Below are 57671 nucleotides of genomic sequence, written 5' to 3' on the forward strand. Positions count from 1 at the left end.
TCCAGATTTAATCTGCTGATAATGTCTTCAGCCCTTTCTTCGGGCGATAATGAAGTGTTTTTGTAGGCCGGTTCCTGGCATGAGAACAAGAGAATTCCGCAGCCGGCCAATGCGAAGAAACGCCATGTTTTTCTATTTTTCATAAGATATTAAGAGTTTATGTTTATATAGTGTATTTCATACATTAAAACTGTGGGTAAAGATATATGTTTTTTTGTAATATTGTTACTGTTAGGTGATGTATTTGAACAGAATATAACTTTTTTATATGAAAAAAGCCAACCGTCGGAGGTTGGCTTTGATGATTTTATTATGTATATGATTTACAGGTTGTTTATTTCAGCTGATGTCACTTCGCATACATACATTATATATTCTTTAGAAGTGTCGATGTTCTGATTTAGAGATTTAAGTTCTTCTGAAGACATATTTTGTGTCATGGTCTTCTTGCATTCTATGATGATTGCAGCATCTATTGATTTTCCTACATAGAATGAAATCTTATACTCTGAGTTTTCTTCCATATTTTTACATATCTCGGAATTCTTCTTGTCTATGAGGATATATGCTACGTCTTTGTTGAACAGTTTTCCGAAGCCTCCCCATGACTGGTGTGACACTTCGGTTTCTTTATTTCCGGATGTAATTGTAATTCTACCTTTGGCAGCTATATCGTTGAGGTTTCCCGGTAATTGTGATACGGAAACTTTTCCTGATGTATTGGCAGGAGACTGTACAGGAGTTGTTGTAGGATTGTCAATAAGCTTTTGTCCCAGACTTTCTCTTGCTGAGCTGAACAGCTCATCTTTCAAATCTATAGTCTCACGTCTGAATTTTCCACAGATAGGTGCCAGTTTTGTTTTTTTCTTGTTCAGTGCCATATTGTCTGTAATCCATTCTTCGGCAGAATAGCGTTCACCTCCGTCTCTGTTTTCGTCATACCAATATCTGATACGGCTCATTGTGAGATGGCATGTACCATTCTCCACCTGAATGTAGAAATGATAGTAAATTCTTGTTCTGTCTAATGACAGTGCCGAAGAACTGAATACGATGTATTCCTCTGCCGATGCTACAATTTCACCGTTTTCCTCATTTGTATATACTACACGGCTTGTTAGTTTATTATCGGAAACAAATCTTTTTTCGGCCCATTCGAGCATTGATTTGTATAGTTCATCCTTTGTCATTGTCGGGACTTTTATTTCATCCTCGAATGTTATCTTGTCATCTTTGAAAGTTATTGCACCTTCCAAATATTTTGGATTCGAATTGTCATTTTTTTTATTGTCTTTGGCAATAGCGAAAAATGGCATAATCGCCAGCATAATTAATAGTAATTTTTTCATGTGTGTTTGTTTTTCTTGTTATTATCAGCAAATGTATATAAAAAATCTTTTTGGGATGATATAATGGATTATTTCTATTTGTTTATCTTTGTTAAATGACATGTCGTTTTAATTTAGACGTATGCAGCATCAGATGTGTCGGAAAAAATAGCTACATTTGTTCGTTTTTATATCAAGTTTATTATTATGCACGTATTTTATACACCTGACATTCTTACAGATCCGGAATTGCCTGCAGAAGAAGCAGGACATTGTGTGAGAGTTTTACGTTTGAACATTGGAGATGAAATTCTACTTACCGATGGAAAAGGTTATTTCTATAAGGCAGTTATAAGTGCTGCCACTTCAAAGAGATGCCAAGTAAGTATTAAAGAAAAAATATTCCAGGAACCATTATGGAAAGGTCATCTGCATATAGCTATGGCTCCAACCAAAATGATGGACAGAATAGAATGGTTTGCCGAGAAAGCTACGGAAATAGGTCTTGACGAGATTACTTTCCTTAATTGCAGGTATTCCGAACGTAAGGTTATTAAGACAGAAAGAATTGAGAAAATTGTTGTTTCTGCAGTAAAACAGTCTTTGAAAGCCCGTAAGCCGGTGATAAATGAAATGACTGATTTTGAAAAGTTCATGAATATGGACTTCAAGGGCGATAAGTTTATTGCTCATTGCAATGAGGGTGAAAAAACATTGTTGAAAGATGCCATAGTGCCAGGAAATGATGCTTTGGTGCTTATTGGTCCTGAAGGTGATTTCAGTGTAGAGGAAGTGGAAACAGCCATCAGGAAAGGTTTTAAGCCTGTAAGTCTCGGAAAGTCGCGTTTGCGTACTGAAACGGCGGCATTGGTTGCCGTTCATACTATGAATCTGTTGAACGCTGAATAATAATGTATAATCGGATAAAGGTATGAAACTAAGATTTATATATATTCTTGTACTGGCATTTATTATGTCGGCATGTGATAAAGGTTCTGATTATAGAAATGCCATCCCGTCAAAATCGGCGGCAGTTGTGGCTGTTGATTTGAATTCCATGTCGGAGAAGATGGGGCTCAGTGGTGAAAAAGTTGACAAACCTCTTCTTGACAAGCTGGAAAATATGGTTAAGAGCGGATTGACAGGATCGGATGCTTTGATAGAAAAGATCTTTGATGATGGCACTGAGAGTGGATTAGGCCTGAAGGATAAGATTTACTTATTTGCCGGTGAGCAGGCAAAAATGGGTGGTTTGCTTGTAAAGGTTACTGACAGGGATAAATTGGAAGAACTTCTTGATGTTCTCAAAAAACAGCAGTTGTGTTCGTCGGTGAAAGAGGCAGACGGATGCAGGTGGGCTATAGTTGGAGACTGGCTTCTGGCGTATAGTAAAAGTGCTTTTATTCTTGTTGCTGACAATAAGGGGTCAGACCCTGAATCGTTGGTGCGTCAGGCTTCAATGTGGTTGAGACAGAAAGACGGTGAAGGATTTTCCGCATCAGAAGATTTTACATCTATCGAGAGCAAGAGCGGTGATATAGTGATGTGGACATCGCTTGAACTCTTGCCTCAGGAGGCTGTATATCCGTTGACAATGGGAGTTTCTGCCGAACTGAAACTGAAAGATGTAAAAGCTTTGTCGGTGGTTGATTTTCAGCAGGGAAAAACTGTTGTTGATATAGAGACAATGATTGCCGATAAAGTGATGAAAAATATCCTTGAGAAGAAACAGCAGGTGACTTCAAGTATAAAAGGCAATTACCTTGACCTGTTCCCGTCGAATACTCCTTTTTGGGCAACGGCAAATATTAAAGGAGGTGAATTCTATGATTTCTTGTGTGAAAATCCGGCAATGAGAAGATATTTTGACAACTCCATGATACCTTTGGATTTTCGTTCGTTTTTCAATGCGATAAGCGGAGATGTGGCTTTGGCTATGTCCGGTACTGACGGAAGAGAATTCATAGCCTATGCAGATGTGAATTCAGATTCTTTTATGGAGTCCTTTGAGCGACTTAAAGCTATGGCTCTGCTCTCAGGAGGGCAGGTAGTTCTGAAAAATTATGGTGACAAAGGATATGAATTCAAGACTGTTGACGGAAGCCTTGTAGGATTGTCTTCCGGTCCTTTATCATTATGGATAGGAGTCAAGGACGGGAAATTATATGTAACCAACAAGGAGTCATTGATTGACAGGCGTGTGTTGGGACTCTCGTTGAGAAATCGCAAATGGGGTGACAGGGTAGTCGGTCAGAAGTTCTTTATGGTTTCCGATTTGACGTCGTTAAATCGTATTTTTGACTTGAAGCATCTCAAGGGAACAATGGCTTCTGCATTGGCTTTCTTCGGTGGACTTGATTGTTTTACAGTGGAATCTGCCGATGGAGAAAATGTGCATATTGAGATATTGATGAAAGATAACAATAAAAATCCATTGGCTACATTGCTGAATTATTGATAATGTAAGGTTTGTCGTCATGCATGTTACATATGGAATTTAATAAAGTGATATAAGGTGGAAAAAATATGTTTGAATAATATCGTACCTTCTATATTCTCGTCTGTAGAAAAGATGGATTCCGGTATCTGGAGAAGAGATGTTGTTTTTCAGAAAGAGAAGTCTTATCTGATTGAAGCTGCATCCGGTACAGGAAAATCGTCGCTTATCAGTTTTATATACGGATACAGGAAAGATTATGAGGGGAAAATATGTTTTGACGAAACTGATATCAGAACATTCTCCGGCAAAGATTGGACTTTCGTGAGACAAAATAACATAGGTTTGATGTTTCAGGAACTCAGGCTCTTTCCTGAACTTACGGCCGGAGAAAATGTCATACTGAAAAATAATCTTACTGCGTTTAGGGAAGAAAAACAAATCAGACAATGGTTTGAAATGTTGGGCATTGACAATAAATGGTCGGAACCTATAGGCAGGATGTCGTTTGGGCAGCAGCAGAGAGTAGCGTTTATAAGGATGTTGTGTCAGCCTTCAGACTTCCTTTTCCTGGATGAGCCAGTCAGTCATTTGGATAATGCAAATGGCGATATTATGGCTTCGATTATTGAAAATGAAATAAGAGAGAGAGGAGTAGGAGTGATAGTGACATCCATCGGTCGCCGTTTACAGATGAATTATAGTGAGGAAATAAAACTCTAAGTAGATAGGGAATATGCTTTGGAAATTATTAAGACAACATATAAGCGTGGCTCAATTGGCAGGATTTTTTATTGCCAATCTGTGCGGTATGGTTATTGTGATGCTTGGCATTCAGTTCTATAGTGACGTGTCGCCTGTGTTTGAGGAAGAGGATAGCTTCATAAAAAAAGATTATGTAGTTGTCACAAAGAAAGTAAGTACTATCGGAAGTCTGTCAGGGAAAAGCTCTGCTTTTTCTTCGCGTGAGGTAGAAGATATCAAGTCGCAGCCTTTCACAGTGGAAGTAGGAGAATTCCAACCGGCACAATTCAAGGTTTCTGCCGGAGTATCTTTCGGAGGAATGAATATGAGCACGGCAATGTTTCTTGAATCTGTTCCCGACAATTTTGTGGATGTAAAGGCTGATGACTGGAAATATGTAGAAGGACAAAAGGAAATCCCGATAATAATTCCCAAAAACTATCTTAACCTGTACAATTTCGGTTTTGCCAGAAGCAGAAATCTTCCACAGTTGTCTGAAGGAATGATAGGTATGGTATCGCTGGATTTATACATTTCCGGCAATGGAATGAGTGAAATGAAGAAAGGTCGTATAGTGGGATTTTCCAACCGACTGAATACAATTCTCGTTCCGGAATCGTTTATGAATCTGGCAAATCATAAATATGGCGGAAGCAATGAACTGAAGCCTTCAAGAATAATCATAGAAGTGGATAATCCTGCTGATGAAAGAATAGCACGTTTTTTCGGAGATAACGGATATGAAACTGAGGATAATAAACTGGATGCAGGAAAAATTACATGGTTTCTCAAGATGGCTGTAGGAATAGTCATGGCAATAGGTCTTGTAATAAGTGCGCTTTCATTCTATATATTATTGCTGAGCATCTATCTGCTTTTACAGAAAAACACTGATAAATTGGAGAATCTAATTCTTATGGGATACAGTGCATCACGTGTTTCGATGCCATATCAGATACTAACGGTTGCGATAAACTTTGCGGTACTGGTCATAGCCGTGTTTTTATTGATTGTAATAAGAGGAATGTATTCCGGTATCTTGTCTGATATTATACAAGGTATTGATGGCGGTGGAATAGTTGTTTCATGTATGGTAGGCGTTATATTGTTCCTGTTTGTATCCGCATATAACATAATTGCAATAAGGAGAAAAGTCAATGCTATAATATAAAGTATAAAAAGTCTTTATGTGGTGTGATAATATGTAAATGGTATTGGGAAATATTTCTCTTATTATGTCCTATAACATTGTTTAACGGCTAAAAAATGTTACATTATTGTACATCTTTACTGGATAATATATTAAATTTGCGATATACAATTAAGATAATTATTTAACAGATTAGTTTATGTCAAAAATCGTTGGACATATTTCGCAGGTAATTGGTCCGGTTGTGGATGTTCACTTCGATCTGGAGGGATTGGATGCCGAAGTTGCACTGCCGAAAATACACGATGCAATGACTGTAGTCCGCAAGGATGGTCGTACATTGGTTATTGAGGTACAGCAGCATATAGGCGAGGATACTGTACGTACAGTGGCTATGGACAGTACAGACGGACTAAAACGCGGAATGGAAGTTGTACCTACCGGACAGCCTATAACCATGCCGGTGGGAGCACAGATCAGAGGACGTGTGATGAACGTTGTGGGAGAGACAATAGACGGAATGTCCGAACTGGACAAGAAGGACGGTTTCCCTATACACCGCGAGCCTCCACGTTTTGAGGATTTGGCAACAACTCAGGAAGTACTTTTTACAGGTATTAAGGTTATTGACCTTTTGGAACCATATCTGAAAGGTGGTAAAATCGGATTGTTTGGTGGTGCCGGTGTTGGTAAGACCGTGCTCATCAAGGAGTTGATTAACAATATCGCAAAGAAACACAATGGTTTCTCTGTCTTTGCCGGTGTGGGTGAGCGTACCCGTGAAGGTAATGACTTGCTTAGGGAAATGATCGAATCAGGCGTTATCCGTTATGGTGAGGAATTCCAGAAGAGTATGGAAGAAGGCAACTGGGATTTGTCGAAGGTTGACTATAAGGAAGTAGAGAAATCACAGGTTGCGATGGTGTTCGGACAGATGAACGAACCTCCTGGCGCACGTCAGTCTGTTGCGCTGTCAGGATTGACACTTGCCGAATCTTTCCGTGACCGCAAGACTGAAGAAAACAGCCCTAAGGACATATTGTTCTTTATCGATAATATATTCCGTTTTACTCAGGCAGGTTCTGAGGTTTCTGCGCTTTTAGGACGTATGCCTTCGGCTGTAGGTTACCAGCCTACTCTGGCTACTGAAATGGGTAAGATGCAGGAACGTATCACTTCTACCAAGGATGGTTCCATCACATCAGTTCAGGCTGTTTATGTGCCTGCCGATGACTTGACAGACCCTGCTCCGGCTACTACATTTACTCACCTTGACGCTACTACAGTGTTGAGCCGTAAGATTGCCGAGCTTGGTATCTATCCTGCCGTTGACCCACTGGATTCTACATCGCGTATCCTTGATCCGCTGATTGTGGGTAAGGAGCATTACGAGACTGCACAGAGGGTTAAACAGATTCTTCAGCGTAACAAGGAACTTCAGGATATTATCTCTATTCTTGGTATGGATGAACTTTCTGACGAGGACCGTCTGACTGTGAACCGTGCTCGTAGGGTACAGAGATTCCTTTCACAGCCGTTTGCCGTGGCAGAACAATTTACAGGTGTTCCTGGTGCTATGGTTTCAATAGAAGATACAATCAAGGGATTCAAGATGATTCTTGACGGTGAAGTTGACTACTTGCCGGAACAGGCATTCCTTAATGTAGGAACTATCGAAGATGCCATAGAGAAAGGAAAGAAACTGCTTGAGGCTGCTAAAGCATAACGCCTATGGACAGGAAGAATTTGCATCTGGTGATTATTTCACCGGAGCGTACTCTCTTCGATGGTCCTGTCAACTGGGTGGAACTTCCGGGTGAACTGGGAAAGTTTCAGGTGCTTGTAAACCACGCTCCGATAATATCTTCGTTAAAGGATGGTGAAGTGGTCTATCAGTGTGGCGAGGCACATTACAGGGTGCAGAGAGATACGCAAAGATTGAAAATTACAGGAGGATTCGTTGAGGTTAAAGATAATTTGGTCTCAGTGTGCGTAGAATTATAAACCGAAAAATCTGAAAAACATGTTTTTGCTCAAGGCAAAGAGGATATTTATAAAAAAAATGACAATATTGACTTTGATATTGTCTGTTGTGATAGGTTTGATTTACCATTTGTTTATACCAGACAGGTATTTTCCGTGGTTTCCTGCCATTCCTGTGTTTTTTTACCTCTTCGGTCTGTTCTACATCAACATGTTTTCTCTGGCTTATCGGTTGGGAGAAGATAAAATGGTTCCACTGTTTCTGGTTTGCAAAGGAACAAAGTTTCTTGTCAGTGTGCTGATAATTTCTATATACTGTTATGCGGTACAGCATGAAATTGTGGCTTTTTTTGCAACCTTTCTGGTATTCTATATTTCTTTTCTGATATTCGAAACTGTATATTTTACTAATATCGAACTGAGACTTATAAAGAAGAAAAAACTAAAACAGAAACAATGAAAAAAGTACGTTATATATGGACTTTGGTGTTACTGATGGTTTTTACATCGGGTTTCGCATCTGCCGAGACTTCTAATGAAGGTGGTGAAGTGGATGTCAATGAACTGGTGTTCGGACATATCAACGATGCCTACTCTTGGCATATTCTCAGCATAGGGGATACTCATATCACAATACCATTGCCGGTAATAGTGAAAAGCAGTACCGGATGGCATGTATTCTCATCTGAGAAACTTGAAGATGGTGAGTATGAAGGACTTTATATTGCCGAAGGTGGAACATACGACGGAAAGATAGTAGAGCGTAATTCTTCAGGCGAGGAAGTTCGTCCATGGGACATGTCCATAACAAAGAATGTTGTTGGACTTATAATAAACAGCACTATTCTGGTGTGGATAGTTCTTGGATGTGCTAGATGGTATAAAAAACATCCTGTAGAGAACGGTGCGCCAAGAGGTGGTGTAGGTATGGTAGAATCGATGGTGTTAATGATTTATAATGATGTAATCAAGGAAGGTATAGGTCCTGGTTATGAACGTTATGCACCGTATCTGCTGACTGCATTTTTCTTTATATTGGTCAATAACCTGATGGGACTTATTCCAATATTTCCTGGAGGTGCCAATGTAACAGGTAATATAGCTATTACACTCGTGCTGGCTTTGCTGACTTTCTTTTTTACGAATGCTTTTGCAACCAAAGAATATTGGAAAGATATATTTTGGCCTGATGTACCGGTATGGCTTAAGGCTCCTATACCTATGATGCCGGTGATAGAATTCTTTGGCCTGTTCACTAAGCCTTTCGCTCTTATGATTCGTCTTTTTGCCAATATAATGGCAGGCCACGCAGCTATTCTCAGTTTGCTGTCCATAATTTTCATAACAGTGAAGATTGGTCCGTTATTGAATGGAACAATGACTTTTGTGTCAGTGGCCTTTGGTATATTCATGACTGCTCTTGAACTTCTGGTAGCTTTCATTCAGGCTTATGTGTTTACTATGCTTTCAGCCGTATTTATCGGTCTTTCCAAGGTAAAGGAAAAAGAAGAAAATTAAACTAACAAAAAATAGTGATGAAAATGTACGGCAAAATTGCCGTAGTAGAATTATTACTTTATAAATTAAAAAATAACAAACTTAAAAACTTATAATTATGTTACTTTCAATTTTATTACAGGCTGCCGCAGGTGCAGGTTTAGGTAAATTGGGTGCTGCTCTTGGTGCAGCTATTGCAGTAATCGGTGCAGGTATTGGTATTGGTAAAATCGGTGGTTCAGCTATGGAAGCAATTGCTCGTCAGCCAGAAGCATCAGGTGATATTCGTACTAATATGATTATCATTGCAGCACTTGTTGAAGGTGTAGCTATTATCGCAATTATCGTTTGTCTTTTGACATTGTTCCTATAATAATCAGCGTATGGGATTATTGACTCCGGATCCGGGGTTACTGTTTTGGATGGTAGTAGTATTCGGTATTGTCTTCTTTTTGTTGGCAAAATTCGGATTCCCTGTTATCATCAAAATGGTTGACGATCGGAAAGCGTATATTGACAACTCGCTTAAAGCTGCACGTGAAGCTAACGAACAATTGGCAAACGTGAAGATTGAAGGCGAGAAAATCCTGGCTCAGGCCCATGAGGAGCAAGCCCGAATCCTGAAATCGGCAACAGAAACGCGTGACCGTATCATTAGAGAAGCTCAGGAAAAGGCTCGTCTGGAAGGTGACCGTTTGATGGAGGAAATGAAAAAGCAGATTGAAACCGAAAAAGAAAGTGCAATCCGCGATATCCGGCGTCAGGTGGCTTTACTCTCTGTAGGTATTGCTGAAAAAGTAATGCGTACAAAATTGGCCGATGAGAAGGAACAGACTGAACTTATCAGTCGGTTGGTGGACGAAATGGTTGAATCTTCTAAATAACCTAGTATGAATACAGGAGTTGTTTCAAGGCGTTATGCCAAGGCTTTGTTGGACTTTGCAATGGACAGAGGCAATGAAGACAAGATATATGAAGAGGTAAAAACGCTGGCCAGACATTTTGCTAATGTTCCTGATTTGAGAAGGACTATTGATAATCCGGTTGTTACGAAACAAGAAAAATTGAATTTACTTGTTGAGGCAGCGGGAGGTAAAGATGTCACTGAAGAAATGAAACGTTTCCTCTTGCTGGTACTTAATGGTAAGAGAGAGAAATTCTTGCAATTCATGACATGGTCGTATATTGACCTGTATAGGGAAAGGAAGCATATATTGATGGGTAAACTGACAACTGCAATCGAAGTTCCGGAATTGGTAAAGCATCTTGAAAAAATTGGTAGCCAGAAAACTAATTCTAAGATAGAAATAACTTCTAAGATAGATCCTTCTATTATAGGCGGTTACATTATGGAAATAGATGGATATCGTCTTGATGCCAGCGTCGATTACCAGCTTAAAAAAGTTAAGCGTCAGTTTATTGAGAAGAACAGAAGAATAGTTTAATTATTTGAATTGACAAAGAATGGCAGATAATACTATAAAACCCAGCGAAGTCTCGGAAGTATTGCTCCAGCAACTTGAAGGTATAGATACCTCGCTTAAATTTGATGAGGTAGGTACCGTGTTGCAGGTAAGTGATGGTGTGGCTCGTATATATGGCTTGCGTAATGCTGAAGCAAACGAGTTGCTGAAATTCGAGAACGGTATCATGGGTACGGTAATGAATCTGGAAGAGGACAATGTGGGTGCAGTCCTGCTTGGTCCTACTGACCAGATTAAGGAGGGAATGATAGTGAAACGTACCAAACACATCGCTTCCATCAATGTGGGTGAGGGTATGTTGGGACGTGTAATCGACCCTCTGGGTGTTCCATTGGATGGACGTGGCGACATACTTGGAGAAACATTCGAGATGCCGCTTGAACGTAAGGCTCCGGGAGTTATTTTCCGTCAGCCTGTAACAGAACCGTTGCAGACTGGTCTGAAGGCTATTGATGCCATGATCCCTATAGGACGCGGACAGCGTGAGTTGATTATCGGCGACCGTCAGACAGGAAAGACAGCTATTGCTATTGATACAATCATCAATCAGCGCTCTAATTATGAGGCAGGAAATCCGGTTTACTGTATTTATGTGGCGATAGGACAGAAAGGTTCTACTGTGGCAAGTATAGTTAATGCACTCCGTGAACGTGGTGCTATGGATTATACAGTGGTAGTTGCAGCTACAGCCTCTGATCCTGCAGCTATGCAGTATTTCGCTCCGTTTGCCGGTGCAGCTATAGGTGAATATTTCCGTGATACCGGTCGTCATGCATTGGTAGTATATGATGACTTGTCAAAACAGGCTGTAGCTTATCGTGAAGTATCACTTATCCTTCGCCGTCCTTCTGGACGTGAGGCTTATCCTGGTGATATCTTCTACCTGCATTCACGTTTGCTTGAACGTGCGGCTAAGATAATAAGCCAACAGGAAGTGGCAGAACAGATGAATGACCTGCCTGAAAGCCTGAAAGGTAAAGTTAAGGCTGGTGGTTCGCTCACAGCATTGCCTATTATTGAAACTCAGGCTGGTGACGTATCAGCATATATTCCTACAAATGTGATTTCAATCACTGACGGTCAGATATTCCTTGAAACAGACCTCTTTAACCAAGGTTTCCGTCCTGCTATCAACGTGGGTATTTCTGTATCACGTGTGGGTGGTAGTGCGCAGATCAAGAGTATGAAGAAGGTTGCCGGTACACTGAAGATTGACCAGGCACAGTATCGTGAACTTGAAGCTTTCTCTAAGTTCAGCAGCGATATGGACCCTGTTACAGCTATGGCTATCGACCGTGGACGTAAGAATAACCAGTTGCTTATTCAGCCTCAGTACTCACCTATGCCGGTTGGCGAGCAGATTGCAATCCTTTATTGCGGTACTCACGGTTTGATGCGTGAAGTTCCACTTGACAAGGTACGTAGCTTCCAGGATACATTCCTTTCAACTCTTCGTGTGAGCCATAAGGAAGATGTGATAGATGTTTTGGCCAGCGGACAGATAAATGATGCTGTAACGGCTATTATAGAAAAGGTAGCAGCAGAAACTGCAGTTCAATATAAACAGTAATTATATTATGGCATCGCTGAAAGAAGTTAAAAGTAGAATAAACTCTATAAACGGTACGCTGAAGATTACTTCGGCCATGAAGATGGTGGCGTCGGCAAAACTGCACAAGGCTCAGGAGGCTATAGAAAATATGCTTCCATACGAGAACAAGCTGCATGGAATTCTGAGAGATTTCTTGGCGTCCGGCGTTTTTGTTCAGACACCTTTCTCTGTCAACAAACAGGTAAAGAAGGTGGCAATAGTGGCTTTTGCTTCGAACAGCAGTCTTTGTGGCGGATATAATGCAAATGTTATCAGACATTTGTCAGCTCTGGTTGACGAGTATTCTGCTAAAGTAGGAAAGGAGAATATCCTGATTTATCCTGTAGGAAGGAAAATTGCTGAGGCAGTAAAGAAGATGGGAATGGAAGTGGCAGGAGATTATCAGCACATGAGTGGAAAACCAAATTATCAGGATGCTTCTGATTTGGCTTCTGAACTCATGAGTAAATTCCTGAAAGGTGAGATACAGAAAGTAGATTTGCTGTATAATCACTTCAAGTCAACATCATCCCAGATTCTGACTCATGAAACATATCTTCCGGTTGATGTAAACGGACAGGTTGGCAATACAGACAACTCTGAGGCAAAAGAACAGTCTTCAGACTATATTATTGAACCTTCGGCTGAAGTTATAATGAAATCACTTGTTCCTAAGGTTCTGAGGATGAAGATTTATACGGTATTGCTTGACGCAGCAGCATCGGAACATGCTGCCCGTACGATGGCAATGCAGATAGCTACCGACAATGCCAACGATTTGATTCAGGAGCTTACTTTGGTATATAATAAGAGCCGTCAGCAGGCTATTACGAACGAATTGCTTGATATTGTTGGCGGAACAATGGCCTGATATTTACATTCAATTTCTATAACATTAAGGCATTATGATATGTTGTTTTTATTAGCATGTCATAATGCCTTTCTTGTATCCCTATTACATTTAGGGAAATTCCCCTTAAAATATAGGAATTTACTTTATAGTAAGTGAATTGATGTGTGTACTTTTGTATCAGGAAGTTAAGAAGAACAGGAGGAAACCATGAAGAATTTAAGTAAGGTTATTGCTTTTTCGGCACTAATCTCCACATTTCCTATTTTATTCTCATCATGTGAGTATGTAGGTATAGGCATAGAATTAGGGAACGGAACCAATAATTACCGAGAAGCCACATATTATTTATGTAGCAGGACATGGGTAGAGGAATGGACTGACAATAATGGCGATTTTCATCGTCAGGAGTTACGCTTTTATGACAATAATACTGGGGAAGATTATATTCTGACTATAGATAATCGCGGATTTCGTCAGGAATCTTCATATTCGTTTCTTTGGGATTGGTATGATGCCAATTATACTACACTGCGTCTGAAATACGGTGCGAATGATTATTCATATATGAATAATATATTTATGGATAATAATAGATTGGATTGTTTGCTAGATGGTTATCCTGCACATTTCTATGGAATTTAAATCAATTATAATGAACAAAATACAATATAAGTTTGTTTTATAAGAAAAATAACTCAGATATCTATTTTCATTAAGATAATTAATTTTTTAGTTTATTCGTGTAGCTGTACCTCATTGTTTTCAGGATAATGTAGGTACAGTTTTTTTGTATGCATATTGATATAAAGAAAACGAGGTAGATAAATTTTTTATTATCTACCTCGTAAACTTATTTAATGGCAAATTTTATTCTTCAATTGCAGCTTGCGCCTCTCCAATACATATCTGAATTTCAATAAGATGCAATATCTGTGTATGTAATCTGTATGCATCTTGATATAATCCCATACAATGCTTGGAACAGTTGCAATAGATATTAAGGATGAATGATTTGACCTCTCTGTAACGAGATGACGCATTCATTTAAATTTCAGTATTGTTTATTTCCTATCTTTCAATAGTTCAATAATCACGTCCTTATCCTTAAGGTTTGAATCAAGACGTAAAATCTGTGAGTTCAGACTCTCTATCTGTTCCTTCAGAAGCTTGATTGTTTCCCTCAAGTTCTCAGTTTCTTTCTTTTCGCTGGATAACTGTACGGCCAGTTCCGCATCACCTATCAGGTTGTTTGCATTACCGTCCAATGCAACGGCTGCAAGGTGTGCCGATATATTATGCTGTCTCGGACAGAAAAGGGAAAAGAAATTGAAGTCCAATGCTTCGCTGACTTTAATAAGTCTGTTTGTCTCCATAGTCTCCCTTTCCAGTATTCGGTTTATGTGCTGCTGCGGCACACCGATTTTGCGCCCAAGTTCAGATTTGCTCAATCCAAGCTCGTTGCGTCTTTTGTCGATAGCCTGACCTACATGCACATGTTTTATGTCATTATCCATACTTGTCTAAAATTATATGTTCTTTATGTCTGTATAAACACCTATACATTCTCCATTTTCTATTAACATATACTGCCTAGGGCCTAATGAACTAACTTTTGAAAATTTGTTTTCGATATTCGAAAAATTGTCCATAATTTCATTTTTAATATTTGTTATTGTATCATTTTTATATTCAGCTTTATTTTCAAGACCATTTAAGTTGATTTCCATTTTCTTTTTTAATTCATAATATTTGGGAGCATAAAAAATATAGAAGTTTGGATTATGCCTCTTTGCGCATAGTACTAGACGTTCTTTATAATAATCAGTATCGTAGTTTGAATACATTTTACTGATTAATATATTAACCAATAGATATTCAACTTCTGCTGCATAAGCTATTTCCATTATTTCTAACATATAGCTTTCTGAAAAAGCATTTCTCCATTTTTTGATTTCAGAGTAATTAGATCCAACTAAATAATTTATGGAAAAATCAATCTTTTCAAATTTTTGCCTGTAATCGCATCTTAGTCTATTAAGCTCTTCTAATCTTTGTTCTGCACTACTGATATCTTCAGGTTTAAAATTTTCTAATTGATTTACTTCATTTATCCATTGGGAATTAGATTGTATAATACTATAATCTTTTTGAAATATGTTATTTATTAAAAAATCAAGTTTTTTGTTTATGATAGATAATTGTTCTGATATTTGATTTTGGAAATATAGTCCTGTAACTAAGGAAGTTATTTGAAATACTAATAAAGGGGTAGGAAATGAAGCTGACACAAATTTACCTTGCTTATAAAAATGTCCATCTTTCATTTGATAACCATGAAAAATATTAGGGTTATCTTTCCAAACATGAAGCATATCAGTTGGTATATTAACGCATTCGAGCAAATTTCTTCCATGATTGGAAATTATTCCATCTTGTATTGCTGTTGCAATAATGGGACTAACTGCAGACTTAAAATCTAAGTTAACAGTTTTGCATTGTCTCATAATAGAATCTTTATCTAAAATTGTCTCATCGTAAACAGGCTTTAATTCTGTAAATTCTTTATTAGTCTTTTTAATTACAGCCTTGAATTCTTTTGTCCTATTTGATTTATCAATCCAATGTTCAATTTGATCAATTGTTACTTTGCTTACACCGCCAGCGACGGTACTTGCAAGAAGAACTACTATATTATCTTTTTTTATGTTGGGTATTTTCATTTTTCTATCTAATAGTAATATTGAAATTGTACATATTATGTACTTGTTTCAAAAAATACATCTTAAACAATAAATCATTAAACAAATATTTGGTTATATAAACCATTTTATGTTACTTTGTAACGTAACATATTCATTTGGTGAATACAAAGTTAAACATTAAATATTAAACATCCAACAATTATGTCTGAAAACTTAGAAAAAATCCGTCCGGCACTTGTTGCCCTTGAAGTAGGTGAATCCGTTTCATTCCCCATTTCACGTTTGAAAAGCGTCCGTACACAGGCTTCAGAGCTTGGTGCCATCTACAACCGTCAGTTCAAGACCAGAACTGACAGGGAAAACCACACCATTACGGTCAAACGAACAGTATAGAAACCAAATCAGATTTATATGAAGATATTACAGTTTCTGGACCATCTTATACCATACGAAACATTCCTGAATGACCTCTCCTCCAGAATTGTCAGGCAATTGAAAGCCGACAAGGATGATCCTGAATTCATCAGCCAGAGGAAGGCTTACGAACTTTTTGGCCGCAGGAATGTAGAACGATGGAAACGTCAGGAAAAGGTGGTCTCCTATAAAAGACCCGGTAAGGTGGAATACCGCACGGCAGACCTCAGGCTCTTGCAGCGAACCACCCAGGACTATTTTGATGAAAGTCAGCCGAAACAGGCAGAAAAACCAGTCAAGAAAGATAAGTGATAAACATATTATGGCTAATACTCTAATATTGATAAACTTTATTTGTTTAGTTTAGCCGTGATACTCTATGAAATATAAAGAAAGCAATTATAGTAGGTACAGGAATGTGCGTCAGTAACCTTTGTTCACCAGCTTAACAATAAAGCCGGACAGATATTTGTATCGCACATTCATAATGATTTTATAATAATGAAAGAAATCAGACCAGCGTGCGATCCAAACGGTGTCTATTCAGTCAAGCGCACCTGTGCTGAACTCGGTATCAGCAACAAGACACTCAAAAAATACAGAGATAACGGATATATCCAACCGCTTAATCCTAATAATGTCAGCCGTCCGAAATACTCCGGCCAGTCAATAATCGATTGTTGGAACCTGCTCAGTACGTTATGATAAGCGAAACAACCATACGGAAAGTAAGGGAACTTGCCATAGAAGACGTACTCAGTCCTTATGTCAGACTGTCCAGAAAAGGTTCAACACTGATGGGACTTTGTCCTTTTCATTCCGAAAAGACCGGTTCCTTTGCCGTTACCCCAAGCAAGAATCTCTTCCACTGTTTCAGCTGTAACCGTGGCGGTGATTCCATTACGTTTATAATGGAAAAGGAAAACCTTTCCTTCAGTGCCGCAGTGGAATTTATTGCCAGGAACCATAATATTCCGGTAGAATACATCAGAGAAGAGCGCAGTGAGGAACAGATGGCCGAAGCCAGGCACCGGGAGTCACTTCTGACAGTTCTCGATACAGTCCAGACCTTCTTCCTGCAAAATTTAAGAACAACAGACAAGGAAGAGAGCCTTGATGCCAGAGCCTACGCATACGGCCGGTGGCATGAGGAGTTCTGTGCCTTTGCCGGAATAGGCTATGCACCTAAGGATAGTCAAACCTTCATGGATTTCTGCAGAAGTAAAGCATTGAACGAAGAACTGCTGTACGAACTCGGTATGTTCAAGCGTGGCGAGGACGGAAACACATACGCCATGTTCCGACAGCGTATCATGATTCCCGTGAGAAACAGATGGGGACGCATCATTGCCTATACAGCCAGATACATCGGAGACAACAGGAAAGCTCCCAAGTATATCAACTCGGCAACAAGCATGATTTACTCCAAGGGAGAAACAGTATTCGGTATTGACCGTGCCGCCAGACTGCGTGATGCCGACTATTATATCATTGTGGAAGGTGCTCCTGATGTCCTTAGAATGCAGTCAATTGGATACGACAATACAGTCGCGTCACTTGGAACAGCCTGGAGTGACAGCCAGTTCGAGCAGCTGAAGAAGTATGTATCTTCACTCTGTTTCATTCCAGATTCAGATATTGCGGAAGGCAAACCATACGGACCGGGATTTGAGGCGGTGATGACCAATGGGGCTGCAGCCATAAGAAAAGGATTCCATGTAACAGTCAGGGAACTTCCTTTTGCAGAAATACCATCCGGGACAGAAGGAGAAGTACAATATGCCAAGAATGATGCCGACAGCTATATCCGCAGCAGGGAGGATTACACTTCACTTCCGGAAAAGCATTTTATCATCTGGTTGGCACAGAAACGTTTTCTGGTAGCCGGTTCCATGGTAGAGGAAAGAAAGTGTGTTGCTGAAATAGCAGACCTGTTGCGCTATATAAAAGACCAGCTTGTGTATGACCAGTGCATAGAACAGCTCTCCAGACTGCACGGGAAGGTAAAACTATGGCGTGATGCCGTTACCCAGGCACGTGGTGAAGCCAGGAGAAGGAACGACAAACCTGCGGCCATGAACGAGATGCAGCGTGAAGCTGAACTGCTGCGCCAGTTCGGTCTGTTCGTCAGGGAAAACTGTTACTACTCCATCGGTGAAGATGATGATGAACCGTCAAGAATCTCCAACTTCATCATGGAACCACTGTTCCATATCGAGGATGAGATAAACGGAACCAGAATCTTCCGTATGAGGAATATGTACAATGTATGCAGGGTCATAGAACTGAAGGAGTCTGAATTATGCTCGCTGAGCAACTTCCAACAGAAGGTTGGTTCACTGGGCAATTATGTATGGCTGGCCAAGATAGACAAACTCAACCGTGTAAAGGAATACCTGTACTCAAAGACCGATACGGCAGAACGTATCAGAAAACTCGGCTGGAATGCAGCTGAAGGATTCTTTGCTTTTGGAAACGGAATATTTTTTGCAGGCACATTCAATGCCGTTGACGAATTGGGTATAGTCCGTGGTATCAACGGCAAGGCCTTCTATATACCGGCCACTTCAAAAATCTATCTCAACAATCCGGAGATATTCCAGTTTGAAAGACTTATGGTGCATGAGAACCATAACGGAATAAAACTGTATGATTACGTAAAAAGACTTATGGAAGTGTTCGGTGAGAATGCAAGTGTAGCCTTCTGTTACCTTCTTGCCACCCTCTTCCGTGACATCATATTCAGACGTACCCGCCACTTTCCCATCCTGAACCTTTTCGGTGAGAAAGGAACTGGTAAGACAACCCTGGCTACTTCCCTCCAGTCCTTTTTCCTGCACGGAGTAGATCCGCCCAACCTTGGAGTAACCTCTGTACCGGCCATGAACGACCGTGTGTCACAGGCCGTCAATACTCTTGCCGTGCTTGATGAATACAAGAACGACCTCGACATACGCAAGATAGCCTATCTGAAAGGACTCTGGGGCGGTGGTGGCCAGACCAAAAAGAATACGAATACAGATGGGATGGCAGCACAGACCATTGTCACAACAGGTGTAGCCCTTTGCGGCCAGGACAAGCCGACACAGGATATGGCACTCTATACCCGTGTCATCTTCCTTACCTTTTCAAAGACATCATTCAACCAGAATGAGAAAAGAGCCTATGAAGACCTTGTATCAGTCTGCAACATGGGACTTACCCACCTCACCCTGGAGATACTGGGACACCGGGAACTGTTTGAGAAGAACTTTCCGGAAATATATTCCATTACCAAGCGTGAGCTGGCTGCGAAACTGGAGAATGAAACCATCCATGACCGTATATTCGGAAACTGGGTTATTCCATTGGCCACCTTCAGAACACTGGAGACAGTAATTGACGTGCCTTTCAGCTATGCAGAATTGTTTGATACGGCAGTCAGGGGAATACGTAATCAGAATGAACTGGCTCAGGAAAGTTCGGAAATAGCGGACTTCTGGAGTATGCTTCAGGGATTCCAGACTTCAGGGAAATGTATTGAGAAGGCACATTACCGTATAAGGTATATGAAATCCTTCCGTCCGTTGTCTGTCAAGGAAGATATAGAATTTAAGGAAGCACGTCCCATTCTCTATCTGAACACAGCAGCCGTAGCATCACTGTTCAACAGCCGGAATGCAGGTTCCACCTCCAACCGCTCGAACTGGTCAACCATAATGTCATACCTGAAATCCCATGCTTCATATTTGGGATTGAAGCAGGACAGGTTCACCATACTTCTGCCCAGCGGACTTCCTGACTATACCATTGACATTGTAAATGGTGAACAGGTAAAGAAGGTAAAGGTAAACCGACCGAAGGCACTGTGCTTTGATTATCTGCAGTTGAAGGAAACTTTTGGGCTGGATCTTGAAACTGAAGTGGTGGCTGAAGTACAGGACATGCAGGAAGAAGTGATAACAGAAATGCAACACACTTTCAAACAGAATGAATTTGATTTTACATAAATGATTAATCTGAACTCTGATGATGAAAGAAGTAAAGGGTTTAATACAAATCAAAAATATAATTGTAGTATTAAAAGACTTCTCCTAGTTTTTTTGGTGAAATCACCAAGTTCTTAGATAAAAAAGCATAAATATTTAGCAATTTTTAATGATAGAGTTGACTATTTGACGGGAACAAAGTATTTTTGTACATCAATAATTTTATAACCATATTACGATGGCAAATGCAGACCAAATATTATCTCTGATACGCAATCATTTAAACAATGATGATGCACAATTCAGAAAGGTTGCCTTACAGATTTCAGCTGTAGAGGCAAAGAATGGTCATGCTGTATTGGCGAGAACTATCCAGGAATTGTTAAGCCAGAAAAAGACCTCTTTTAGCAATTTAAAAATTATTCCACGCAATAAGGATGTTGACGATTTGTTGCTTCAGACTGAAACATATGACAGTTTGAATGATCTGGTTACAGATAAGTCTGTAAAGGAGAAGCTGGAAAGGGTAATAAAGGAATATACAAGAAGAGAAGAACTTCAGAAATATGGCCTTGCAAATCGCCGTAAGCTGTTACTCTATGGTATGTCTGGTACAGGTAAGACTATGACATCAGGGGTATTGGCAAAGGAACTTAATCTTCCTTTCTTTATTGTAAGAACAGAAAAGATTATCACTAAATTCATGGGTGAAACAGGTCAGAAACTTAGCCGTATCTTTGATTTTATAGATGAAGTTCCTGCCGTTTATCTCTTTGATGAGTTTGACGCTATAGGTGCACAACGTGGAATGGAAAATGAGGTCGGTGAACAACGCAGAATACTTAATACATTCCTGCAGTTGTTGGAGCGTGATTCTTCTGATAGTTTTATTGTTGCAGCTACAAATGCAATAGAGTCCATCGACAAGGCAATGTTCCGGCGTTTTGATGATGTCATTGAATACAGAATGCCGGATGCAGAACAACGTTTGTTGTTGTTGCGTGAATATTTATATACAGCAAAAAATCTGGATTTCTCTCAGGCTGAACCTTTATTTATGGGAATGAGCCATGCAGAGATAAAAATGGTATGCTCCGACATATTCAAAGAATCACTGTTAAATGATTTGCCTATAGATATGGAAATGGTGAAAATGATTGTTGACAAACGAAATCAACTGTGCCGTGAAATAGGTTGAATATGTAGGTAATATGCAAAAGAAACATTTTTTCTTAGGAAATAAGATAGCAGAAGATCGTTCTTTTACACCAAGAACCAGGTCTGTACAACCGCCAACCATGCCTGAAAGAAACAGACAGGAACATGCGGCTTATATAAAAGAAATTTATAATACAGCTATTGATAAGGCAATAGAAACTTTGTCACAACGGTCAGAAAGAGGATTACCTGTTGCAGATGGTGTTTATATGAACTTTGACATGGTTTCAGGTTTTGTTCCTCAGACATTAGCAAAAAGTAGTGGAGCATCTATTCTAAAAATCTCAGAAGATAAAGGTGATGGAAATGTAGATGTAACAATATATGTCAAGAAAGAAAAAAAAGATTGGTTGGACAAAAAAGCTAATGAGTATGCAAATGAAGAAATTTGCACAAAAAATGGAAACCCTAAGAATGCAACTCTGATTGAGCCAATCAATTCTATTGAACAAGCTGATGTTCATAGTCTTTATACTTCTGCTGAAGATTTTGATATGCTACCAGATAATCATTTGCAGACATTTGAAATATGGGTAACCAAAGGTGATGATTATAATGTAGAGGAACTTACTAAAACTTTAGACAGTCTTGGCCTTATATCAGCAGGTAAAAATATTCTTGACTTTGAAGGAGTTGCTGTTCTGTTAATCAAAGCAACAAAACAACAATTATGTGAGTTACCTTTATCTGTTGGTTATATAGAGGGAATACGTCCTTATAAACAGCCTTCAATACTTGTAAAATCCCATGATGAAAGCAGGGAATGGAGTGAGCTTATTAGAGATGAAATTGAGATTTCAATAAACAGTGACAGTGTAAGGGTGGGCTTATTGGATTCAGGTGTAAACAATGCTCATGATTTGATAGCTCCATTCTTATCGGATGATATGATGAAAAGTGCAATAGGAGTTTATGACACTATTGATCATAGCTTCCATGGAACGGATATGGCTGGCCTTATCCTATATGGTGATATGACAGATTTAATTTATGAGCATAAGAAATCTGTTGCAATTGAAAACAACTTGGCATCCGTGAAAATATATGAATCCGGATATGAAACTGATTCTGATTTTTATGGTGCTGTTATAGAGGATGCTATACAGCAAGCTCATGAAATGGGAGCATCTATACAATGTATGGCTGTTACAGATGACATTTCTTATGACTGCAAATCCACGTCAAGTTCTGCTGCTCTAGATGAAAGTATATACAATGGAGGGAATTGTGATCGTCTGGTGGTCGTTTCTGCGGGAAACATTGAGACTACAGAAATAGACGCTTCAGATTATATAGAATCATGTAAAGCTAATGCTATTAAAAGTCCGGCACAGGCATGGAATGCACTGACTGTAGGAGCTTATACAGAGAAGACTGTTGTAACTGATGATAGATATAAGCCTCTGGCTGCGCCTGGAGGAATTTCTCCGATGTCAAGAACCTCCTGGAGTTGGAGAAATGGTCTTAACAAGCCTGAGATTGTAATGGAAGGCGGTAATGTAGCTAATCATCCTGTACTGCAGACAACAACAACTCCTAATCTGAGCCTGATTTCGACCAGTGCAGACTTGGCAGAATCATTGGAGCCATTTTATGCAACCAGTGCAGCCACAGCATTGGCTGCACGTATGGCAGCAAAAATCAAGACAGTGAATCCTGACCTTTCTTTGTTGTCTGTACGTGGTATGATGGTACATTCTGCGAGATGGACTGAAGAAATGAAGCGTATAGGAAGTATCAATGATATCATGTCAATATGTGGTTATGGCATTCCAGATGAAGAAATTGCTTTATTTAGCAATGAAAGATATGCTACATACATCTTTGAAAATGAATTGATACCATATGTACGTAAAGATGGTTCAAATACATATAATCAACTGCATTTTTATGATCTCCCATGGCCTGTTGAATTACTTGAGCAGATGGGAGCAGAAAAAGTAAAGATAAGAATTACACTTTCCTATTATGTAAAGCCTTCTCCTGGTTATGCCGGTAGAAGAAATAAATATCGTTATCCTTCAGCAACTTTGCATTTTGACTTGAAGAGTCCACATGAAAATGTTGAAGAATTTTTATGTAGAAGGAATAAGAATGAAGGAGATAAAACAACAGATAATGATACTCAAAGATGGACAATCAAGCAAAATCGCCGTGAACAAGGTACTGTTCAGTCGGACTGGTTTGAGTGTACAGCAACTGAATTAGCAGGTTGTGGTCATATAGTTGTTTATCCAGGACCAGGTTGGTGGAAAGAGAGAAAACTGGCTAATGTTGATAATGTTATAAAGTATTCTCTAATAATATCTATAGAAACAAGTGAAACAGAAATATATAATGCTGTAGAGACTGAAATCAACAACAAGATAGGTATACAAATAATGCAGGAAGTATAAACCTATCATTTTAAGTTTAAATCATTGTTTTAAATATAATAGTTGCGGTTTGGATTACTCCAAACCGCTTTTGTTTAAAAAAGGAGTGGTTAGCTACCTGCAATGCCATCACTAACCATGAAGCTCCAAGCTTTAATCTTAGTTACTGTTTCCTTATCTATTCAATAGCATTAGCCAATTGTGCAGAATCAATGGAAAAGGCTAAAAGGGATTGGTACTACGAGTACAATGGGATAAAAGCTGAAATATCATGAATAACAGTCATGATCTTGCCTTTATCAACTCCCTTTCGGGATATCCATTGAATTATTAACTCTGTACTATCTTTTGCCAATGACATACTGCTTGCTGCAGGGATTCCAAGAATCCCTAGTACATCTAATCCTACAGATAAAAAATTACTAATAACCTATCCTTTCGGACTTTTAATTTTGGCATGAACCTTCACTAAAGGTTCTACTGCCTAAAAAAAACTTTTTTTCATTTTCTTTAGATTTAAAAATTTTGAATTTTTAATTGTAGAGTTTAGCTCCATAGCGGCAAATGATGGTATCGAACCATAAACTTATGAGCTTTACCTGGACATTTACCATAGTTTTACCTAAAACATTGCAAATTTAGCGATAAATCTTTATATTGAATATTATTATTACTTTATTTATTGAACACCTATTCATAATACGTCCAATTTTCTGAAACAGCTTCATTCTAAGCTTTTCCTGATAGGTAACCTCCACCTTGTCATCGAGAACCAAGATCTCTCTACTAGTTCGTCAGTTACAAGAAGCATGTAATCAAATGACGTAAAAGCCCCTATATCTTCTATCTTTTAATGTTGTAAATGTTGATTTATATAAGTTTTTTGTTTAAATAATCAGGATTGTACTATTAATACCTTCATTGTTATAGTTGTATTTTTGATAAAAAGATGCGCGGATTCCGGTTGTGTTTCATCCGTATTGGATTAAACTTTTTAGAAGCTTTATACGTTTAAATTTCTGATTATCAGAATATTTTCTATATTAGTATAGTGACAATGATTATAAATAAAGGTATAACAAATAAATCCTATGATTATGGCAAGAACATTTACGATTACCAGTTATGGCAAGACTAAGGAATATCCAGAGAGTCAGCGTAAGAAAATGATTAAGGAGTTTGAGACAGCTATGCTTTGCTGTGATGGCAGTGAAGCTGAACGCTACAGGAATATATATTGTGACCTGGTTACCGGTGAGAAGGAGTGTATGGACACAGAACGTCCATTGAATCCTGAGCTTGAAGCAATGATTGAGCGAATGTTTACTACTCAAAAGTAATATTCTACAATTGCAGATTTTTATGTTGCATACCTGTTTCTGATATGCCCAATCTTCTGAAGTAATTTCATTCTCAACTTTTCCGGATAAGCAATCTCCACCTTATCACCGAGAGCCAGTATTTCATCTACCAGTTCGTCAGTCACAAGAAGTGTGTAATCAAATGAAGTGAAACTCCCCATATTATTCCTTTCCACCTGCGAATGGTGGAAAGGATGCTTTCTCAGATAATCAGCAAATGAACCATAAGCCCGTAGTGTAACCTCTTCCGGCTGCTGTCCGGTCGGTGCCACAACACCAATGGAGTCTGAAAGACGTTTTGCAAGGGAAAATCTGCAGTCAGTCTGAAACCTGTTTCCGCTGAGATAGATTTTGGTCAGTGCATCAAGAGGAACGGCACAGAACTCTGATCCGTTTCTGTATCCGAGAAGATACCAGCGGTTATGGAACAGCTTTAAACCTTCCGGTCGGAAACGCCCTTCCACTTCATAGCACTTGTCATTCGTGTAGAATATGTACAGTTCATGCCCATCGCTGATACATTCCGATATATCCGGCAGGTATTCAATACCGCCAGACATGTCAGGCAGTACAACACGATGGAACAGACACGGACTGCTTTTCAGAGCCACATCAATGATACGGCTGTTGAACAGCCAGTTCCGGCAGCTGTCACCGAGTATTTCATCCAGATTCTGGATGTAGTATGTATAGTCCTTTCTGTTGCACGCAATAACTATATCAAAATTCTCCTCAATCATTTTTCTGTGATGGTGGAATGTACGAAGACTCAGCGGCTTCCCATTGTACAGGAAATGGTGCTTCCAAATATCACAAAGCCTTTCAAAAGTGACCTTTCTTTCCTGGTAGACTGTATGCAGCAGCCAAATGTACCGGTTGTAGATGTTATTCATAAAACTACCCCTTATAACTCGTTTAACTATCTAAATATAAGTATTATAAATGAGATATGCAAGAAAATTGCATATCTATTTTGTACAATATTTTCACTATAATCCGGACTGGTTTTCAGTACAGATTTACTATGTCCATACCTCTCTTTCCTGCCTCCCTGCAGGTGTAGAATGTTCCACCATAAGGTTTGCCGTCATAAAATGCTATCACGCCACATGAATGCTCCAGCATGAAGTCATTGCGCCTTAGAAGACATCCTTTGAAATAGTATTCACTCAATACGATAACCCGGTCTGCCTGGGAAATTATTTTCTGATAACGTTCCTTTTCAATTGAAGGCCATCGGCAGTTCTGTCTTCTGAAAGGAACAACGGCAATTAGCCGTATATCAGGATACCTTCCCTTCAGTGACAATACTGTTTCAGCGGCCATCAGGTCGAATCCCATGGCCATGCCTGAATAGAAGCAGGTTATACCCGATTTGCAGGCGACGGACACGGCTTCAACAAGCCGTGCCCTTATTTCATCCTGCCTTTCTATGGGAATAGTTCTGTGTCCCGTGAAAGCCAGTGACTTTGATTTTTCTGATAATATTCCGTTCATAGTTCTATACTTTATAATGGGTTCTTGCAAGGAAGATGCCTTCAATGACATTCGCTCCGAAACTCTCCAGCTGATTAGCATACATACCGAAACTGATTCCGCGTGTTATTACATCATCGAAGACTATGACTGCCTTTCCTCTAAACCACTCTTCATCAAACTCGATGATGCTCACCTTTCTGATTTCCTTTTCAGCCTTACGGTTTTCATGAATAGCAAGTCTTTCTCCGCATACCCTTACATGGTCATATCCGTTTATTGCTCCTGTGAGTTCACATACCCTTTTGCAGAAGTCCATATACCGGATTTCATTCTTTCTTACCGATGATGCCGGAACCGGAATGAATACCAACTGTGAGCATCTGCTGCCGTGTTCCTCAATCATTCTTGCTGCCGTCATCTGTGCCACCTCTTCATGAGACCTTCCATCCTTGAAGTCATAAACCAACTGTCTGTCGGCGATTTCCTTCTCGCCCACATTCTGAATACGTTTGGGAAAATACTTGCAGAACCATGTCTGTGGTTTTTCCAACTGCTTTCTGATGCTTTCGTCCATCTGTACCATACGCTCTGATTTTTTTCCCTTCTGTCAGCAAGTTTTTCAGCTAGCCCGAAGGATATTTTTTGCAGTTCTCAGAAGCGCAGGCATTCAATAAGGCAAACTTCAAGGAAAGCTGAAAATACGCTCAACCCCGTTTGAGGAAGATTTTCAGCCCTGTGTTTGACGTTTGCAATGCCGGAGATACCTTTGCAAAAAAATATCTGCAGAGGCATGCTGAACAAACCTATGGCTGTAATGGTACATTAGGATAACCATGTATCCCTTTCACATCAGATGTTTTCAGATAATAAAATGCACACGTTTCAAGGGTGACAGTGTTGACAGACAGTATCTGCCAGTGTATCAGACACTTCATATAGAAATCATACGTTGACAAACGTTGACAAGTGTAGCCATAATTTTCAGTCCGCTAAAAATCCATAGCCAAACGTTGACACATTATAATACTCTATTCTTTATAAGAAAAATCAGAAAGAATATAATATGTTGTATTACAGTAACTTCCCAGACAGACTTTATGCCGGATTTTCATTGGATTTGCTGTCAACGCTGTCAACCGTCAAATATATGCCTTCCTGATTTTCATAAAACAGATTCGTTATCAATCGCCTTACCCCAGCCGTATTGAATATGATGGTAACACATAATCCATCGTATTCCCACAATCTCCGAAATAATCCCATATTTGACGTATTGACTGCTAATAATCAGATGTTTACCTTTACATTATAGCATAAACGAAAGAATAACCAGCATGAGATATAATGAAAGTCGTTCCGGAAAAAACATATTCAGTGAAGGAGGCAGCACGCTACCTGGGTGTTCACCGCTGCACCATCTATGCCTATATCCGTTATATGGAAAAGCCGCTGGCTTTCCTGAAGATACCTGATAAGGCAAAAAGGGTGTTCAGAGGAATTGACCTGATAACCTACAAGGAAACCGGTCTGCCCAAACGTGGCCGCAAGCGTAAGAAACATCGCTAGTTCAGTCTGTCCCATGGAATGGTATCCAGGACATTATATCTGACATTCATAGCTGCAAGTTCAAGAGCCAGTAGCCTTGCCCTTAGCCTGACATCCTCCATGTCAGCCACGGCCTGAAGGAACTCCGACGGCTCCATTGCTCCTGACTGAATCATCCATTCCCTTGCACATTGTTCAGGAACAACGGCAGTGACGAAAGAGAATATTTCTTTTGCTATGCATCCGGCTGTACCGTTACCAACTTCAATGGTAAAGCAGAACGGCACACCGCTCGAAGTCTTCCTCCTGAAATTGAGAAACCGGATTCCATTCATGTTTTCCATAGAAACGCTCCACCCATGCCGGGCAGAGATATTAAAAATATTACGACAATTTTCCATTAACCATACAATTATAGTTTTGTTTTCATTTACCTGCTATAATAAGCAGCCGGTCTTGTCCGTGACGGATAGGACCGGCCACTTCTGTTTTCATACAGCCTATTCAAACCTTTCAAGAAATTCCTGAAGCCTGCTGTCCTGAATCTGTTTCAGCGGAACCGGATTAAAGTCCTGCTGCTGTCTTACCTGAAGCTTGCCAAGTCCCTGAGCACTCAGGTCAAGCTCCACATCCGAAAGCTCATTGAGGGAAATATACCCGTATTCATCCTCCATGAGTCCGATTACGATACCGAATAGAATCACATCGTCGTCCTCCCTGTTTCCTTCAAGGATAAACCACCTTACAGAACCAAGGGCAAAAACCGCACGGCAAACAGCCTCTTTTCCCTTGCCGTCCTGGGAATAGAGCGGATAACCCTCCAGAGCTTCCGCCAGTTGTGTCGTCATCAATCTGCACATATCAGTAAAAAATAAAAAGATTGTTTGATACCCATTCTTCTTGCTCGCATAACACTTGAATTTTGAAGTTCCAGTTCTTTTCCCTCCGGTAAAGCTCATTGAGCTTCATGGCCGGGAAAAACCGTTTTATGTGCATTTGTGACTGCGGACCAAAGGGAGAAAAAGACAAGTGTGAAGTCAGAGAATGCAGACGGAATACCCAAATTTTTGAGGCATGAGAAAATTTGCGGAAGGCTGCCGTCAAGTCCTCCGACTGAAAGCGCAAGCGTCACTTGGCGTTTCTCCAGTCCGCAGTACCTTTGCACATAAGAAACGGCTCCGGCTATGACGCACCAATGATTTCCTGATATTCAGTATTCAAAGATTTCTGAAGAGTATAGTATCCGTTTTCAGACAAACCACCGGTAATCGGTTGCCAATGTCAGAGCCTTTGAAGTGAAGAGTAGCGCAACCTTAAAGGCTCTGTCTTTGGCAACTGCCCTGATTTATCTGCATGATGGGATGAACCTATCGGCTGAAACTTGCCTGGTATTGTAGATACGAAGCAAGTCAGCCGGTAAGTTTCCGTAGTATAAGGCAATTTGTTCCGGCATCGCATGAAATACGAACAGTCGGAACAGCTTGCCTGTATTTTAAGACGAGTATTCAGGGATATAGGACGTTCCGGCATTGCAAGCTTTAGCCTGCATCATCGGAACGGCCTGCTTGTTTTCGTTTTCAGACATGTTATCGATAATCAGTTGCCAATGTCAGAGTCTTTGAAGTGAAGAGTAGCGCAACCTTAATGGTTCTGTCTTTGGCAACTGTCCTGATTTATCTGTATGGTTGTATAAACCTGTCGGCTGAAACTTGCCTAGTATCGAGATACGAGATAAGTCAACCGGTAAGTTTCCGTTTTAGAAGGCAAGTTGTTCCTGTATCGCATGAAATACGAACAGTCTGAACAGCTTGCCTGTATTTAAAGGTAAGTCTTCAAGGAAATTGGCCGTTTCGGAAGTGCAAGCTCTAGCCTGTATCAACGGAGCGGACTGTTTGTCTCCGTTTTTCAGACCATTTCTAAGGGTAACATAAGTTGTTAATGTCATATGCCTAAAATACTGTAAAGCTATTCAGTGCAGCAAGAGTCACTCAAATCTGACAACCACTTTATTCTATTGCATAAAACGCAATAGAAATGGAGATATAGCTCGAAAATATGGCTATAAATCTTACATATATACATCTTTTTATATTATTTTTGCACAAACAATTATATACTTATGGCAAAAGATATAAATCGTATTAAGGTCGTTTTAGTGGAGAAAAAACGAACTAACAAATGGCTTGCAGAAGCTTTGCAAAAAGACCCTGCTACTGTTTCAAAATGGTGTACAAACGTTTCACAACCATCAATAGAAACTTTAGTTGAGATTGCAAGAGTACTTGAGGTCGATGTTAAGGATTTATTGGTGTCTACCACCAATGACTCTGTTTATATAAAGATACCTAAAGTATGATTAAATAGTGATTCCCCGATAGATTTTCTATTATATGGTTATCACCCATGATAATGTAAGAATCATAATAATAAGAGTATGATTTTTATAGATAAAAATATCTTTAAAACATTATTCTGGTTATTAAAACGGGATGATTAAGAAAGTATTGTATGGGCTTAAATATGAATGAGAATTGGTTTGAAATAATTGAGATATTAAGAAATACATTAGACAGTAATTACAGCAAAGCTGAATTTGTTTCTGCAGTAGAAAACTGTTTTAGAGTCCTAGGATGGAGGAAGACTAATGGCTCTTTGATTAAGAATTATAATTTACCTAATGGCTCTAATGTTGATATTGTATTGTCTAAAACTTATGGAGAAAATGTGCAATCCGATTATATTCCTGTTTTTATCCAGTGTGGAGAATTTCAGTATAATGAAACAGATAATGTAAGCTTTGCAATGGATGAATTATTGACAGAGGCAGCCATATCCTTCGGTAGTTGTATTAAGTTTTTCTATCGTAATAATCAAGATATAATCCTTAGTAAAGAAATCCTATTAGAGGAAAGTAATCACGAAGGAATACAAATATCAGATTTACTTTTGTTTCAACATTTCAAAAAGTCTTTAGTTCATGACTATATAACTTCACTAAATGAAAAAAATGAGGTTTTATCTAAATTACGTTTGGATATTAAACGTATTTCAGAGGACAGGAATATACTTAAATCCATATTCTCAGATTTTCTCGTGCAACAGGGATATGACAGGGTGTTGATTGAAGAAGAAATGCGGAATCTTGAAATTGTTGTATCGCAAAAACAGCTTTGTTCTAAAGAAATGGAAAATCATTCTGCGAGTACAAAGGATACAACACGTTTCTCTTTTAATGGAAGCCAGTTTTATCCTAAAAAAAGGTTTGTTCTTGCTGTAGTAAAGCAATATGTTAAAGAACATCCTGGTATCACATATAATGAACTTGAAAGAGTGTTCCCATCGGGCATAATAAGTAAACAAAGAGGTGTCATACGTCCATTATCAGTTGTACAGGAATGGATGAAAGACAATGCTGATTTGTCTTCAAGATATTTTCTTGAATCAGATGAATTAATAACACTAAATGACGGACTTCAGTATACTGTTTACAACCAATGGGGGTTGAAACAATTTAATAAATTTCTGGAAATTGCTCAGTCCATGTATATTGTAAATAGTGATAAAAAGAATAATGATGTAATAGATGATATTCCTGAACATTTACATAAATCAGTATTGCAGATTTCCAAGGAATCTTTACAATCGTTTGTTAAAAAGAAAAGTTGATGAAGAAAAATAAATTTACATTTATAGATTTGTTTGCTGGTATTGGAGGCTTTCATACTGCAATGCATAGTGTTGGAGGAAAATGTGTGTTTGCCAGTGAATGGGATAAATATGCACGAATTTCATATGAAGCTAACTATAAAGATATAGAACCAGATCTTTTCCAAAAAGATAGTTATGGGAATTATCTGTTTTTTAACAACGATATAACAGAAGCAATACCAGAAAGTATTCCTGCATTTGATGTCTGTTGTGGAGGCTTTCCTTGTCAACCCTTTTCTATTGCAGGTTTAAGACGTGGGTTTGAAGATACTCGTGGAACTTTGTTCTTTAATATAGCTAATATTGTTAAGCAAAAAATTGATTCAGGTATTCCACCAAAAGTGTTGTTCCTGGAAAATGTGAAAGGATTGAAGACTCATATGAAAGGCGAAACACTTAAAACGATTTTAGCAACATTAGATGAATTGGGGTATGCATATAACTATGATGTTTTAAATGCAAAATATTTTGGGGTACCTCAAAATAGAGAAAGATTGTTTATTGTTGCATGGTATAAAGACATTGTTAAAGCTACAACTTTTAAATTCCCCTATGGAATAGCACCTGATGGTAGTACAATATATGAAAAATCGAAAGATCTTGGAGATAAGGTAATAAAGACCAAAGTTTCAGATATTTTCGAGCCAGAAGATTCTATTGATAGTTACTATACTATTAGTGATAGGTTATGGATTGGTCATCAAGAGAGAAAGAAAAGGAACAAGGCTAACGGTAAGGGATTTGGCTATTCACTTTTTAATGAAAATAGCGTATATAGCAGTACAATATCTGCAAGATATTGGAAAGATGGTAGCGAAATTCTTATTGATCAATCTGATAAAGGATTAAATCCCAGAAAACTAACTCCAACTGAAGCAGGTCGTTTACAGGGTTATCGAATTATAGGGAATGGCTGGAAATATCCGGAAAATGCAGATAACCAAAATTATAATTCTGATAATCTGGAATTTCATATAGTTGTTCCAAGAAAGGAGGCATATCATCAGTTTGGAAATAGTGTCGCAATACCTGTTATTAAAAGATTATCAAAAGAAATTGTCGAACAATTATTAAAAATATAGGCATATGAACAAAGTGATAGATACGGAACAAGTCATTGAATCAAAACAGATTCTGAAAGATTTACATCAGGTTCTTGTAGATGCAAAGAAAAGATTTACTGATGAGTTCATAGCGCAGGAGGTTAAGCTGAGTGATACATTCAAAGTTACCTTTCGTAACATGTTGAATAAAAAAAACTGTACGGTAGAATATTTCAGTTATACTACAGTTGTAAATAATACTTTTGGACAACAAATTTATATAGCTAACCAATGGTTTGTAATTGCTTCATATTTTGTTGATTTTTGTTCGGAGATGTTAAGCTATCAGAGTCTGTTCTTTAAGATTTGTGAGCGTATTGGGCTTAATCATAAAGGAATGAAAGAATATGCGACCAGATTAAAAGAGGCTCCAACTATGGAAGATAAATCCAGTTTTATGGCTACAGCATTGGAAATGCTTAATGATGATTACTCTGATGTACATGATGATAAACATAAAGTTGCAACATATCTTTGGAAATTTGTAAGTGATTATTCCTGGTGGGCGGGAAATAAAACTGTGGACAGAAATGACTTTTATTTCTCTGCGCTTCTTAATCAAATGAATGTAGTGAATGCAAGTGCTGGATATTTGGCAACAATAGCATGGTATTATTCCTGTGTTCTTTCTTTAAGGTTGTTGGTAGATAATACAGATAATTTTACTATTGACTTGAAAAAGAAAACTATAACTGTAAAACCATATAAAACAGAGCCTCAAACTGATACTAAACTTTGTGAATCAAACGAGATTTATAAAGCCAATAAAGGTATCTCTATAAGTGCGGCAAGTCTGGAAAGGTTTCAATCTATGAGTTAATTATGAAGGCAAACTGGATTATATGTGATAACCATTTGGCGCTGAAGGATGGTAACAATATTTACCATCTAAGTGCTTCAGAGATTTATTCTTTCTCTGATATGAATAGAATAGACGGAATAGAATGTGAAAGCCCTTTAGTAGATTTACCGGCTACTCGTTTCTCTAAAATAGGAGCTGCTGCAAAAATCATGTTGACCAGCAGTGTCGAAGGTGATATATATTTCAATGTTTATGCTATTCGTAAAGGTAAACAGATAACTGTAGATATTGTAAATGGATTGCTTATAGATCAGTGCATATGTGACAATATATGGTTCTATATAACAGAAACAAGCAGTATAATTCAGGAGATAATTACAAAGTCTGGAATAGTATCTTCTGGGCGTATTAATTTAAAACAGTATTTAAGCGTTATTGAACAAAGTATATTTGGTGACTTAGATGTTGTTGAGAATCATGTAGAGCAATCCGTTTTACATAAGCCAGTAGTTACAGATTCAAGTATACCAAAGGACCTTAAAGCCACATTATTCCCTTATCAAGAATCTGGATATTCATGGATAAGGACTATGTTAGAAGTAAATAACGGATGTATCCTTGGAGATGAAATGGGATTGGGGAAAACTATGCAGGTAATAACTGAAATGTTATATTTGAAAAGTCAGTTTATGACCCCAATAATCGTTGTTGCACCAATATCACTTCTTACTAACTGGCAAAGGGAATGTAAGAAGTTTGCACCGTCACTTAATGTTATAGTTCATTATGGGCCTTACAGGATAAGCAATTTTCGGGATTTTTCTGAATTTGATGTGATCATAACTTCCTATACTACTGTAATAAGTGATATTCATATGCTTAATATGATTAAGTGGAAAATGGTTGTTTTGGATGAAGCTCAAAGTATAAAGAACCCTGACAGTTCCAGAACTAGAGCCTGTAAGCAGTTGAATAGAGTAAGAAGCCTTGCGGTTTCTGGAACCCCTTTTGAAAATCATATAACGGATATATGGTCATTGGTAGACTTTATTCAGCCTGGTTTGCTTGGCACACTTAATACATTCAAGAAAAACATTACTGATGACATTGAAGGTGGTAAGAAAATTGAGCCAATACTCTCTGCACTAATGGTACGTAGACTTGTTTCAGATGTAGCTAAAGGCTTGCCTGAGAAGATAGTATCTACACAGCCTCTTCGAATGTCGGAGATAGAGTGTCAACAATATTGTAATTATCTGGAAGCATTGAAGGATGGAATGGATACAGAAAATCCTTCTCTTGGAATGTTACAACAACTACGCATATATTGTACACACCCGTATGCAGTAAAGGATAGTTCTTGTAAAGATGATCCATCTGTAGTGTCGGTTAAGTATCAAAGATTTTGTGAAATTGTTGAAGAAATTATAAGTCGGAAAGAAAAAGTAATTGTTTTTACTTCATATAAACGTATGTTCGAAATATTTGAAGAGGATATACCTGTCAGGTTTGGAATTAAAATATGGTCTATAAATGGAGAGACACCAATAGAAGACAGGCAGTGTATAGTTGATAAATTCAATCATTTAGATGAACCGGCAATGCTGGTCCTTAACCCGAGGGCAGCTGGAACAGGACTTAATATAACAGGAGCGAATCACATAATACACTATAATCTGGAGTGGAATCCCTCTCTTGAAGACCAGTCCTCAGCACGTGCATACAGACGAGGTCAAGAGAAGACTGTATTTGTTTATAGATTATATTACACTGATACAGTAGAAGAGGTTGTAAATGAAAGGATTGAAAGGAAACGTGATATTGCTTCATACGCAATTATAGGGAATGATGGTAAGAGCCAAGATAAGGCAGACATTCTTAGAGCTTTAGAATTAGTACCTTCAATAAAAAATAATTAAAAAAACATATATATGATTACGACAGTTCAACAAAAAACAGAAGAGGATTTTGAGTTACTTCCTGATCCTGAGAGAATTGTAAACGGATTAAGGGATACTGGTTACAATTTTAATACAGCAGTTGCCGATATCGTTGATAATTCAATTGCGGCAAATGCAACAAAAATCAATATAGAAGTAAACATGGATCCAAACATGCAAGTTAAAGTCTATTTTGCGGATAATGGTTGTGGAATGGATTTGGACGGTTTGAAGAATGCAATGAAATACGGTTCAAAAGAACGAATAGAGAAAAATTCTTTAGGTAAATTTGGATTAGGACTGAAAACTGCATCAACAGCATTCTGCAAACAATTCTCATTGATTTCCAGAAATTCACCTGATTCAGAATTGAGGAAGGTTCAGTGGGATTTAGATTATATAGCAAATAACGGTTCTTGGTTATTACAATTTCCTGTTATTGATTCAGATGAAGAGGATATGTTGAATATGGTAGCAGAAGGAAGTTCTGGTACTCTTCTTGTTTGGGAGAAGATAGACCGTCTGATGAAAAATTATAAGAATTTTAAGAATGCACAAAATGGGTTGAATAAAATCTTAGAAGAACTTCGATTTCATCTGTCTATGGTATTTCAACGCTATCTAGATAAAAACGATAGCCGTGCACAAAATGTTGAGATAACAGTAAATACACAATCAGTTTCTCCATGGGATCCATTTTGTACTAAAGAGAAAAATACAGAACTCTTACAGGAAGAAGATGTACCGGTTGATATGCCAGATGGTACACAGCTTAAATTCCATATTGCAGCTTATATTATTCCCAAAAAAGGAGAATATTCCAGCATAGAGGCTGAGAAATCTGCCCGTGGTAGTAATGATTTTCAAGGAATTTATGTTTATAGAGAAAATCGTTTGATACACAGTGGAGATTGGTTCAGCCTTTTGAAGAAAGAACCACACTATTCATTACTGAGAGTTGATTTTTCATTCGATTATACACTTGATGAACTACTTAGTATCGATATTAAAAAGTCCCGTATTCTTCTAATAGGAGAATTGGCAAGCTTTATAATGAAATTTTTAGGAGCACCCAGACGTGAAGCTGAAAAAAGATACAGAGATACGGAGAATAAAAATGTTCATAATACTGGTAGAGGTGCGCACATCTCATCCAATCAAAATATTGACAGTAAAGCTCCCGAACTAGAAGGTTCAACTATTACTCCTATTGATGATGAAAGTGCTGAAATAGTTAATAGCAATGGTAAGTTTACCAAAGCTATATCAATTCTTCATAATGTAAATCCTCAGGAGAATCGTGTTATACCAGTTAAAACCATTGAGGGTAATGCATTATGGGAGCCAGCACTTGCTGATGGAAAACATGCTGTTAATATCAATGAAAGCCATCCATTCTATAAAAAAATATATGGACCTTATTTAGCTCAAAATTTAGTTGTTGAAGGTCTTGATGATCTGTTATGGGCACTTGCAGAGGCTGAAAATACGACAGTATCACAGTCATCAATCGAGAACTACGAAGATATGAGATATACAGTATCTAGAATTTTAAAGAGGCTTGTAGCAGATTTACCTGATCCTGAACTCCCAATAGAAGAATAATATGGAAGAGCTGTGTCTTAAACTAAAACAAGATTTAGAGAACTACTTTTCAATGCCATTTGAAATACAACCTGTCTTTAAAGACGGAGAGGTACATTATGTGTGTTCTCCTTATAATGAAGACCAGATGTATTTCAGTGTAGAAGTTTATATACACAATAAAATCAGGCTAGTTATTGAAATATACCCACAAAAACACGGTGGGTATATTCTCAATGAAATGGCTCATGCACCAGAAGAAAAGCAATCTACTTTCTTTTCGTATAAACAGATGCTTGTGGATAAAGGATTAAAATCTTGTTATTCAGTAAATAAATCTGATTTATTGGAAAATAAATGGCCAATTACGTGGAGAACATTTGATTTTAAAATGACTAAAATACCTATACCGGATAATGTTAATGAATGTGAGTCTATTCTTGTTGAATTGGTAAGATACAGCTTTGAATTAATATTCTCTCTTCTCACTATAACTGATATAAGTGAGGAAGAGTTCTTACAAAAAGCTGTTCAGACTGAAGGTACCATTCAAGAAATTAAATCTATTAGATACGAACGTAACCCTATTAATCGAAAACTATGTCTTTATAAAAAAGGATATACTTGTGCTGTCTGCGGTATGAATTTTCAAGATGTATATGGGGATATAGGAAAAGGATTTATAGAAGTACATCATACAACACCTGTTTCTAAAATGGGCGAAGGGTATAACTTAGATATTGAGCGAGATCTAGTACCACTTTGTTCCAATTGTCATTCTATGACTCACAGGAGGAATCCACCTTATAGTGTGGAAGAATTAAAGGAAATAATTAAACTGAAATAATCATTTATGGCAGACCGATTGACTAGAGAACAACGACATAAAAATATGTCCGCAGTTCGTAGTAAGAATACCAAGCCGGAGTTACTGGTCCGTAAGTTCTTGTTCAGCCGAGGCTTTCGCTATCGGCTTAATCATCCTCGTCTGCCGGGGCATCCTGATCTTGTATTGCGGAAATACAGAACTGTAATATTTGTAAACGGCTGTTTTTGGCATGGCCATGACGGATGCAAATATTTTGTATTACCCAAAACAAACTCTGAGTTTTGGAAGAATAAAATCCAGAAAAATAAGGAGCGTGACATAAAAGAGCAAAAAGAGCTGGCTTCCATGGGATGGCACTGCATAACAGTATGGGAATGTCAACTGAAACCAGCACTTCGTGAACAGACTTTAAAATCACTGGAGTATACGCTTAATCATATTTTTTTGAGTGACAGAAGGGTAAAACCTTATGAGGATTATGAGAGTGAGCATTTGTTGGCTGCTGAACCTGATTGTGACTGATAAATGTCTGTTAAGAAGAAAGTCTAAATATAGTATCTGAAACTTCACAGATGACTATATTTAGACTTTTATTTATTTGGTTGTATATATAGAAATTATCGGCCTGGATTTATGAGGTTGATCTTTCGGTGTCTCCTGAATAGTTCCTGACTGCATAGAGTAAAGCCAAGCCTTATTCTCCTTTTGCCCTTCCACTTCAGTAGAAGACCATAACCAGCATTCACCAGGATTCAGATTAATCGAAGTTCCACCGACTTCGGTTATACACTTATTAATCTGATGCCGGACAGCGAACAGATAAGAGAGTTGCCGGACAGAAGGAATATATGCCGATTGCCCATAACTCCACAAATCAAAAGTCCTGATAGCCATCGGTGACTTGACTTCATCGTTATTGAACAAAGAATAGGTGTTCTCATTTCCGTCCTCGTCAGTCAATGATGCAGAAGTACCCTGGTCAATCCCAAGACTGTCGGCAAAAGCCAGCGGTTCAATATCATGAATGTAAACTGCATAACCAAGATTGTCAGCTTCAGCACTACGGTTTACATGGAAAACTATGGCAACAGCTTCCTTGTCAGATTGCTTGAATTTGTCCATGGACAATATATTCCCGTCTGAACAAACCACATTGCCGACTTGAAGGGAAGATAAAAGACCGTCATCTTCTTCATGCTCACAATGACAGGAAGTGAGCATCAGCCCACTCCATACCAATATCGGTAATAAAATTCTTTTCAGTTTCATAACAGTGGAATTTCAAATGACCTGATTACACATTGCGCTTCCTTGTCCATAATAAACCAGTATTCAGAGCGGTACGGTTGCCCGTCAGAATCAGTAGCTTCATACTCTATCTTTACCTTCCAGCCGCTGAACGGCTTGCGTTCCTGCCTGGCTTCATCACCAGCAGGCTTCAGTTCCCCCGTAACCATCAGAGAGCAGAGTGCCGTCATGGCATCCATCTGACGTTTCATCTGTCCGGACATCCCGTGACATTCTGAATCCGGATTATCAAAATCCGTATCCTCCATAAACCTGCGGCTGATTTTCATCATGGCCACAGAAAGAGCCATCTTCTCCTTCATGGTAACATACTCACGGCCAAATACAGAATCCGGTTTGCTGATGCCGACAATCTTTACTGATTCCGGATTGTCCACCGAAGCCATCAGTGCCTTTCTTGCCATATCCTGAGCCTTATTCTCGCTGTTGTCGGAACAGCCGGTTCCCATTCCGAGCAGAACTGCCACTGCAGGCAGTATCAATAGTTTCTTTCCCTGTTTCATATCTTTACGATTTGAAGTTTGTCCGGAGCAAGACCGAGGCGTTTGCGGTAAATGGAACCGTCCTCCCGGTACATCTCCAGCTCGGATGAAGTAATGTTTTTCTCACAAAGCTCTTTCGCCTCTTCCAGTGTCAGCTGATGGCCTCCTATATTCCTCCATATGGCGAATGAGCACGGTGTTTCCTGATTGCTGTAGTTGGAACAGTTGAAAGCCCTTGTTCCCACACGTACCTCGCCGCCGCAGTGCGGACACCTGCCGATAACAGACTGCATATTGACTGCACCGTCATCAGCAAGTTCCAGAACTGTCGGGAAAGTCTTTCCTTCCTTGGTGGCAAAGCCGTCCAGAAGGATATGGCGTTTCTCCAGAAATTCGGCAATCTCCCCGTCATTCATTTTCCGGTTGCCGATGATGGCATTGATGTTGAGCACACAAGAAGGATGCTCACCTGTGTTGTTTTCGCAGCGATACCCCTTGCAGGTCTTCACCACGTTGCCGCCGCAGAACGGACAGCGTCCTATAATCTTCTTTTCTGAATCCATATTCCTGATAAGTTACATTGTTTGAATTAATTGAATGAGAATCCCCGGTTCCAGTCCGCAACGATTCCACCTATTATGTTCTTGCCGGACATCACGCTTGCCCATCCTTCCGGGTCAAGAGAGAACCAGAGGTCATTCCATGAGAGTGTGCGTACCTGCCATGCCAGGATAAAAAGGTCGGTATTGACAGCCTCCAGTCTGGTCAGTACCTCGTTTGCTATGTAGTACCGTTCGGAAGAACTGAGCAGGTTTACCTTGTGCTTCTCCTTGCCTCCGTCAGAACCGCCTGTATCATAGCTTCCGGAAGTCACCAGTTGCTTCATGAACGGATAAAGCGCAGCCATCTGGGTTGCGGCATCAGCCAGCTCGTCCGAGACGATTGCAGCAATTGCCGTTCCCTTCAGGTTACTGCCGACCGATTTGAGCAGCAGGCTGCAGTTCTGAGGTATCTCCGTGGCCACCAGTTCCCCGGCACGCTTAATCTGATAGAGATTCTGCATGGCACCCTGTGCATTGGAAAGATATTCCAGCATCTTCTCCTCCACACTGTGTACCCTGTCGAGAGCGACCGTTACGGCAGTCTCGGCAGCAATGATTTTCTCATGAGCCTTCTGACGCTTGTCATAGATATTCTTCAGAGTGGAAGTCTGTGCAAAGACAGCACCCGTCAGAGTCGGGTCTGTCTGTTGTGCAAAAGTGTCCGTACCTTTCAGCAGAAAAACCGCCAAAGCAATCACTACCGTTATTCTTAACTTGATTCTGTCCATCTCATTTAGATTTTACGTCCTTTATTCCTTTGTTCACTCAGATTCTGTTCACGTTCCTCTTTGTGTGGTGAAATCATCGGCTCCATCGGCCTGTTCAGCAGACAGTCGTTCCAGTCCTTGAAAGCCTTCGGCGGAAGCCACTGTCCCATACGGTAGCGGATGTTCAGCTGCCTGGCAACCTGGGCCAGCAGGGGACGGTTCATGTCAGGGTCGAATACCTTTCCCTTCGCTTCAATCCGGATGCCGCCGTCAGTCCTGCTTATCTTCATCTGAATACCTTCCTGCAGAGCCATCATGCGCAGTCCGTATATCCTCCCGGCCAGGTCATTGTCAAAACAGTCGAAGGCACGTGCATTGGGAAAGCGTTCCATAACTCCGGTTATCTGCCGGTCGGAAAATGTGCCGCCCAGTGAAACCAGAGCTGCACTGTCCCCAATCTGTATCCGGTTCATCTGGTAGAAGGCCATGGCATCAAATGCAGATTCACAGAAGAACACGCTTCTTACATTGTCCGGACTGATACCCGAAGGAACAGCCACCCATGCCGAGGATGACGAATCCGTACCGGCAGCCTTCGACTTGTAGCCGCCAAGTCCTCTGATTTCATACCCCCTGACTTCATTTCCCTTTCCGTCAGTATATGGAAATCCGATATTGTAGCCTTCAAATTTTCCGTTGTTCCTGTCCCTTATTAGGGAAATAAAGGACGAAAGAGCCGTTACGGTCGCTTTGGACAGTCCGCGCCGGAAAAACAGTCCGGGTATTTTTTCGGTGTCAACCGGCTTCACCTCATATCTGGAAGGTTCAAACACACCGCATAATTTTCCTGCCGATTTAACATACTCCCTGTCCTCCCTGTATTCAGGTTCAGGCATGTTGGCAAAACGTGCCATGACCTTGGCTATCTTCTGCCACTCATCCTTTCCGGATACCGTAAAGGAAGAAAGATTCTCACGGATGAGTGTCACCACATCACCCTTGGAACCATCACGCCGGAAAAACGTCTGTGCTGCCTTGTCGTTCGGATGGCTGACAATCAGCGTATCCCTCCTGTTACCGCCTTCACCGAGTACCAGCTCGATGTAACGTCCGACACCGGCCTTCCTGTCCAGACGGTATCCCAGGGCATATGCAATGTCATCAATCCCCACACGGGATTTCATTTCCCTGAAATTAACCTTGTAGTCACTCATGCTTTCCGATTTAAGATGTTATACAGAATTTCATATACCAAGTCCTGTACCGGCATTCCGGTTCCGGCCCATCATAGTAATCTCGGGTTCGTATGTCTTCCGTGCAGTCATGTTCAGGAAAGCCTCCTTGTCCTTCCAGTCCGTAAGCTGGAAGAATGTCCTGGCCGTTTCCTTGGAAACTTTCTTCAGTCCCAGCTCCACGCCATCGTATGACGCACGGATGGCATAGTCTCCGGAACGGGTCTTGACAATGGCCGCATTCCTGAAAGGTATCTCCTCGTCCGCACTGACAGGAACCAGCGGGTCATTCTTTGCCAGATAAGGCTGCTCACCGAGAGCCAGACGCTGTTTGTCCACATGGTCAAGAATCATGTCCGAAGCCTTGTTCACGTCAGCCATGACCGATACTATAAACTTCGGTTCCTGTTTCAGTACACCAATCCACGAGTCCAGGTAAGCAGCCGAGTTGTCCGTTATCCTGGAATCAAAGCCCATGGAATGGCTGATCATTGCAGCCGTAAGTTCCGCCACCAGCTCCTCCTTGGCATATTTCGGGTCACCGAACCTGCCGCCCATCTCCCTGTTCAGACGCTCCGGTGTCATGGTGGAGTGTGTCATTTCATGCAGCATGGTAGAATAATACTCCATTCCACCACGATAGGTTTCTTCAGGAGAATCACCGATATTGAACTGCGCTTTCATGGGCAGCACCACAATATCCTTTGAGGGAGAATAATAGGCACCGTTCTCACGTTTGTCGGCACGTATCGGACAAAGCCACTGCTGCGTCTCCACCATACGGTCGAGTGCGGCATGGGTGTACATACCTTCCGTGTCCCTTAGTTCAGGTACCTTGAATTTTTCCAATAACTTCTGCATCCTCTCCGGCTGTACTTCGGCCAGATTGGTCTGTGCCACATTGTACACCGGGAATGACTTGATGAAAGGAATGACATCCATATCCTTCTTCTCTTCCTTGCTCATTGCACGGTATTCCTCCGTGCTTATCCTCTTGCCGTGACTGTCCTTTATCATCATATCCCAGTACACCACCGGGAAGGCCTTTTCACCCTTCAGGACATGAGCCTTCAGGTTATGCGCCTGCTTGAAGGTCAGATATACAGGAAGCTGGTAGTTCATGGCTGCAGTATGCATCTGAAGGAAGAAGGAATTGGAACCGGAATAGTTTCGGCCACCCACATTCTGCGGCAGTCCGGCATAACCCGATGCACCGCCAATCCATCCCTGTTTCCATCCGGTATCCTTCATCTGCTGCATACGCTCAATCATCATTGCAGCGAAGCGGTCTATGGCCGCCTGTCCGCTGTTTCCCTGAGAGTCAGTTCCAGATGCCATAGCTGTCGTCATCCATTACCTGACGGTCCATCTGCTCGATGTCCGTCTGTTCCACATAGAACTCGGCCGATTCATCCGAAGGGTCCGTACCGTGTGACCGGCACCATTCCAGATAATCATCTGCATTCTCACTGTCCATAACAAAGCGGAGGAAACCGATTTTACCCTCCTGCAGAAGCTCCACAAGCTCCTCATGATTCATTTTAGCTGACATATAACTTGTATTTTAGTTTTCTGATTATGTTACATTTTCATAGAAGCCGATTTCTCCACCTTTGCGGTGTTGGCGGCAAGCATACCGGTTATTTCCGTATTCAGGTACTTGGCCGCAATCTGTTCCCTTGTGGCCGTCTTGGTCTTGAAAAGAGAATAGCCGTCATCGAAGGAGATATCATGCCGGGAAGTCTGTCCCTTTTCTCCGAGGTCAACCGACACCTTCCATTTGTTGTCATTCCTATCCTTGGCTACACGCACACCCTTGGGGTCAACACCTTCAGGAAGCTGATATTTCTCGTATGCAGATTTCAGATGCAGACGTTCCCCGAAGTTCTTCTCAATAAGCTGGTTTGGAGTGGCCACCCTGTCAAAGTAGGCATTCAGGTCCTGGCGTGAAGCCACGGCAGACATGTTGGTATCCCCAACCTGAACATAGAACTTGTATTTCCCAAAGTCAGGACGCTGCTCGTCCTTCTCCTTATAGACATTGAACTTGTTAACGGTTATGGAACCGTCCGGTCCTGCAATCTCCATCGGCATACGGAAGGCTTCCTCAGATACCTTCGGCATCAGCTTTGTCGGATAGTAGCGTTCCATCAGCTGCGGCACCGTCATTTCCTTGTTCTGATAGGCAGCAAGGTCGGCTGCATCCATCTTCTGCGGCTTGAGCTGCTGTCCGTCAATTTTTGCGGTAAAGTACCAGTCGGCAGGATTGGTGGTACTCTGGTAGGCATGACCATGAGTTACCTTTTCACCGTTGGCCGTCACCATCTGAGGCTCACGAGGCTTGCGTTCCTGGGCTGTCTCCGTTTTCTGTTCGTCCTTCTTTTCGGTCTTTACCTCATTATCCGTCCCGGTCTCAGCTTTGGTTTCGGCTTTGGCCTTCGATTTCTTTTCCCTTGCAGGTTTTACATCAACAGTGCTCTCCACTGTTCTGTCAGGAGCTTCCTGCGCGCCCTGTTCCTTTTTCTTCTTTCCCATATCTGTATTGTTTTGAATGGTTCTGTCATTATTTTCAGCCTTGTCCTGTCCGGCCTTCTTCTTCAAAGGACTGTCCAGTGCATCACAGATTGCCACCCTTATTCCGGAACGTATCAGTCTGGGCAGATAAACGTCAAGTGCCGATTGTGGGAATGATGCAACCTTTACAGGCCTTTTGTAGTCCGGCAACATCCTGTCTGCAATCTCGATGGCAAGCACTGTGGCAGCCTTGACGGCATCCTGCTTATATAGTTCATAGAAACTGTTCCGTCTGAACAGCAGCATGGCATCCGGATGCTTCTTCTTCAGTTCGTTGAACTGCCGTATGATACCGGTATCATTATCTGAATCTGTCTTTTTGGCCATAGGAATCAGTATTAGAGTTTAAGGCTGTTTGCTTTTGTTTCCTTTCGGGATGGAGAGAGTGAAATGGCACGCTCCACAGACTGTTTGTCCACCACCTTCTTATACTCCCAACGGTTCTTGTCTGTCATAACAAGGCCGAGGTATTCAGGATGAATCTCGTCATAGCGGAGTTTCTGCTGCCTTTCCCATTCCTTCATGTCACCCTTGATAAGCTTGAATCCCTGCTGCTCCTTCAGGTCAATGCCGACCGAAACCTTCTCGCCGCCCACATTCAGTTCAACAGGTTTTCCCTCCCGTACCTGCTGCTTCTGCTGCGTACCCAGTTCAATGTCGTTTACCTTCTCCATGTCCTTCAGACGCTGCTCCAGCTTTATGTCTGTGACACGTCTGTGAATGACGGATTTTGTTTCCGGATCAAGCTGGAGATACTGCTGAGTCTTTTCACCGTTTACGTTGACCGCCTTCTGTATTACCTCGCCTCTGGCCAGGCGTTCAGCCTCCTGCTGAGTGAGATTGAGAACCTTGTTGCGTTCCCGGTCCAGTTCGGCACGTACCGGATAAGCTATAAGAGCCGGAGCACCGTTCTTGTCTGTAGTCATCTGTAGCTTCATCGGCATGGTAATGATGCTGCCGTTCCTTGCGTTGATGGATACCTGCATGATGGGAGTCACTTCACATGCCATCAGTTTCTCCTTCACTTCCATGGGCAAGCTGTCCGCTTTCTCACGGTCGATACCCAGTATTGCCAGTTTCTCGTATGGCAATAAATCGGACTGATTTCTGTTGTGCATTTCCATATTACTGTAATTAAGCTGTTATATTTGCGGTTCTAACCGCCTGAATGCCACAAATGTATTTACGGCAATCCCCTGAAAAAGAAATGCGCAACACTATTCTGATTTTATTGCTACTGATGTTTTTGCCGGTAAGCGTATCGGCACAGTTCTATACGATAACCAGAGATTCGGAAATTCTGCCTACAGAAAGACGAAAAGAGTCTTATAACCGTGCAGCAAAGGATGTTACAGAAGGGAAAAAGAATAAGATGATGGTAAAAGATACCCTGATTGTCGGGCCGGACAATCAGAAAAAATTGGAAAATATCAGCCGGAATAGTGACAGGAAGGCATCCCTAAAAACAGAACTGCAAAAGAAAACAGATGATATTACTAAATCAGAAAATCATCTTCCTGAACTTACCATCCCCAACCTTTATAAAGAAATCATTAGAAACGGAATCCTATATCCCAAAATCGTATTGGCTCAGGCTATACTGGAAACCGGATGGTTCCGTTCATCGGTATGTCGAAATAAGCATAATCTTTTCGGACTTACCAATCCACGTACAGGGAAATACTATGAATTCAATCATTGGACGGAAAGTGTTCGGGCTTATTATACAAAAGTTCAATACAAATATAAAGGTGGTAACTATTTGCTTTGGCTTGATGAGATTGGGTATGCGGAAGATCCGAATTATTTGGTGGAAATTATTAGTATATTGAAGATGTTACTTTAAATAATGATTTCCCCCAATAATGTGAATATATAATTCTAGGCTTATTATCATAAAATAAACTTTGTATTATTCCTTATTGTATCAGCTAGTTAAATATTAATCAAACTTATTTTGAATTCATATCTTAAAATCGTTATATTTACGTTCTAAATAGTTACTTATTATATGGATTCATCAAACATAAACAGCAATCAAGAATATACAGCTTCATCTTTTTTCTCTTACTACAGAGAGAAACGCCCAGAAAAATTTTCCGATACAGTGGAAACATATGATATTCCGTTAACAAAAGAGTTGTTTGAACAGCAAATGAATTTTCTCTCTATACAAAAAAAACAGAGTGCATTTGAAAATTTTATTGTAGCTGTTGCGCAAAGAAAAATAACACCGAATATCAAACCACAAACAGGTCCAGACGGTGGTGGTGATGGTAAAGTAGATGCGGAGACATATCAGGTCTCGGATGATATTTCAGATAAGTGGTACTCAAGCGAAAATACAGCAAAAGGTAATGAACTTTGGGCGTTTGCCATTAGTTGTAAAAAACAATGGAAACCAAAGATTGAGAGTGATATTGAGAAGATTGTTGGGACAAAAAGAGGATATACTCGCGCTCTTTTTTTCTCTAATCAATTTATAAAAGCTAGTACACGTGCTGAAGTTGAGAAAAATCTCACAGAAAAATATGGCCTAAAAGTAGAAATATTTGATTGTCTTTGGTGTGAGAACTCTGTATTTCAGGATAGGTGCATTGATCTTGCTCTTGAACATTTGGGATTTTCTGATGAATACAAGAAACACTCTGTGACTGTCGGACCTAGAGATAAGGCTCGACAAGAAAGACTAGATGAAATTGAAAAAAATATATGGCGTAATATAGAAGGATTAGATACTAGTTACGTCAACGAGCTTCATGAGGCATGCCTTTTAAGCAGAGGCCTTGAGCGTCCACGGACAGAAGTTGAAGGACGATTTAACCGTGCTATGCGAGAATGTGAAAGGCATGGTTCACCTCAACAGATGTTTCTTTTGATTTATGATCATGCTTGGACAAGTTTCTTCTGGTACGAGGATATTGATGCTACATATGCTGATTTTCAGAAATTAAAGCAATTTATTGAATCTGACTGTACTGTATTCAGAATAGAGAGACTTACCAATATACTGACTAATTTAATCAATGTTGGAAGGGCTGGATTATATGATTTAGAGAAAGTTAAAACTGAATATAAATATATTAAAATATTTGAGGAACGGCTAAAAACCGAAAATAATAAGCCATCCTGTTTGCTTTTTTTACGTATTTACATTGCGGTACAACAATTAATAGCGCATATCCAACAAAATACTCCTATTGATGAAGATATTGCTACTTTGCGACCATTACTATTAGAATCAGCATCACATTCGGAAATCAGTTTTGAAACCAATTTCAAAATAATGGAAATGCTTTCGGATACAATCGAAGATAATTTGGAATTTGATGAACTGATTGATGAAATGGCGGACATACTTGCTGATAAAAGATCAAGAGTAGATGCTGCAGATTTACGATTCTCAAGAGCAAAAAAACAAATTAATAAAAAGAAATGGAAGTATGCCATCAAGCATCTTGGATTTTGTGTTTATGCCTATGAGCAAGAAGAATATCAAGAAAAACTGATAAAATCTTCAGGTTATATGGGTATAGCACTTAGTAATCTTGATTTGCCTTATAGTGCAAAAGCATATTTATTAAAGTCTGTTTCCTTCTTAATGAAACAATTTTATACTACAGGTGTAGTACCTCACTTGCTAATTACAGTTTTACATGAACTATGTAAAATAGAATTGCTTTTGGGGCGCATAGTCATGTACTGGAACTGGTATGAACTTATGCAGGTAGTAGCATCAAATGGACAATTCTGGAATGAAGATATATTTAAACAATCATGTGAAAAGGATGATGCTTCATGGGCTTGCAGGTTATCTGTAACGGATCTGCGTCATCCTGCAATAGCAAAATTACCTGATGTATTTGAAAGATTAGGTATGGTTATTTGTTCTGAGTATCTTAAACTAATATTGGGATATCCGGATGAGGTTGATAAAAAATGTTTACCAATACTACAAGACGTAGTTGAGCATTCCAGACTTCAAAATCAACCACTTCTTAATCAACTTCTTGATAAAATCAATATTTCAACTGCAGGATACGCATATCTAAAAACAACTGTGCGGAATTTTATTATCACTGTTACTTATGAAAATGACTGCGAGACCCAACAGCTAATAGAAATCTTCCTAGCTTCCATTGAATCTTTCTTTGCGACTTTTGAAAAATTCGAAATAATAGCGATTGATAATGAAATTAATATACGTGTCATATGGTCAACTACACCTTCTACTATGGTACCATTAACAAAAAATTCTGAATATGAATTCAGAATAAATAAGGATGATTTCAATGATAAAAAATGTTGGGAATGTATAGCGATGTTTATTTCAAGTTTGTTATTACGTAATTCTGTCACACAGGAGAATATTGAGTTGATACTACAGTCAAAACAAAATGGTGAACGTCTTATAGATAGAGTTTCCGTACTACAACATACAAAACTTGATATGCGCAATGTTTTGGGTCCAACATTTAAATATAAATTAGAAGATTGGATGCGCAAAACAGATAAAGATTATATTTACAAGGGTTCACATACAGACTTTAAGGAAAGAAGTTATATTAACCATCTGCAATCTGATGTAACAACTGTCAAGATTAATTCAGATATGACCTTGTGGGACGATGCAGGTTGGAAAGGTTGCGGTTTTGTTCATGACGTATATGGGACAATGCCACCTTTTTTTGGTTTAGCTTTTGAAAACTTAGAACGCGGTCAGGCAATTACTTCGGAATGGAGGCCAATAAAAGATAAGGGCAAGCCAAATGTTCGAATCTACATAATAAAAGGGATAGATGCTAATAATCCTGCGTATTATCGCATATGTATCGCTCCTGTATTATCGCATGAAGATAATGAGGAACAAAGGTATATTGCGACAATAACCAGAAAACATACAATGACGCCATCATCCAATGAAAATCTTGCTCGTTTTGAAGAACAATATAAGCGGTTTGGAGGTTGTTGGCTAATGGCTTTTCAGATAACAGAAAATAATAATATCATTATGCCAAACTCATTTGATGAAGCATTCAAATTTAATGATGTTGAATTTAGAGAAGCATACTTGATTGATATTAATGACGATGCACAAATTGCTATTGAACCTGATGATAATCCTTATATCCCAAAAGAAATAGACGAAACAGCTCCAATAATAAGAGTGTTGGAAGGTATGAGGGAAATTATTAAATAAGCACATAATAGGTGTGAAATCTTATAAAAACATGGATAGTAAATGTTTTTATTGTAATCAATGTAATAAAAATTGAGATAAATAGTAGTAATACTATAGAAATAATAAATTCTTAATAGATAGAATGAAAGATTTAAATAACATATACGGGAATCAGCGTGGGATCGATAACACTTTCACCAAGAGCGTAAGGCTACTCTATCTATGTATATGGTGTAGATAGGTGAAAAGGAAGAAATCGGGGCAACAATGGCTACCAAGCTTAAATACTGAAACATTATTAGTGAGGAGAAGTGTCTGGCAAGAACTTTTCTTTATGAAGGATGCTTTCGAATATGTTAAAGATAAGGTAGTTATATATTATTTTTGATAAGTAACTGATATGGATAAGATTCAAGATATAACAAAAATGAAGCAATACGTTCTATCCATTATATCCGATAACTATAATGAAGGTTGCGGTGTAATGGTTGGAGATATGTTTATAACAGCAGGTCATGTGATATCTGAATGTGAAAACCCAAGGATTAGATGGAATGGTAAAAGAATAGCTTTGATTAATCCTATAGTTTTCCATAATGATGAAAATGATTCTGATGGGTATGATATAGCTGTATATTCTGTTCCAAATGCCAATAGTCCGCTGGTTCTTTCTGATGTTGTTCCAGAAAAAGGTGATGTGTTGAAAAGCTGTAGTTGGCGAATGTTAGGAGAAGAATATGTAGAGTGTAATACTGTAGTAAATGGATTAAAAGATGGGAATTACTATGCATCTGAGACTGATGAACAGCTTAAATCAGGAAGTAGTGGTAGTCCTGTATTTCTGAATGGAGAAGTTGTAGGGATATTATGTGCTGGAAATTGTAATGATGATAATACACCATGCAACACAGAATGGCCATTAAGTTTATGTGTATTCTTATCCTCAAAAGTAATTTTAGAGTTATTAGAAACGAACTGATTTCAGTAAACAGTAAAAATGGAAAAGATAACGATAAATACAGACGATGGTATAAGTGTAGAAGCTGGTGCACCGGTTATTGTGTCAGCAAGCCGTGCTACAGATATACCTGCCTTTTATGCAGACTGGTTCCAGGAAAGGCTGCATAAAGGATACTCAGTTTGGAAAAACCCTTTCAATGGGGTAAAATCTTATGTGGCATACGATAAGACAAGGCTTATTGTATTCTGGTCAAAGAATCCAACTCCACTTCTTAAGACAGGAGGTTTATTGGACTATTTAGATAATAGAGGCATAAATAGCTATATCCAGTTTACATTGAATGACTATTATGAAGAGAAACTGGAGATGGGTGTACCATCATTAAGTAATAGAATGGATACATTCAAGAGGTTGGTTGATAGATTAGGATATGGAAAAGTAATATGGAGATTTGACCCATTGATATTAGCCAAAGGTTTGATAGTAGATGATCTCTTGGAGAAGATTTACAATATAGGAGTCAAATTGAACGGATATACAGAGAAACTTGTCTTCAGTTTTGCTGATATTTCGTCATATAAGAAGGTACAGAACAATCTCTATAATAACAATATTCAGTATAGAGAGTTTTCACAGGAAGATATGATAGAGTTTGCTACTGGGCTCGTGGATATGAACAAGGAATGGAAACTCGAGCTGGCTACGTGTGCAGAAAAGATAGACCTGGATATGTTTGGTATCAAGCATAACAAGTGTATAGATGATGAATTGATGATAAAGTATTTCTCTGATGACATACTGCTGATGAACCATATAGGTGTAGAAGTTACGAAGGATATATTCGGAGAGATTAGTGTTGAATATAAGAAAAACAAGAAAGATAAAGGTCAAAGGAAAGTCTGCGGATGTATAGATAGCAAGGATATAGGAGAGTACAATACATGTCCGCATCTTTGTGAATATTGTTACGCAAATTCGAGCAAGGAGATTGCTAAACAGAATTATGTGAAACATAGAGAAAATCCGCATAATGAAAATATAACCGGTAGATAAAGGAATGAGAGAATACTATGAACATATAAAAGCGAAAGCATCTCTTTCTATGCAAGATGTAATAGAAACATGTAGAAGTTTAACGCCTTCAGATTATAAGACAAGACCATATAGATATCCAGATCTTCATAATGGTGTTGCTTTATTAGACAATGAAGATGCTTTAAACTGTTATATTGCTGCCTATGGGGAAATGCATATGATAAAATGCAGATCAGCTTTACAGAACTTTCCTTTTGATAATATATCAGGCAGTATTGAAATTGTTGATTGGGGATGTGGGCAAGGTATTGGTTCAATGTGTGTTGTTGACTGCTTTAAAGAACATGATTTACTACAATGGTTAAAACAAATAACACTTATAGAACCATCAAAATTTGCATTGGAAAGGGCAGAAATAAATCTTACAATTGCAACTAATGGTGCTGTATGTATACAGCCAATACAAAGTTATTTACCTGGAGCAGGAAAAGAAAATGAAATTCATGAATTAGGTTACAGATATAAAAATGTTATTCATATATTTTCTAATATACTAGATATTGATAGTATTGATTTAGGTAAACTGGCAAATATTGTAAGTGATAAAAGCAGAAATAATATTATTCTATGCATCGGGCCTAAAAATAGTAATGCATATAAGATTGAACAGTTCTGTAGTATCTTTGGTGAACAGGATTATTTTTCTAATGTAGACGATTCCCAATATGGAAAAACATCAGACACATTTTATACGTTTACATGTAAAACCAAATGTTTTGTTTACAATGGAAATCCTTTAAATGTAAATAATATTGAAAATATTATGGTACCGGATTTTACAGACAGTAAAAATACGGTATATAATGAATATGATCCACGTCTTGCAGTTCAGAATGGTATTATATCTGAAGAATTACGCTTAATATACTTGTATTTATTAAATCAGATTTCGCCCAATGACATTATTCTCATAAAACAAAAAATATATGGAAAGAAAGCTGACTTGGTATTGATATGTGAGAAGAAAGGGATATTGATAATAAACATCTGCAATAGATTTTTAACAAAATCAGATGTGTTTGATGACGTTAACGAAGAGAATGAACACGAAGAGAATGATATTAATCCAATTGAGGACGAAAATAATATATTTATAAAAGACATCGTAGAAACACGTCTTGAGTTTTTCAGACAAAATGAATTATTATTCAAAAAAACAGAAGAGGATAAGAAGAATTATTCATTGGTAAAAACTGCTATTTTTTTTACAGAAAATACGACTGAGGAGATAAAAGAAATATTTGAAAAAGAAGATACTAAATATATTTCTTTGTTAGGTAAGGATGTCATAAATAATAAAACAAGAATGATGTCTGCATTAAATTGGTTGAATTTAAATCAAGAGCGTGAGTCTTTCGATAAGCAGTTGTTTTATAGTCTATTAAAAGAATTAACACCCAAATGGCATTCTTACAGACAAGGTAAATCTATAAATTTAACTACGATACAAAGGAATCTTTCACAAAGTATAGCTAAAAGGAAACAAAAAATTAGCGGTGTTGCAGGGGCTGGTAAAACACAAGTTCTTGCAACTAGGGCTGTAAACGCCCAAATTAGAACTGGTGGTAATATACTTATTTTGACATACAATAAAACTTTATCCAACTATTTACGATATCGCATCAATGATGTAAGAGCTGATTTCTATTGGAACAAGCTACATATTAGTCACTATCACCATTTTTTTAAGGAACAGGCTCAAACTATTGGGAAACATGTATATTTTAATTCGTTTGATGATACAACTTTTTTTGATAATAAAGAAAATGATATAGAGCATTTTGATGCCATATTTATAGATGAAGTTCAAAGTTATAAAAGTGAGTGGCTTCAAATTCTTTATAATAAATTCCTGAAGGAAAATGGTGAGTTTGTGGTTTTTGGAGATCCTAAACAGAATATATATAATAGAGATACTGATTCAAATGGAGATATTCGTATAGGAGTTATTGGAGGAGAATGGAATCGGCAATTAAGTAAATGCCACAGATTTGCAAACAATCAATTGACAAGTTTAGCCAAGAAATTTCAAAATGATTTTGGTTTTATAAATGCTGACAATTTTGAAAAAGCAGAATTGCTCCAAGATGGTATGTTTACTTGTTTAAAGTACATGTATAACAATTCAGACATAAATATAAATAAGCTGACACAAATTATATCTAGTATATTAAGAATTGAAGGCTTTGATGTCAATGAGACTGTAATTTTAGGCCAAAATTCTATTATCCTAAAAGACATAGAATACAACTATCGGAAAACAACAGATGAGCCAACCATAACAACATTTATACCAATAGATGAAAAAAATAAATTAAAGGATGACTCTGTAAAGAAGTTGAAATTTACTATGATGGATAGAGGATTAAAATTCTCAACAATTCATAGTTTCCAGGGATGGGACGCAGCAAATGTAATTATATTATTACAACCTGAAGGTGATGGTAACGGTTATACAATAAATAGCTCACTAAATAAACCAGAAGTAATATATACGGCAATAACGAGATCAAAGCAAAATATAGTAATTATAAATAATGGAAATACGTTATATCATAATTTCTTTAAAAGGAATATGATTAATGAGGACTACACAAATAAATAGAAAAATAATGGATAATATATATGGAAACCAGTGTGGAAGCGACAATGCTTTCACCAGAAAAGCAAGGCTTCTCCAGTCTATGTACAGAGTGGAGATAGGCGAAGAGGAAGGATTTGGACCTACAAGAGCCTCCAAGCGAAAGTATGGAAACATGATAAGTGGTGGTGAGGTGTCCGGAAAGAACTTCCTGATGAAGGAGACTTTCGAGTATGCCAAGGAAAGAGTGGCCAACAAAAGGGAAAATGAGACGATAGACGGGTTCAGACTGTTCAACAACCTGCTATCGAGCCAGCCGATGGCATTCAACCTGTTCCATCCCCTGATGTTACTGTTGAAGCAGGATCCGGCAATGGTTACGCTTGCCGTGAGGTCAGTCTTCAGGAACTACCCGGTATTTGAGGTGACAGAAATCGGTTTGGAGTTTATTCCTACACCGATTGAGAACTACACGAACGACAAGTCTGCAATGGATGCGTATATCCGATTCGTGGATAACAAGGGTGGCAAGCATATCATCGCCATCGAGACGAAATATACGGATGTGCTCGGAGTGAACGAGGCCAGCCGTTGTGAGGAGCAGAAACAGATGCTCGTTGATACCGGTCTGTTCAGCGCAGACTTTGAGAAGCTGCTGATGGGAGATAAAGTAAAACTTACGCAGATTTACAGAAACCTTTTGCTTACAGAGCGGTATAGGATGGTCGAAGGGCTGAAGGATTCGTATTCTGTAGTGCTTTCGCCGAAGGAGCATCCGTCAACCGAAGAGGAAATCAGTTCGGTAACGAGGTACCTGAAGCCGGAGTATGAATACAAGCTGAGTGATGTTACCTTGGAGGACTTTGTGGATGCGATGATACAGTATCTGCCGGAGTATTATGCTCATGTCTATGAGAGGTTCAGGGGGAGATACTTAGAGTTTGGGAAGGTGGATATAGAACTATAGCAGAACAGATAAGAAAAAGTAATAATATGTTACATAGTACATACGCACATAAATATACTTATGAGGATCCTAAAACTTCCTCTGTTTTCGAGAACCTTATGTTGTTGCCAGATAATGTATTTTGGCACATACTAAAGTCTTCTTGTTTCTATAATGAAAGAATGTTGGTTAATTCAGGTAAATTATTATCTTATGAGTTTTGGTCACATTGGGATAATACTGGTACAGATAACAATACTTATGTAGAGCCTGATTTATTTATACGTTTTGAAGAATTTGATGTAATTATTGAGGCGAAATACGGAGATTATGGTGGTCAGTATTTGAAACAATGGACTCAGGAATTAACAGCATATGATAATGAATATGGAAAAGAAGAAAAGCCTGTAATATTCATTGCAGTAGGAGGTAATATGTCAATGGATATTGAAGAGATAAAGGTACGTAGTAGAAAGCATTTAATTTTCAAATGCAATTGGCTTTCTTTGTTAATAGCTACGAACAAATATAGAAGCGAATTGAAAAGGATTAGTGTTCCTGATATGAATATTTCAGCTACACTGCGTTTACTTGATAATATAATACTGGCCTTCAATATAAATGGTGTGTATAATATAGACTGGTTCAATACCATGGCAACGGAAAAGAATATAATAAATTCATCTTCAATAGATAACTTAAAAAAATACTTTACGATATGAAAAAAGAGATTGACAATATATTCGTTGATGTAAGAAATGCATTCAGACTGCTTTCAAGATACCAGAAACGTATACTTAACATAGTAAATTATATCAGAGAACAAACACCATATACTGATATGTGGGGAAGCAAGAACTGGTATAGTGACGAGATTAAAAATAGAAGGAACAGCCCAGACAAGGAATATGCAAAATTGAATGTCTTTAAGGATATGTGGGGGCTAGACTTTCTGTATGGTCATTTCTTTGAGTATTATTTCGGAACTACAAAAATAGGGAAACATACTGTAGAAATGTCAGTATTTCAGGTTTCTGATGATGGATATTTTATATCCAATGATGAGAATAAACATATGACAGATGTTTCTTCATATGCCAGTTCAGAAGTATCTCATTCATATATAGTATTCAATGTTTCTGTATATACTACCAAATTCTCACAATTATGGTTAGGTGATCCGAATCGACCAAATGAATCACAAAAAGATTTCTTGACTCGTTTTTTGGAGTCATCAAAAGATACTATTATAACTTCAACAGATAAGGAACATTCCATTTTAAAGAAATATGAGATGCAACGCTTTGCATCACAATCAGAGACGGATAAGGTAATATCAGATTTTGCTAAACTTGTGAAGGACAACACGGGTGTAAAATTCTTTAAGGAGAATTTTTATAGAAATGATGTCTTATGAAGAAGTAACTCTTATTAACCTCCATAAAAATAAATAGTGAACTTTTGCTAATCAACATGCTGAGTGCTGTTTCTTTAGAGGATTTAGTGGATGCTATGATACAGTATCTTCCGGAGTATTATGCTCTGGTTTATGAGAAGTTCAGGAGAAGAAGATACCTGAAGTTTGGAAAGGTGAATTTGAATTTATAATTTAAATATGAACTTTAATAAAGCTAATATGATGAAAGGAAAAGATAGGTTTACATCTGCTGAAATAGTAAAACTAAGAGAATTGATAACAGAACGTCAAAATGCTCCAAGAAATAGTCAAAAACAGTTACGTAATAGAATGCGTAAAATAGGTTTTTTCGGAAGGGATGATTGGGGAATAATAGATTGTACTCTTGATGATTTAGATGAACTCATTGATACTGGGAAAATAAAGATTATAGATAAGACAACATCTACAATTATTACTGATAAGAGTAAAAGTAAGAACGCCATTATT

General features: G+C 38.8%; 61 protein-coding genes (2 of these 61 cut by a window edge). 40 read left to right on the top strand and 21 right to left on the bottom strand.

Annotated features, from left to right (window positions below; all coding sequences use genetic code 11):
* Window positions 1–143: the beginning of a xylan 1,4-beta-xylosidase gene (gene xyl3A / locus NW213_RS00560; RefSeq protein WP_258321507.1), read on the bottom strand. It extends 2449 nt beyond the left edge of the window; the window shows 143 of its 2592 coding nt (coding positions 1–143); the start codon lies at window positions 141–143; its stop codon lies beyond the left edge, outside the window.
* A 180-nt stretch (window positions 144–323) separates the two neighbouring features.
* Window positions 324–1349, bottom strand: a complete 1026-nt coding sequence (locus tag NW213_RS00565) for a DUF4468 domain-containing protein (protein ID WP_258321508.1) — start codon at window positions 1347–1349, stop codon at window positions 324–326.
* A 186-nt stretch (window positions 1350–1535) separates the two neighbouring features.
* On the opposite strand from NW213_RS00565, the gene NW213_RS00570 reads away from it, so the two are divergent.
* The 14 genes from NW213_RS00570 to NW213_RS00635 all read left to right on the top strand — a co-directional run bounded on the left by NW213_RS00570 (window position 1536) and on the right by NW213_RS00635 (window position 13709).
* Window positions 1536–2237: a 16S rRNA (uracil(1498)-N(3))-methyltransferase gene (locus NW213_RS00570; RefSeq protein WP_204391662.1), complete on the top strand. Its 702-nt coding sequence runs from the start codon at window positions 1536–1538 to the stop codon at window positions 2235–2237.
* A gap of 22 nt (window positions 2238–2259) precedes the next feature.
* Window positions 2260–3786, top strand: coding sequence for a DUF4836 family protein (locus NW213_RS00575; protein ID WP_258321509.1), 1527 nt, complete (start codon window positions 2260–2262; stop codon window positions 3784–3786).
* Between the two features lie 57 nt (window positions 3787–3843).
* Window positions 3844–4488: an ATP-binding cassette domain-containing protein gene (locus NW213_RS00580; RefSeq protein WP_375338091.1), complete on the top strand. Its 645-nt coding sequence runs from the start codon at window positions 3844–3846 to the stop codon at window positions 4486–4488.
* 13 nt (window positions 4489–4501) lie between these two features.
* On the top strand, window positions 4502–5680 hold the full coding sequence (locus NW213_RS00585) for an ABC transporter permease (RefSeq protein ID WP_258321510.1): 1179 nt from the start codon (window positions 4502–4504) through the stop codon (window positions 5678–5680).
* Window positions 5681–5858: 178 nt separating this feature from the next.
* Entirely contained in the window at window positions 5859–7385 is a 1527-nt protein-coding gene (atpD, locus tag NW213_RS00590) for a F0F1 ATP synthase subunit beta (RefSeq protein ID WP_204391657.1), read from the top strand.
* 5 nt (window positions 7386–7390) lie between these two features.
* Complete coding sequence (locus NW213_RS00595; protein WP_154044673.1) at window positions 7391–7663, top strand: F0F1 ATP synthase subunit epsilon; 273 nt, start codon at window positions 7391–7393, stop codon at window positions 7661–7663.
* Between the two features lie 58 nt (window positions 7664–7721).
* On the top strand, window positions 7722–8102 hold the full coding sequence (locus tag NW213_RS00600; protein WP_235336376.1) for a hypothetical protein: 381 nt from the start codon (window positions 7722–7724) through the stop codon (window positions 8100–8102).
* Window positions 8099–9160: a F0F1 ATP synthase subunit A gene (atpB, locus tag NW213_RS00605; RefSeq protein ID WP_154044671.1), complete on the top strand. Its 1062-nt coding sequence runs from the start codon at window positions 8099–8101 to the stop codon at window positions 9158–9160. The genes NW213_RS00600 and atpB overlap by 4 nt, the downstream gene beginning before the upstream one ends.
* 97 nt (window positions 9161–9257) lie before the next feature.
* Window positions 9258–9512 carry an ATP synthase F0 subunit C gene (gene atpE / locus NW213_RS00610; protein WP_154044670.1) on the top strand — a complete coding sequence of 85 codons (255 nt, stop codon included), beginning with the start codon at window positions 9258–9260 and terminating at the stop codon, window positions 9510–9512.
* Between the two features lie 10 nt (window positions 9513–9522).
* The gene (gene atpF / locus NW213_RS00615; protein WP_154044669.1) at window positions 9523–10023 is read left to right on the top strand and encodes a F0F1 ATP synthase subunit B; all 501 of its coding nucleotides are present in this window, start codon (window positions 9523–9525) and stop codon (window positions 10021–10023) included.
* Between the two features lie 6 nt (window positions 10024–10029).
* On the top strand, window positions 10030–10584 hold the full coding sequence (locus tag NW213_RS00620; protein WP_154044668.1) for a F0F1 ATP synthase subunit delta: 555 nt from the start codon (window positions 10030–10032) through the stop codon (window positions 10582–10584).
* Between the two features lie 19 nt (window positions 10585–10603).
* Window positions 10604–12193: a F0F1 ATP synthase subunit alpha gene (gene atpA / locus NW213_RS00625; RefSeq protein ID WP_258321511.1), complete on the top strand. Its 1590-nt coding sequence runs from the start codon at window positions 10604–10606 to the stop codon at window positions 12191–12193.
* A 7-nt stretch (window positions 12194–12200) separates the two neighbouring features.
* Window positions 12201–13085, top strand: a complete 885-nt coding sequence (locus NW213_RS00630) for a F0F1 ATP synthase subunit gamma (RefSeq protein WP_258321512.1) — start codon at window positions 12201–12203, stop codon at window positions 13083–13085.
* A 189-nt stretch (window positions 13086–13274) separates the two neighbouring features.
* Window positions 13275–13709, top strand: coding sequence for a hypothetical protein (locus NW213_RS00635; RefSeq protein WP_154044665.1), 435 nt, complete (start codon window positions 13275–13277; stop codon window positions 13707–13709).
* A gap of 419 nt (window positions 13710–14128) precedes the next feature.
* Here NW213_RS00635 and NW213_RS00640 read toward each other — a convergent pair whose 3' ends face one another.
* Window positions 14129–14581 (bottom strand): helix-turn-helix transcriptional regulator, encoded by a 453-nt coding sequence (locus NW213_RS00640; RefSeq protein ID WP_172775736.1) that lies wholly within the window; start codon window positions 14579–14581, stop codon window positions 14129–14131.
* 12 nt (window positions 14582–14593) lie between these two features.
* The gene (locus tag NW213_RS00645) at window positions 14594–15787 is read right to left on the bottom strand and encodes a hypothetical protein (RefSeq protein WP_257322690.1); all 1194 of its coding nucleotides are present in this window, start codon (window positions 15785–15787) and stop codon (window positions 14594–14596) included.
* Window positions 15788–15970: 183 nt separating this feature from the next.
* On the opposite strand from NW213_RS00645, the gene NW213_RS00650 reads away from it, so the two are divergent.
* The 7 genes from NW213_RS00650 to NW213_RS00680 all read left to right on the top strand — a co-directional run bounded on the left by NW213_RS00650 (window position 15971) and on the right by NW213_RS00680 (window position 25084).
* The gene (locus NW213_RS00650) at window positions 15971–16162 is read left to right on the top strand and encodes a hypothetical protein (RefSeq protein WP_007843190.1); all 192 of its coding nucleotides are present in this window, start codon (window positions 15971–15973) and stop codon (window positions 16160–16162) included.
* An 18-nt stretch (window positions 16163–16180) separates the two neighbouring features.
* On the top strand, window positions 16181–16495 hold the full coding sequence (locus NW213_RS00655) for a hypothetical protein (protein ID WP_007843189.1): 315 nt from the start codon (window positions 16181–16183) through the stop codon (window positions 16493–16495).
* Window positions 16496–16684: 189 nt separating this feature from the next.
* Entirely contained in the window at window positions 16685–16888 is a 204-nt protein-coding gene (locus tag NW213_RS00660; protein ID WP_025892289.1) for a hypothetical protein, read from the top strand.
* Window positions 16885–20172, top strand: a complete 3288-nt coding sequence (locus tag NW213_RS00665) for a DNA primase (protein ID WP_007843186.1) — start codon at window positions 16885–16887, stop codon at window positions 20170–20172. The genes NW213_RS00660 and NW213_RS00665 overlap by 4 nt, the downstream gene beginning before the upstream one ends.
* A 217-nt stretch (window positions 20173–20389) precedes the next feature.
* Entirely contained in the window at window positions 20390–21349 is a 960-nt protein-coding gene (locus NW213_RS00670; RefSeq protein WP_005815670.1) for an AAA family ATPase, read from the top strand.
* Between the two features lie 13 nt (window positions 21350–21362).
* On the top strand, window positions 21363–23765 hold the full coding sequence (locus tag NW213_RS00675; RefSeq protein WP_007843184.1) for a S8 family peptidase: 2403 nt from the start codon (window positions 21363–21365) through the stop codon (window positions 23763–23765).
* Between the two features lie 1076 nt (window positions 23766–24841).
* Entirely contained in the window at window positions 24842–25084 is a 243-nt protein-coding gene (locus NW213_RS00680) for a hypothetical protein (RefSeq protein WP_234232137.1), read from the top strand.
* Between the two features lie 20 nt (window positions 25085–25104).
* Here NW213_RS00680 and NW213_RS00685 read toward each other — a convergent pair whose 3' ends face one another.
* The 5 genes from NW213_RS00685 to NW213_RS00705 form a co-directional block, all read right to left on the bottom strand.
* Window positions 25105–25998: a YafY family protein gene (locus NW213_RS00685; protein ID WP_258321513.1), complete on the bottom strand. Its 894-nt coding sequence runs from the start codon at window positions 25996–25998 to the stop codon at window positions 25105–25107.
* A 115-nt stretch (window positions 25999–26113) separates the two neighbouring features.
* Window positions 26114–26602 (bottom strand): SLOG family protein, encoded by a 489-nt coding sequence (locus NW213_RS00690; protein ID WP_007843180.1) that lies wholly within the window; start codon window positions 26600–26602, stop codon window positions 26114–26116.
* Between the two features lie 4 nt (window positions 26603–26606).
* A complete protein-coding gene (locus tag NW213_RS00695) occupies window positions 26607–27167 on the bottom strand; it encodes a phosphoribosyltransferase (protein WP_007843178.1) in 561 nt (186 codons plus the stop codon).
* A 220-nt stretch (window positions 27168–27387) separates the two neighbouring features.
* The gene (locus NW213_RS00700; RefSeq protein ID WP_258321514.1) at window positions 27388–27519 is read right to left on the bottom strand and encodes a hypothetical protein; all 132 of its coding nucleotides are present in this window, start codon (window positions 27517–27519) and stop codon (window positions 27388–27390) included.
* A 160-nt stretch (window positions 27520–27679) separates the two neighbouring features.
* A complete protein-coding gene (locus NW213_RS00705; protein WP_258321515.1) occupies window positions 27680–27847 on the bottom strand; it encodes a hypothetical protein in 168 nt (55 codons plus the stop codon).
* Between the two features lie 81 nt (window positions 27848–27928).
* Between NW213_RS00705 and NW213_RS00710 the strand changes: the two genes are divergently transcribed.
* Window positions 27929–28150, top strand: a complete 222-nt coding sequence (locus tag NW213_RS00710) for a helix-turn-helix domain-containing protein (RefSeq protein ID WP_032948156.1) — start codon at window positions 27929–27931, stop codon at window positions 28148–28150.
* Here the strand turns inward: NW213_RS00710 and NW213_RS00715 are convergent.
* Both NW213_RS00715 and NW213_RS00720 read right to left on the bottom strand, forming a co-directional pair.
* Entirely contained in the window at window positions 28147–28530 is a 384-nt protein-coding gene (locus NW213_RS00715) for a hypothetical protein (RefSeq protein ID WP_007843177.1), read from the bottom strand. The two genes, NW213_RS00710 and NW213_RS00715, sit on opposite strands and share 4 nt — an antisense overlap.
* 99 nt (window positions 28531–28629) lie before the next feature.
* Entirely contained in the window at window positions 28630–28989 is a 360-nt protein-coding gene (locus tag NW213_RS00720) for a hypothetical protein (RefSeq protein ID WP_005649216.1), read from the bottom strand.
* A 596-nt stretch (window positions 28990–29585) separates the two neighbouring features.
* Here NW213_RS00720 and NW213_RS00725 point away from each other — a divergent pair.
* Window positions 29586–29756 carry a hypothetical protein gene (locus NW213_RS00725; protein WP_258321517.1) on the top strand — a complete coding sequence of 57 codons (171 nt, stop codon included), beginning with the start codon at window positions 29586–29588 and terminating at the stop codon, window positions 29754–29756.
* A 129-nt stretch (window positions 29757–29885) separates the two neighbouring features.
* On the opposite strand, the gene NW213_RS00730 is transcribed toward NW213_RS00725, so the two are convergent.
* Window positions 29886–30074: a hypothetical protein gene (locus NW213_RS00730; RefSeq protein WP_032598403.1), complete on the bottom strand. Its 189-nt coding sequence runs from the start codon at window positions 30072–30074 to the stop codon at window positions 29886–29888.
* Between the two features lie 174 nt (window positions 30075–30248).
* On the opposite strand from NW213_RS00730, the gene NW213_RS00735 reads away from it, so the two are divergent.
* From NW213_RS00735 to NW213_RS00770, 8 genes are all read left to right on the top strand, one after another.
* Complete coding sequence (locus tag NW213_RS00735) at window positions 30249–30485, top strand: helix-turn-helix transcriptional regulator (RefSeq protein WP_005836494.1); 237 nt, start codon at window positions 30249–30251, stop codon at window positions 30483–30485.
* Window positions 30486–30649: 164 nt separating this feature from the next.
* Window positions 30650–31795: a hypothetical protein gene (locus NW213_RS00740; protein ID WP_258321518.1), complete on the top strand. Its 1146-nt coding sequence runs from the start codon at window positions 30650–30652 to the stop codon at window positions 31793–31795.
* A complete protein-coding gene (gene dcm, locus NW213_RS00745) occupies window positions 31795–32919 on the top strand; it encodes a DNA (cytosine-5-)-methyltransferase (protein WP_005837603.1) in 1125 nt (374 codons plus the stop codon). Before NW213_RS00740 ends, dcm begins: the two co-directional genes overlap by 1 nt.
* A gap of 4 nt (window positions 32920–32923) precedes the next feature.
* Entirely contained in the window at window positions 32924–33760 is an 837-nt protein-coding gene (locus tag NW213_RS00750; protein WP_005837604.1) for a hypothetical protein, read from the top strand.
* 101 nt (window positions 33761–33861) lie between these two features.
* Window positions 33862–35661: a DEAD/DEAH box helicase gene (locus tag NW213_RS00755; protein WP_258321519.1), complete on the top strand. Its 1800-nt coding sequence runs from the start codon at window positions 33862–33864 to the stop codon at window positions 35659–35661.
* Window positions 35662–35673: 12 nt separating this feature from the next.
* Window positions 35674–37287, top strand: coding sequence for an ATP-binding protein (locus tag NW213_RS00760; RefSeq protein WP_005837606.1), 1614 nt, complete (start codon window positions 35674–35676; stop codon window positions 37285–37287).
* A 1-nt stretch (window position 37288) separates the two neighbouring features.
* A complete protein-coding gene (locus NW213_RS00765; RefSeq protein WP_005837607.1) occupies window positions 37289–38113 on the top strand; it encodes an HNH endonuclease in 825 nt (274 codons plus the stop codon).
* Between the two features lie 6 nt (window positions 38114–38119).
* The gene (locus tag NW213_RS00770) at window positions 38120–38617 is read left to right on the top strand and encodes a very short patch repair endonuclease (protein ID WP_005837609.1); all 498 of its coding nucleotides are present in this window, start codon (window positions 38120–38122) and stop codon (window positions 38615–38617) included.
* Between the two features lie 72 nt (window positions 38618–38689).
* Here the strand turns inward: NW213_RS00770 and NW213_RS00775 are convergent, their stop codons facing one another.
* The 9 genes from NW213_RS00775 to NW213_RS00815 are packed head-to-tail and all read right to left on the bottom strand — an operon-like array spanning window position 38690 to window position 46124.
* Window positions 38690–39364, bottom strand: a complete 675-nt coding sequence (locus NW213_RS00775) for a hypothetical protein (protein WP_007843168.1) — start codon at window positions 39362–39364, stop codon at window positions 38690–38692.
* The gene (locus tag NW213_RS00780; RefSeq protein ID WP_258321520.1) at window positions 39361–39906 is read right to left on the bottom strand and encodes a hypothetical protein; all 546 of its coding nucleotides are present in this window, start codon (window positions 39904–39906) and stop codon (window positions 39361–39363) included. Before NW213_RS00780 ends, NW213_RS00775 begins: the two co-directional genes overlap by 4 nt.
* The gene (locus NW213_RS00785) at window positions 39903–40448 is read right to left on the bottom strand and encodes a topoisomerase C-terminal repeat-containing protein (protein WP_258321521.1); all 546 of its coding nucleotides are present in this window, start codon (window positions 40446–40448) and stop codon (window positions 39903–39905) included. Before NW213_RS00785 ends, NW213_RS00780 begins: the two co-directional genes overlap by 4 nt.
* Window positions 40449–40474: 26 nt before the next feature.
* The gene (locus tag NW213_RS00790) at window positions 40475–41215 is read right to left on the bottom strand and encodes a hypothetical protein (RefSeq protein WP_005837613.1); all 741 of its coding nucleotides are present in this window, start codon (window positions 41213–41215) and stop codon (window positions 40475–40477) included.
* A gap of 5 nt (window positions 41216–41220) precedes the next feature.
* Window positions 41221–42408 (bottom strand): DUF3991 and toprim domain-containing protein, encoded by a 1188-nt coding sequence (locus NW213_RS00795; RefSeq protein WP_258321522.1) that lies wholly within the window; start codon window positions 42406–42408, stop codon window positions 41221–41223.
* 30 nt (window positions 42409–42438) lie between these two features.
* Window positions 42439–43764, bottom strand: a complete 1326-nt coding sequence (locus tag NW213_RS00800) for an ArdC family protein (protein ID WP_007843164.1) — start codon at window positions 43762–43764, stop codon at window positions 42439–42441.
* On the bottom strand, window positions 43748–43978 hold the full coding sequence (locus NW213_RS00805; RefSeq protein WP_005837618.1) for a hypothetical protein: 231 nt from the start codon (window positions 43976–43978) through the stop codon (window positions 43748–43750). The genes NW213_RS00800 and NW213_RS00805 overlap by 17 nt, the downstream gene beginning before the upstream one ends.
* 29 nt (window positions 43979–44007) lie before the next feature.
* Window positions 44008–45327, bottom strand: a complete 1320-nt coding sequence (locus NW213_RS00810; protein ID WP_007843163.1) for a DNA mismatch repair protein MutS — start codon at window positions 45325–45327, stop codon at window positions 44008–44010.
* An 11-nt stretch (window positions 45328–45338) separates the two neighbouring features.
* The gene (locus NW213_RS00815; protein WP_007843162.1) at window positions 45339–46124 is read right to left on the bottom strand and encodes a DUF4099 domain-containing protein; all 786 of its coding nucleotides are present in this window, start codon (window positions 46122–46124) and stop codon (window positions 45339–45341) included.
* A gap of 83 nt (window positions 46125–46207) precedes the next feature.
* Between NW213_RS00815 and NW213_RS00820 the strand changes: the two genes are divergently transcribed.
* The 9 genes from NW213_RS00820 to NW213_RS00860 all read left to right on the top strand — a co-directional run.
* Window positions 46208–46846 (top strand): glucosaminidase domain-containing protein, encoded by a 639-nt coding sequence (locus NW213_RS00820; protein ID WP_032948150.1) that lies wholly within the window; start codon window positions 46208–46210, stop codon window positions 46844–46846.
* 165 nt (window positions 46847–47011) lie between these two features.
* A complete protein-coding gene (locus NW213_RS00825) occupies window positions 47012–50200 on the top strand; it encodes a hypothetical protein (protein ID WP_007843160.1) in 3189 nt (1062 codons plus the stop codon).
* Between the two features lie 382 nt (window positions 50201–50582).
* Window positions 50583–51161 carry a serine protease gene (locus NW213_RS00830; RefSeq protein ID WP_007843159.1) on the top strand — a complete coding sequence of 193 codons (579 nt, stop codon included), beginning with the start codon at window positions 50583–50585 and terminating at the stop codon, window positions 51159–51161.
* 18 nt (window positions 51162–51179) lie between these two features.
* Window positions 51180–52196: a DUF1848 domain-containing protein gene (locus NW213_RS00835; RefSeq protein WP_007843157.1), complete on the top strand. Its 1017-nt coding sequence runs from the start codon at window positions 51180–51182 to the stop codon at window positions 52194–52196.
* Window positions 52197–52200: 4 nt separating this feature from the next.
* The gene (locus NW213_RS00840; protein WP_007843155.1) at window positions 52201–54843 is read left to right on the top strand and encodes an AAA family ATPase; all 2643 of its coding nucleotides are present in this window, start codon (window positions 52201–52203) and stop codon (window positions 54841–54843) included.
* Window positions 54821–55786 carry a hypothetical protein gene (locus tag NW213_RS00845; protein ID WP_258321523.1) on the top strand — a complete coding sequence of 322 codons (966 nt, stop codon included), beginning with the start codon at window positions 54821–54823 and terminating at the stop codon, window positions 55784–55786. The genes NW213_RS00840 and NW213_RS00845 overlap by 23 nt, the downstream gene beginning before the upstream one ends.
* Window positions 55787–55947: 161 nt before the next feature.
* Window positions 55948–56487 carry a hypothetical protein gene (locus tag NW213_RS00850; protein WP_258321524.1) on the top strand — a complete coding sequence of 180 codons (540 nt, stop codon included), beginning with the start codon at window positions 55948–55950 and terminating at the stop codon, window positions 56485–56487.
* A complete protein-coding gene (locus NW213_RS00855; RefSeq protein ID WP_007843152.1) occupies window positions 56484–57182 on the top strand; it encodes a hypothetical protein in 699 nt (232 codons plus the stop codon). Before NW213_RS00850 ends, NW213_RS00855 begins: the two co-directional genes overlap by 4 nt.
* A gap of 219 nt (window positions 57183–57401) precedes the next feature.
* Window positions 57402–57671 carry the 5' end (the start) of a hypothetical protein gene (locus NW213_RS00860; RefSeq protein WP_007843149.1) on the top strand. The gene runs 546 nt beyond the window's last position, so 270 of the gene's 816 nt are visible here — the first part of the coding sequence; its start codon is at window positions 57402–57404; the stop codon falls past the right edge of the window.

Source organism: Bacteroides sp. ET336, from assembly GCF_024733815.1.
Taxonomy (GTDB): domain Bacteria; phylum Bacteroidota; class Bacteroidia; order Bacteroidales; family Bacteroidaceae; genus Phocaeicola; species Phocaeicola cellulolyticus.

Excerpts from the sequence above, each read along its gene's own strand:
- NW213_RS00780 (WP_258321520.1), bottom strand. The coding sequence starts at position 39,906 with ATGAAACAGGGAAAGAAACTATTGATACTGCCTGCAGTGGCAGTTCTG.
- NW213_RS00760 (WP_005837606.1), top strand. The coding sequence starts at position 35,674 with ATGATTACGACAGTTCAACAAAAAACAGAAGAGGATTTTGAGTTACTT.
- NW213_RS00825 (WP_007843160.1), top strand. The coding sequence starts at position 47,012 with ATGGATTCATCAAACATAAACAGCAATCAAGAATATACAGCTTCATCT.
- NW213_RS00820 (WP_032948150.1), top strand. The coding sequence starts at position 46,208 with ATGCGCAACACTATTCTGATTTTATTGCTACTGATGTTTTTGCCGGTA.
- NW213_RS00705 (WP_258321515.1), bottom strand. The coding sequence starts at position 27,847 with ATGGGATTATTTCGGAGATTGTGGGAATACGATGGATTATGTGTTACC.
- NW213_RS00570 (WP_204391662.1), top strand. The coding sequence starts at position 1,536 with ATGCACGTATTTTATACACCTGACATTCTTACAGATCCGGAATTGCCT.
- NW213_RS00575 (WP_258321509.1), top strand. The coding sequence starts at position 2,260 with ATGAAACTAAGATTTATATATATTCTTGTACTGGCATTTATTATGTCG.
- NW213_RS00715 (WP_007843177.1), bottom strand. The coding sequence starts at position 28,530 with ATGGAAAATTGTCGTAATATTTTTAATATCTCTGCCCGGCATGGGTGG.
- NW213_RS00735 (WP_005836494.1), top strand. The coding sequence starts at position 30,249 with ATGGCAAAAGATATAAATCGTATTAAGGTCGTTTTAGTGGAGAAAAAA.
- NW213_RS00720 (WP_005649216.1), bottom strand. The coding sequence starts at position 28,989 with ATGTGCAGATTGATGACGACACAACTGGCGGAAGCTCTGGAGGGTTAT.
- NW213_RS00855 (WP_007843152.1), top strand. The coding sequence starts at position 56,484 with ATGAAAAAAGAGATTGACAATATATTCGTTGATGTAAGAAATGCATTC.
- NW213_RS00695 (WP_007843178.1), bottom strand. The coding sequence starts at position 27,167 with ATGGTACAGATGGACGAAAGCATCAGAAAGCAGTTGGAAAAACCACAG.
- NW213_RS00645 (WP_257322690.1), bottom strand. The coding sequence starts at position 15,787 with ATGAAAATACCCAACATAAAAAAAGATAATATAGTAGTTCTTCTTGCA.
- NW213_RS00630 (WP_258321512.1), top strand. The coding sequence starts at position 12,201 with ATGGCATCGCTGAAAGAAGTTAAAAGTAGAATAAACTCTATAAACGGT.
- NW213_RS00595 (WP_154044673.1), top strand. The coding sequence starts at position 7,391 with ATGGACAGGAAGAATTTGCATCTGGTGATTATTTCACCGGAGCGTACT.
- NW213_RS00725 (WP_258321517.1), top strand. The coding sequence starts at position 29,586 with ATGAAATACGAACAGTCGGAACAGCTTGCCTGTATTTTAAGACGAGTA.
- NW213_RS00640 (WP_172775736.1), bottom strand. The coding sequence starts at position 14,581 with ATGGATAATGACATAAAACATGTGCATGTAGGTCAGGCTATCGACAAA.
- NW213_RS00600 (WP_235336376.1), top strand. The coding sequence starts at position 7,722 with ATGACAATATTGACTTTGATATTGTCTGTTGTGATAGGTTTGATTTAC.
- NW213_RS00585 (WP_258321510.1), top strand. The coding sequence starts at position 4,502 with ATGCTTTGGAAATTATTAAGACAACATATAAGCGTGGCTCAATTGGCA.
- NW213_RS00835 (WP_007843157.1), top strand. The coding sequence starts at position 51,180 with ATGGAAAAGATAACGATAAATACAGACGATGGTATAAGTGTAGAAGCT.
- NW213_RS00685 (WP_258321513.1), bottom strand. The coding sequence starts at position 25,998 with ATGAATAACATCTACAACCGGTACATTTGGCTGCTGCATACAGTCTAC.
- NW213_RS00660 (WP_025892289.1), top strand. The coding sequence starts at position 16,685 with ATGAAAGAAATCAGACCAGCGTGCGATCCAAACGGTGTCTATTCAGTC.
- NW213_RS00845 (WP_258321523.1), top strand. The coding sequence starts at position 54,821 with ATGAGGACTACACAAATAAATAGAAAAATAATGGATAATATATATGGA.
- NW213_RS00795 (WP_258321522.1), bottom strand. The coding sequence starts at position 42,408 with ATGAGTGACTACAAGGTTAATTTCAGGGAAATGAAATCCCGTGTGGGG.
- NW213_RS00675 (WP_007843184.1), top strand. The coding sequence starts at position 21,363 with ATGCAAAAGAAACATTTTTTCTTAGGAAATAAGATAGCAGAAGATCGT.
- NW213_RS00790 (WP_005837613.1), bottom strand. The coding sequence starts at position 41,215 with ATGGACAGAATCAAGTTAAGAATAACGGTAGTGATTGCTTTGGCGGTT.
- atpA (WP_258321511.1), top strand. The coding sequence starts at position 10,604 with ATGGCAGATAATACTATAAAACCCAGCGAAGTCTCGGAAGTATTGCTC.
- atpD (WP_204391657.1), top strand. The coding sequence starts at position 5,859 with ATGTCAAAAATCGTTGGACATATTTCGCAGGTAATTGGTCCGGTTGTG.
- atpE (WP_154044670.1), top strand. The coding sequence starts at position 9,258 with ATGTTACTTTCAATTTTATTACAGGCTGCCGCAGGTGCAGGTTTAGGT.
- NW213_RS00750 (WP_005837604.1), top strand. The coding sequence starts at position 32,924 with ATGAACAAAGTGATAGATACGGAACAAGTCATTGAATCAAAACAGATT.
- NW213_RS00730 (WP_032598403.1), bottom strand. The coding sequence starts at position 30,074 with ATGACATTAACAACTTATGTTACCCTTAGAAATGGTCTGAAAAACGGA.
- NW213_RS00840 (WP_007843155.1), top strand. The coding sequence starts at position 52,201 with ATGAGAGAATACTATGAACATATAAAAGCGAAAGCATCTCTTTCTATG.
- NW213_RS00800 (WP_007843164.1), bottom strand. The coding sequence starts at position 43,764 with ATGGCATCTGGAACTGACTCTCAGGGAAACAGCGGACAGGCGGCCATA.
- NW213_RS00740 (WP_258321518.1), top strand. The coding sequence starts at position 30,650 with ATGAATGAGAATTGGTTTGAAATAATTGAGATATTAAGAAATACATTA.
- NW213_RS00785 (WP_258321521.1), bottom strand. The coding sequence starts at position 40,448 with ATGGATTCAGAAAAGAAGATTATAGGACGCTGTCCGTTCTGCGGCGGC.
- NW213_RS00665 (WP_007843186.1), top strand. The coding sequence starts at position 16,885 with ATGATAAGCGAAACAACCATACGGAAAGTAAGGGAACTTGCCATAGAA.
- NW213_RS00770 (WP_005837609.1), top strand. The coding sequence starts at position 38,120 with ATGGCAGACCGATTGACTAGAGAACAACGACATAAAAATATGTCCGCA.
- NW213_RS00635 (WP_154044665.1), top strand. The coding sequence starts at position 13,275 with ATGAAGAATTTAAGTAAGGTTATTGCTTTTTCGGCACTAATCTCCACA.
- NW213_RS00805 (WP_005837618.1), bottom strand. The coding sequence starts at position 43,978 with ATGTCAGCTAAAATGAATCATGAGGAGCTTGTGGAGCTTCTGCAGGAG.
- NW213_RS00700 (WP_258321514.1), bottom strand. The coding sequence starts at position 27,519 with ATGAAGTGTCTGATACACTGGCAGATACTGTCTGTCAACACTGTCACC.
- NW213_RS00830 (WP_007843159.1), top strand. The coding sequence starts at position 50,583 with ATGGATAAGATTCAAGATATAACAAAAATGAAGCAATACGTTCTATCC.
- NW213_RS00815 (WP_007843162.1), bottom strand. The coding sequence starts at position 46,124 with ATGGAAATGCACAACAGAAATCAGTCCGATTTATTGCCATACGAGAAA.
- NW213_RS00650 (WP_007843190.1), top strand. The coding sequence starts at position 15,971 with ATGTCTGAAAACTTAGAAAAAATCCGTCCGGCACTTGTTGCCCTTGAA.
- NW213_RS00810 (WP_007843163.1), bottom strand. The coding sequence starts at position 45,327 with ATGGCCAAAAAGACAGATTCAGATAATGATACCGGTATCATACGGCAG.
- NW213_RS00670 (WP_005815670.1), top strand. The coding sequence starts at position 20,390 with ATGGCAAATGCAGACCAAATATTATCTCTGATACGCAATCATTTAAAC.
- NW213_RS00690 (WP_007843180.1), bottom strand. The coding sequence starts at position 26,602 with ATGAACGGAATATTATCAGAAAAATCAAAGTCACTGGCTTTCACGGGA.
- dcm (WP_005837603.1), top strand. The coding sequence starts at position 31,795 with ATGAAGAAAAATAAATTTACATTTATAGATTTGTTTGCTGGTATTGGA.
- NW213_RS00710 (WP_032948156.1), top strand. The coding sequence starts at position 27,929 with ATGAAAGTCGTTCCGGAAAAAACATATTCAGTGAAGGAGGCAGCACGC.
- NW213_RS00765 (WP_005837607.1), top strand. The coding sequence starts at position 37,289 with ATGGAAGAGCTGTGTCTTAAACTAAAACAAGATTTAGAGAACTACTTT.
- atpB (WP_154044671.1), top strand. The coding sequence starts at position 8,099 with ATGAAAAAAGTACGTTATATATGGACTTTGGTGTTACTGATGGTTTTT.
- NW213_RS00755 (WP_258321519.1), top strand. The coding sequence starts at position 33,862 with ATGAATAGAATAGACGGAATAGAATGTGAAAGCCCTTTAGTAGATTTA.
- NW213_RS00775 (WP_007843168.1), bottom strand. The coding sequence starts at position 39,364 with ATGAAACTGAAAAGAATTTTATTACCGATATTGGTATGGAGTGGGCTG.
- NW213_RS00680 (WP_234232137.1), top strand. The coding sequence starts at position 24,842 with ATGGCAAGAACATTTACGATTACCAGTTATGGCAAGACTAAGGAATAT.
- NW213_RS00655 (WP_007843189.1), top strand. The coding sequence starts at position 16,181 with ATGAAGATATTACAGTTTCTGGACCATCTTATACCATACGAAACATTC.
- NW213_RS00565 (WP_258321508.1), bottom strand. The coding sequence starts at position 1,349 with ATGAAAAAATTACTATTAATTATGCTGGCGATTATGCCATTTTTCGCT.
- atpF (WP_154044669.1), top strand. The coding sequence starts at position 9,523 with ATGGGATTATTGACTCCGGATCCGGGGTTACTGTTTTGGATGGTAGTA.
- NW213_RS00850 (WP_258321524.1), top strand. The coding sequence starts at position 55,948 with ATGTTGGTTAATTCAGGTAAATTATTATCTTATGAGTTTTGGTCACAT.
- NW213_RS00620 (WP_154044668.1), top strand. The coding sequence starts at position 10,030 with ATGAATACAGGAGTTGTTTCAAGGCGTTATGCCAAGGCTTTGTTGGAC.